Raw genomic sequence first — 57,671 nt, 5'->3', positions numbered from 1 at the left:
CGGCGATGCCGCGCGCCGCCGTCACCGATCCGGCTTGCGTGATGTTCACCGCGCCGGACGCCGACACGGCCAGAATGCCGGTCTGATTGGCCTGGACCACGCCGCCTGGCTGGTTCTCGATGGTGATAGTTCCGGCCGTTCCGATCTCCGCATAGAGGCCGTGATGACCCGTGCCCTGGTCCACCTGGCCGGTGTTGTCGCGCGAAATCGCGGTGCCGCTATTGATGATCGTGACATTGCCGGTCTCAGCCATCGACACGATGGCCGAATCGTCCTGCGCGGTCACGGTGCCGGAATTCGTGATCGACGACGAACCGTTCGCCGACCAGGCGACGAGGCCCTGACGCACGCGGCTTTCCACGATGCCGCTGTTCACGATCGAAGACAGACCATTGTAGTTGATGGACCTCGCGCCGGCGAGCTCGGACGTGACCTGCCCCGAATTGACGATGCTCACCGTCACCGGATCGGTGCCGTTGAAATTTCCGTCCGCATAGAGACCGCGGGCGAGCGCCGACGTCACGGTGCCGCTGTTGATCAGGGTGGAACTGCCGAGATTCGTTGTCAGCGTGATGCCGTCCTGCAAGGCGCCGGTGGCGGTGACTGTGGCTGCCGAATTGATCGCGAGGTTGCCGGAAACCTCGTTCCGCAACCAGATGCCGCCCATGTTTTGGTCCGACACGAGCGTCACGCCCGAACCGACGATGACCGACAGATTGGCGTTGCTGCGGTTGGTGTACCAGGCGACCGCCGGATAGGTGGGCCGATGCACGGTCATGGTGCCGAGGATGTTCACCGTCACGTCCAGCGGCGCGGAGAAACTGTTGGAGGGATAGATGTCGATGCCACCGGAACTCACCGAATCGATGGTGATCGACGAACTGCCCTCGGTCGGGACGACCGACACGAGCGAACTGTCACATTGGGTGACCGTCGCATTGCCCGACGCGGAGCACGCGGCCTGAGCGGTCGTGCCGCCGGACAATGCGCCGACGAAGAGCTGCGTCAGCGCGGTCGTCAGCAACAGTCGGCGGGCAGAGGTGCGGACGAATGATCTCGAAGAGCAATTGTCTCGTGCCGCCATTTTCAATTCCAATTCCAAGTTTTTAACTCTGCCTTAATTTTGTCTAGGTGGAAATTTTCGACGAAGCAATTGCCGAGTGGGATCTGCGTCACGTTCCCCTCGGAAATCGATCGACTGCAGTTCGCGTGCCGTTCGGGCGAACTACTCTGCAAGGTTGTCGAATTTCTTGTGCGCCCGTCAGGCGGAATGTTCCCGCGCGCGCGCGGACGCGCCTTGGCCGGCAACAGCACAACGACGCTGTTCGCGCTCAGTCGCCCGCGTGCTTCAAAATCGCCTTCAGCAATCCCGGAAACCGCGCATTGATGTCGCCTTCGCGCACGGTGTTGCGGTTTTCGACGCCCTTCTTGGTGGTCCGGATCAGGCCGGCTTCGCGCAGCACGCGGAAGTGGTTCGACAAGGTCGATTTCGCCATCTCGGGGCAAGGCGCCGCCGCCGTGCACGACAGGCAGTCGCCCTCCTGCAGCAGCGCCCGCACGATGCGCAGTCGCATCGGATCGCTCAACGCGCCGAGCACGCCTTCGAGCGTGATGTCGTCGCGCGCGGGGTGGACGAACTGAACCATGAAAAAGATATAGGCCGTCCCTTGACATGGTTCAATAGTCCCATATTTCCGAACTATTGAACTAGCCGATCTTCGAGCAGGCCGGTTCACAACCAGGGACGATCGACAATGACCAAGACTCTGCAAGGCAAGGTGGCGCTGGTGACCGGCGCGTCGAAAGGCATCGGCGCCGAGATCGCGCTGCAGCTCGCCGCCCAAGGCGCCGCCGTCGCCGTCAACTACGCCTCCAGCAAGGACGGCGCCGACGCGGTGGTGGCGAAGATCGCGGCCGCCGGCGGCAAGGCCTTGGCCGTGCACGGCAACCTCGCCGATCCGCAAGCCGCCAAGGCCGTGGTCGACGCCACCGTGCAGGCGCTCGGTCCGATCGACGTGCTGGTCAACAATGCCGGCGTCTACGAGATGCTGCCGCTCGATGCGATCACGCCGGAGCATTTCCACCGCCAGTTCGATCTCAACGTGCTCGGGCTGCTGCTGGTGTCGCAGCAGGCGGCGCGCCAGTTCAGCCCCAACGGCGGAAGCATCATCAACATCTCGTCCGGCATTTCCACGCTCGCCCCGCCGAATTCCGCGGTCTACACCGCAACCAAGGCGGCGGTGGATGCGATCACCGCGGTGCTGGCGCGGGAGCTGGCGCCGCGCAAGATCCGCGTCAATGCCGTCAATCCCGGCATGGTCGTCACCGAAGGCGTCAAGACCGCAGGCTACGACCAGGGCGAGATGCGGCAATGGATCGAAGCGACGACGCCGCTCGGCCGCGTCGGCAAGGCCGAGGAGATCGCCGCGGTCGTCGCGTTCCTCGCCAGCGAAGGCGCCTCCTACGTCACCGGCGAAACGCTGCATGTGACGGGCGGCCCGCGCTAGCGTCGAACTGTCACTTCGACCCTCGTTCGTCATTCCGGGATGCGTTGCGCAGCAGCGCAGGCCCGGAATCCATAGCCCCTGGACTCGCTGTGAAGCACGCCCCACTTGATCGCGCGCCAGGGGGGGACTGGATTCCGGGTTCGCCACTGTGCGGCGCCGCGGGATTACGAACGTGGGGCACTGCTCGTCCCGCCTCTTGACAACATTCCTATAGGATAGTATACCCACGTCCATCCCGCCCTATCGAGAGGGGCGTTTCGCGATCGTCACGATCCGCGGGGCGGGGTGCGGTGGACGCGGGCAGCGTCAGGCGCGGACTTGAAGGCAGGGCGGGTCACCTCCGATGCGAGGGTCCGTGAGCCGACACCGAAACGCTGGCGACCACGCTGTGCGCGGACGGCAAAGGCGTGTGGTCCTGATGTCCCGCGTGGCATCAAGCCCCGACGGAGAGCCGGCTTCGACCGAAGCCGGATAGTCTCAGTCGGACGCGACGGCGACCAAAAACCGGGTCGGGCGCCGGGGAGAGCACGACATAAGCCGTTAACACCATCGCGCGCGGAACGCCGGATGTTTCCGGTGTGACCGTGGTTTCTAACTCGTGTGCTTTTTACTTTTGCACACGAGGCCGCGGGTGCATCGGGCACCCGGCGTTCCGCGCGCCCTCTCGTCGGAGGGCGGAACGTACCTGGCAAAGCCCGGGCGCATTTCGCGCCGCGGGATCGCGGACACATGGCTGTTCGCCGACGTGGCTGTTTGAAAATCGAGCTGTTCGATAATCGAATCTGCGCGCAGCGCCGTTGCGCTCCGTCCGATCGAGCCGGCTGTCGATGCGCGACGCCACCCTCCCGCCACGTTTTCTTCACGCTCAGTTCATCGCGAAGCAACGATGTTGGCACGAGGTCGTTAGACCTCGCTTCAATAGAGTTGGCTTCAATAGAGTTGGCTTCAATAGAGTTGGCTTCAATAGAGTTGGCTTCAACCATCCGTCTGAGGAGAATCACGTGAAGAAAACAGCTTTCGGAATTGCCGCTGCGTTCGCCCTGGGTCTGGCCGCGTTCAGCGCGCCGGCATCGGCGGCGGCGCCCGCGCCGGCCACGTCCACCCTCGCCGCGGCAATGACCGACGTCTCGGCCCAGCGCTACATCGAGCGGCGGCGCGTCGTCCGCCACGGCCCGCGCTGCACGATTCGTAAGGAAGTGCGCCGCGGACCGATGGGACGTCGCGTGGTGCGCACGGTTCGTGTTTGCCGCTGAGCCTCTGACGGCGCGGCGGAGCTTGGTGGCTCCGCCGCGGCCCTTCTGGAACGACCGTCGGGCCTTCTTGCTTACTCGTCGTCGAAATCCCGGAACCGCCGCTGCGGCTCGGCTGGCTGGATCTGACGACGCACCGTGCGGACCGGCGCGCGCTGCTCCTGCGGCGGATTGAACACCACGTAGCAGGCCTGGCTCAGCCGCGGCCCGGAGGCGCGCAGGCATTGCTCGATCCGGGACGAGTCGGGGATGAACTGGCTGCACAGCCGAAACGCATCCGGCATGCAGGCCTGACGTTGCGCCTCGGTCCCCTGCTCCTGAGCCAGAGCCGCGCCACTGCCGAGCAGCGTGGCGAACGCAACTACGCCGGTGATGGTTCGAAAGGGCATCGTCGATCCTCCATGAGATCGACCAATCCCCGGCGTCCGGCAGAAGTTCCGGACGCGCTGATCACACATTGTGAAGACGAGACAATCGACGAAGCACCCGCGCGACCGTCCGGTCGCCGCGCTGCACCCGTCAGGTCATGCTGCCGACGACGACGAGGCGCTTGACCTCACCGCGTCTGAACGCCTGCAGGAAGGCGTTGTAGTCCTTGAACGAGACGCAGCCATTGGAGTCGCCGCGCGGGCCGAGCATGTAGCTGTGCGCCAGCAGGCCGGTGCGGCCGTGGATCATGTCCTCGCCGCCGACCGGCGTCAGCCGGATCGCCGCGACGCCGTGGAACAGCGCCTCGCGCATCTTCATGTCGTAGATGTGAGGCGGCGTGGCGCCGTGCATCCGGACGTTGACGTGGCGCGGATCGTCCATCTTCGGACCAAGGCCCGAATGCGCCTCGAGCTTGCTGCCGTCCGGCATGTACACGGTCTTGGCGGTGATGTCGTAGACCGCGGTGTAGCGGTCGTCGTCGGACGGGCTGAACGCGGGATCGCGCGGCTCGCCGGTGCTGGTGACGCCGGCTTCGGCCGAAGCATAAGCCAGCGCCGGAGCGTCCGGCTTGCCGAACAGCTTTTCGAAGAAGTTCGACTTGCTCTCCGCCTTCGCCGCCATCAGCGCGGCCTTGGCGCGGGCCACCAGTGCTTCCTGGCTGAACGGGTTGCGGGTCGGACCGGGCGAAACGCGGGATGAAGCGGATTTGCGCTCCGGCGGCATCGGCACCGCCATCGCGAGTTTCGTCGCCGCGGCCGCTGCCGCTTTGCCGGCCTCGTCGGCAACGGCGGGCTCGCCAGAATTATTTGCGACGGGCCTGAACCTGTCGGGCTCGAAACCGAACGAATAATTGGCGTCGAGCAGGGCGTAATAGCGGTGGCCGGATTTGGACTGCGGCGCCGCGGCGTTGGCGGCCTGGACGCTGGAGGTGACGGGGACATCGCCGGGATCGGCGGAGGCGACCTGCACCGGCGCAGCGCCCTGTTTGGCCATGGCGTTTTTCAGGGCGAGATGCGCCATCTGTTGGGGCGCATTCGCCGCCGCTGCGGCCAGCGGCGCGAAACGCGAGGCGAAATCGAGGCGCTCGGGACGAGCCTCCGGGGGGCTGGCGGGCTCGTTGCCCCAGGTGCGCTGGGATAGATGCTCGCGCCCACGGTGTTGGCATACACCGTCCAGACGCAGCCTATCACCGGCAGCGCGATTGCAATCGCGCCGAGCGACTTCCGAAAACCCATGTAGCGGGCCCCACGATGGTTGGGCAGTTTACGCGCCCCGGTACCGACACTCATTCGTTCAGCATCCAGACTTGCCCCATTGCCTGCGGTGCTTCAACCGAAAATCCGCATAACGATGTGGCAGAAGAGAGGAGCGCGATTAAGGCGGGTTTGAGTTAAATGCCGCTTAACCGGTTCAGAAATCGACCATGCGCCGGGATGGTTAATGGTTGGTTACCATTCCCCGCGGAGGGTATACTCAGCAATATCAGCATCTTATTTGAAGTTCGGGAAAGTCGGCGGTATTCGGATGGCGTCCCGAAGCCCGCCGCCGGCATGCCCCTCGTAGTCTGACCGGGCGCCCGGATGGCCGGCCGCCTCGGCAAAAAAATCTGCCCGATCCGGTCTGGACGGCCCCCCACCGGCACTCCCGGGCCGACTCAGCCGTAGCTGAGCTTCGGATACCAGTCGGTTCCCCGCCCCTCCGGCGTGGCGTCGAGAATGGTCCACAGCGGCATCAGATCCGGCGCGCCGCGCGGGTCCTGGCCGGGGTCGGCGCTGGTGGCGAACATTTCGCCGCCCCAGAAGTGCCGAATGGTGCCGTCGCGGCGGCTGAACACGTTGAACGCCGCATCGTCGCCGCCGTCCGGCATCAGGCCGTGATAGTCGCGGCTGTAGTCGCCCGAAAGGTCGGTGAACAGCGGCAGGTGCTGCCAGCCCCGCGCGCGCTTGAACGCGACCAGCCGTTCGATCGGCGACCGGGCGACGATCGCCAGCGCCACCCGCTGGGTGATGTCCGGCACCTCGCCGTCCCAGGCGCTGAGCAGCGACGTGCACATCGGGCACGGCTCGGCGCGCTGCGGGCCGAACATGTAGCTGTAGACGACCAATGTCGGCTTGTCGCCAAACAGCCCGGCGAAGTCGCTGCGGCCCCCCTCCCCCTCGAAGGCGTAGGATCTGGTCACCTCGCCGCCCGGCGGCAACTGCCGGCGCTGCTCGGCGACCCGCTCGATGTGCCGGCGCAGTTCGATCTCCTCGGCGAGCAACGCGATGCGGGCGCGGCGATATTCAGCGCTTTCGTTGGGATAGCGGGCTTCGCCGAGACGGGCGAGTTCAGCGGCGGGTTTCAGGCTCATGGCGTTTCCTCCGGATCGTGGACGTCGAATCCAAGACGAACCACCTCGCCCCGCGCCGACATCGACGAGCAAAATGCGCAGACGAGATCGACCTCGGTCCATGGCATGTCGCTTGCTTGCACAGCCCTCTATCGCTGCTCTGGAGTATGGAATGTCGGGTTCGTTCGATCGCTATGTCAGCTTCAAGAACTCCAACTGGGAGGTTCGATCGGAACGCGTGATGGCGCGATTGCAGAAACACATCGATGCCGCGGAGAATCCGTTCTGGGCCTACTTCGCCCAGAAGCGCATCGAGCTGCGCGAGAAGCAGGGCCTCGACGATCTGCGCGTGCTGCACAACTATCTGCCGACGCTGCGCGAGCTGCTCGAGGACAACGGCGACCTCGAAACGCTGGCGATGCTGGAAGAACTGGAAGTGACGCTGATGTGAGCGCGCGATGCGCTCAGCGTTCGCTGCGTCCCGCCGCGGTGAGAAAATCGAAATCGCAGCCTTCGTCTGCCTGCAAGATCGCATCGTGAAACAGTTGCGCATAGCCGCGCGGCGGCCGCGCCGTCGCAGATGATGGCAGTGCAGCGCGGCGGCGCGACAATTCCGCGTCGTCGACCAGCAGGTCGATCCGGCGCGCCGCGACGTCGAGCCGGATGCGGTCGCCGTTCTCCACCAGCGCCAGCGGCCCGCCATCCGCGCTCTCCGGCGTGATGTGCAGCACGATGGTGCCGAACGCGGTGCCGCTCATCCGCGCGTCCGAAATGCGCACCATGTCCTTGACGCCCGCCCGCGCCAGCTTCATCGGGATCGGCAGATAGCCCGCCTCCGGCATGCCCGGCGCGCCGCGCGGCCCGGCATTGCGCAGCACCAGCACGTCGTCGGCCGCAACGTCGAGATCGGGATCGTCGATCCGCAACGCCATGTCCTCGACCGAGGAGAACGCCACGGCGCGACCGGTATGCTGCATCAAGTGCTGCGACGCCGCCGAATGCTTGATCACCGCGCCACGCGGCGCCAGATTGCCGGTGAGCATTGCGAGCCCACCCTCGCGCCGGATCGGATTGTCGCGCGATCGGATCACGTCCTGCCCCGGCACGTGTTCGGCCTGCGCCACCACCTCGCGGAGCGTCGCACCGCTGACGGTCCCGGCATCGAGATCGATCAGTTCACCGAGCTGCGCCATCAGCGTCGGCACGCCGCCGGCGTGGTGGAAGTGTTCCATGTAGTGATCGCCCGACGGCTTCAGATCGACCAGCACCGGCACGTCGCGGCCGATCCGGTCGAAGTCGTCGAGGTCGATCCGGTACGGCACGCGGCCGGCGATCGCGGTGAGATGAATCAGCCCGTTAGTCGAGCCGCCGATCGCCTGCAGCACCACCTGCGCGTTGCGGAACGCGGCGGGCGTCAGCAGTTCGCTCGGCTTCGGCCCCTTGGCCTTCGCCATTGCGGCGGCGACGCGACCACTGGCCTCGGCGGAGCGGAAGCGCTCGGCATGCGGCGCGGGGATCGTCGCGCTCATCGGCAGCGACAGGCCCATCGCCTCGGTGAGACACGCCATCGTCGAGGCCGTGCCCATCACCATGCAAGTGCCGACCGACGGCGCCAGCCGGCCGTTGACCGCTTCGATCTCCACCTCGTCGATCTCGCCGGCGCGATATTTCGCCCACAGCCGCCGACAGTCGGTGCAGGCGCCGAGCACTTCACCCTTGTGATGGCCGACCACCATCGGCCCGACCGGGATCACCACCGTCGGCAGATCGGCCGACACCGCGGCCATGATCTGCGCCGGCAGCGTCTTGTCGCAGCCGCCGATCACCACCACCGCATCCATCGGCTGGGCGCGGATCATCTCCTCGGTGTCCATCGCCATCAGATTGCGCAAGTACATCGAGGTCGGATGCGCAAAACTCTCGGCGATCGAGATGGTCGGAAACACCATCGGCATCGCGCCCGCCAGCATCACGCCGCGCTTCACCGCCTCGAGGATCTGCGGCACGTTGCCGTGGCACGGATTGTAGTCGCTGTGGGTGTTGGTGATGCCGACGATCGGCCGCTCCAGCGCGTCGTCTGAATAGCCCATCGCCTTGATGAAGGCCTTGCGCAGGAACAGCGAGAAGCCGGCGTCGCCGTAACTGGTCAGTCCCTTGCGCAATCCGTCGGCCATGTCCATCCCGCTGCCTGGGTCGCAGCAGTTAGGAGACCACCTCCGACGATGTCAATCGCAGCGGGTCAGGTGATCATCTTGGCGACGAACAATGCGACGAAAATCGCAGCGCCGCTGAAGCCGATCGTCAGGAACTGCCTTCGGTAGTCGTTGGAAACCGGCGTGTTCATGCGAGGCCCTGGTCGGTCGAATCGATCGCGTCCCGGAATGGACGCAGCCCAAGACCCTTAACGGCGACCTCACGCAGCATCTACTCGGACGAATACCGACGGGCATGCGGGACGTATTCACGAAAACAGGCGCCCGACATGAAACCGCCGGGACAGAGAACCGTCCCGGCGTGAATGTAATTCAAGCGATTGAAGCAGCCTTCACGCCGCGTTGAAGCCCGCGATCGCCTTGACCTCGAGATATTCCTCGAGGCCGAACTTTCCCCACTCGCGGCCGTTGCCGGACTGCTTGTAGCCGCCGAACGGCGCGGTGCGTTCGTTCGGCACGCCCTGCAGATTGACGTTGCCGGCGCGGATCTGCCGGCCGACCTTGCGGGCACGCTCGACCGAACCGGCCGAGACGTAGCCGGCCAGACCATACGGCGTGTCGTTGGCGAGCTTGACCGCCTCGTCCTCGTCCTTGGCACCCATGATCACCAGCACCGGCCCGAAGATTTCTTCGCGCGCGATGGTCATGTTGTCGGTGACGTCGGCGAACACCGTCGGGCGGACATAGAAGCCCTTGTTGACGCCTTCCGGCAGGCCGGGGCCGCCGGCGACCAGCGTCGCGCCTTCCTCGATGCCCTTGTTGATCAGCGCCTGGATCTTGTCCCACTGGCCGCGATTGACCACCGGACCGATCGTGGTGCCGTCGCCACGCGGATCACCGGCCTTGGTCTTCTCGGCGACGCCCTTGGCGATCGCCGCGACCTCCTTCATCTTCGACAGCGGCACGATCATCCGGCTCGGCGCGTTGCAGGACTGGCCGGAGTTGTTGAACATGTGCATCACGCCGCCGGTCACCGCCTTGGTGAGGTCGGCGTCGTCGAGGATGACGTTCGGCGACTTGCCGCCGAGTTCCTGGCTGACGCGCTTCACGGTCGGCGCCGCGCGCTGGGCGACGTCGATGCCGGCGCGGGTCGAACCGGTGAACGAGATCATGTCGATGTCCGGATGTTCGCTCATCGCCGCGCCGACCTCCGGGCCTAGGCCGTTGACGAGATTGAACACGCCCTTCGGCACGCCGGCTTCATGCAGGATCTCGGCAAAAATCAAAGCCGAGGTCGGGGTGAATTCGGACGGCTTCAGGATCATGGTGCAGCCGGCAGCGAGCGCGGGCGCGACCTTGCAGGCGATCTGGTTCAGCGGCCAGTTCCACGGCGTGATCATGCCGATGACGCCGATCGGCTCGCGCACGATCACCGCCGAGCCCATCGGCTCCTCGAACGCGTAGTTCTTCAGCACGTCGAGCGTCGACATGATGTGGCCGAGGCCGGCGCCGGCCTGCATCTTCTCCGCCATCGGCAGCGGCGCGCCCATCTCGTCGGAGACGGCGGCGCCGATCTCCTTCATCCGGCCCTTGTAGATCGCGACGATCTTCTCCAGCAGCGCGATGCGCTCTTCACGGCTGGTTTGCGAGAAGGTTTCGAACGCGCGCCTGGCGGCGGCGACCGCCTTGTCGACGTCGGCCTTGGAGCCGAGTGCAACCTCATACATCGCGTCCTCGGTCGCCGGATTGACGACCGGCGTCGACTTCTTGACGACCGGATCGACCCAGGCGCCGTCGATGTAGAATTGCATGCGGTTGACCATCGTGAACCTCTTGTTCTGATTTTCGGATAGCTGTTGGCCGGGAGATGACGCGGAAACCCCGACACCTGCGAGTATCCTCGCAGCGGCGACGCGGAGTGGATTCGGGACCCGCCATATGCGGGAATGCATATAAAAACACTGCCGCGCGAGGAGCAAGGCCGGGACGCACAATTGCGCGTGTCCGATCCGGAGAAACGATGTCCGCCCGACGACATTCCATCAAGCGGGATACGCGAATGCGAGAATCTTGTGCGGCGCAATAGAACTCAGCCGGCTTGGGCGAGCACGATCTGTCGGCACGCCCCGCCGATCATGTCGCGATAATGCGCGATCGGTTGCGGCTTGCCGAGCAGATATCCCTGCACCTCGTCGCAACCGGCGCGAGCGAGGAAGGCGAGCTGGGTATCGGTTTCAACGCCCTCGGCGATCACAGGCAGCTTGAGCGTGCGGGCGAGGCTGAGGATCGCTTCGATGATCGCCGCAGAATCCGGATTGGTGTCCAGCTTGCGGGTGAAGCTTTGATCGATCTTGATTTTGTCGAACGGGAACGACTGCAGATATGACAGCGACGAATAGCCCGCGCCGAAATCGTCCATCGCGACCCGAACGCCGAGATTCTTGATCCGGCGCAGGATGGCGATCGCACCGGCGAAATCATCGATCAGCACACCCTCGGTGATCTCGACCTCGAGCCTCTTCGGCTCCAGACCTGTCTCGAGCAGCACCTGCAGGATCAAGGCCGGCACGTCCAGACGCCGGAAGTCGAGAGGCGAGAAATTGACCGCGATCGCGAGCGGCTTGGCCCACGAAACGGCCTCTGCGCAAACACTCCGCAGCACCCATTCGTCGATCGCGCCGATCAGTCCCGTTTCCTCCGCGAGCGGAATGAACACCGCCGGCGACACCAGCCCGCGAACCGGATGACGCCAGCGCAGCAGCGCCTCGAAGCCGACGACCTCCCCTTGCGTGGTCGCCTGTGGCTGGTAGTGAATCTCGAATTCGGCATTCTGCAACGCCATCGCGAGCTCACGCTGCAGGGCGCGCTTCTCGCGGATTTGCAGATCCATCGCCGGCTCGAACAGGCAGACCGTACCTCGCTTCTCGGTCTTGGCCCGATACAGCGCAACGTCGGCGTGCGCGATCAACGTCTCTGCGTTGTCCCCGTCGCGGGGATAGACGCTAACGCCGGCGGTCGAACCGACCCGGATGACATGACCATCGATGTCGAACTCGACGTCGCAAAGCCGCGAGACCTGGCTGCAGATCGCCTGCAGGGAATCGGCAGCTTGATCCGGCGGCGTGACGATCGAGAATTCGTCACCGCCCTGCCGCGCGAGAAAACCCCAGTGGCAGGTCTCGGTCAGCAGCGCCGCCATCCTGGCGAGCACGGCGTCGCCGACCGACTGGCCAAATACGTCATTGATCTCCTTGAACCGGTCGATCCCGAGCCGGATCACCGCGAAGCTCGCGTGCCGCTCGCTGGCGACCGCCATACTGTGCACGATCCGCTGATTGAACGCCGCGCGATTGGGCAGCCCGGTGGCGATATCGTGCAGCGTGACATAGGCGAACCGCTGCTCGGCCATCTTGTGGTCGGTGACATCCGCCTGCTTGGCGATCCAGCCGCCGTTCGGCAACGGGCGAAGTTCGAGCCTGATATGTCGGCCATCGCGTAGCTCGACGATCATTTCAGACGGTGAACCGCTGGCGCTCGCGGCTTTGATCTCCGACAGTTGCTCGATGTCCGCGATTTGATTGCCGCCGATGCGTAGGATTTCGATCAATTCCTCCAGCCGCGCGCCCGCGAGCGGCTGGCCGGGAGGGATGGCATAGATGTCGAGAAAGGCTTCGTTCCAGGCCTCCAGCCGCCCATCGGGGCTGAACAGGCAAAACCCGTGCGAGTCTTCCTGCACCACGGCGTCGAGTACCATGATGCGTTCGCCAAGGGCGCTGCGGACATTGTTAGTCCCCTTAGCGCCGGACCAGACGGACATGGCGACGGTCACCATCATACCGAGTATCGTCACGATGACGATTGCCAGCGCGGCATCACGAATGGCTGGCTCCGAAGGAACGGCCAACAGCAGCCCGACGGTCAGGGCGCTTGCAAGGCAGCACCCCACCGCAACGCACGCCGCGATCATCCAGCCCCTACGCACTCGCCCAGAACTAATCCGGGTGAACCGCAGGGCACCGGCCGCTGCCATGCCGCCCAGCAAGCACAGCGCGAGCCCGAGGCCAACGAGCCCTGTATGTTGGCCATCCCATGCGTGGAAGAGTTGAAGCATGCCTGATCCAGATCAGCGACGATGCCTCACCATCGCACCGTAGTTTTGCCTATTGCTTAAAGGTCGCTTCGAAAAGACAGCCCGGATGCGAGCCCCGCAAGCCAGGTCGACGCGCCGATTCACTGTGTGAATTCAAAATCTTATTCACCATCAACGGCGCTGAAACCTACACCGCCATCGTCCGGTGGCGCACGGGCGCGCCGGCGACCAGGCTCTCGGCGGCATCGATGATCGCGTTGGCATCGATGTCGTAGTGCCGATACAGGTCGGGAATGCTGCCGGTCTGGCCGAAATGTTCGACGCCCAGCGCTTCCATACGATGGCCGCAGACGGCACCGATCCAGCCCAGCGCCGCCGGATGGCCGTCCAGCACCGTGACGATGCCGCAGCTCCGCGGCAACGGCGCGAGCAACGTCTCGATATGGCTCGCATGGCGCGACCCGCGACGGGCCCGACGCAACCGTCGAGCGGCGGTCCAGCCAGCATGCAACCGGTCGGCGGAGGTGATCGCCAACAACCCGACATCGCGGCGGCTGTCGCCCAGCAGTCCGACCGCCGCGATCGCCTCCGGCGCGACCGCACCGGTGGTGGCAATCACCAGTTCGCAATTCGGCCCCGGCTTGCGCAGCCAGTAGGCGCCGTCGACGATCGCTTTCTGCAAGTCGGGGGTCATCATCCGCTGCGGCTGCTCGATCGTTCGCGTCGACAGACGCAGATACACCGAGCCACCGGCGCGCATACCGCTTCCGGCATCCCCGCCCTCGACGTCGTCGCGCTGCATGTGCTCGAAGCCCCAGCGCATGATCGCGGCGAGCTCGTCGACGAAAGCTGGCTCAAACGATGCAAGACCATCCTGCGCGATCCCGATCAGCGGCGTCGCGATCGATTGATGCGCGCCGCCCTCCGGCGCCAGCGTGATGCCGGACGGCGTCGCCGCCACCATGAAGCGGGCATCCTGATAGCACGCGTAGTTCAAGGCATCGAGGCCGCGCTGGATGAACGGGTCGTACAGCGTCGCGATCGGCAGCAGCCGCTCGCCGTTGATGCCGTGCGACAGCCCGAGCGCCGACATCAGGATGAACAGGTTCATCTCGGCGATACCGAGTTCGATGTGCTGCCCCTTCGGCGAGAAGTCCCAGTTGAACGTCGTCGGGATCTTCTCGCTGCGGAACAGATCGGCCTTCTCGGCGCGCGCGAACAGACCACGGCGATTGACCCAGGCGCCGAGATTGGTCGAGACGGTGACGTCCGGCGACGCCGTAACGATGCGCGCCGCCAGATCGCTGTCGCCGCGCGCCAGTTCGTTGAGGATCAGGCCAAACCCCTGCTGGGTCGACATCTCCGGCGCCGGCTTGAACACGAGTTGTTTCGGCACCTCGATCACCGGCGCGCTCAGCCGCCGCTCGCCGCCGGCATTGATCGGCGCCGCCTTCAGAAACGCGTCCAGCGCCGCTTCGTCCTGCGTCAACCCCTCGAACCGGTCCCATTCGTGGCCTGGGCGGATGTTCTGCGCCGTCCGATAGGTCTCGATCTGCGCCGGCGTCATCAGGCCGGCGTGGTTGTCCTTGTGGCCCTGGAACGGCAGTCCGACGCCCTTGATGGTGTAGGCGATGAAGCACACCGGGCGATCGTGGTCGATGGACTCGAACGCATCCAGCATGCTGGCCATGTCGTGGCCGCCGAGATTGGACATCAGCGCCAGCAACTCGTCGTCGCTACGCGCATCGATCAGCCGCGACACCTCGGCCTGATCGCCGATCTCGTCGTGCAGCCGCCTGCGGAACGCCGCGCCGCCCTGAAAGCACAAAGCCGCGTACATCTGGTTCGGGCAGTTGTCGATCCAGTTGCGCAGCGCCTCGCCGCCGGGCTCGGCGAAGGCCTGCCGCATCAGCCGGCCGTACTTCAAGATGACGACGTCCCAGCCGAAATTGCGGAACATCGACTCGAACTTCTCCCACAGCCCTTCGCGCACCACGGCGTCGAGGCTCTGCCGGTTGTAGTCGACCACCCACCAGGTGTTGCGCAGGCCGTGCTTCCAGCCTTCCAGCAGCGCCTCGAAGATGTTGCCCTCGTCCATTTCGGCGTCGCCGACCAGCGCGATCATCCGGCCCTCGCGGCGATCCTTCATCCAGCCATGCGCGGTGACGTAGTCCTGGACCAGCGACGAGAACAGCGTCTGCGCCACGCCGAGGCCGACCGAGCCGGTGGAGAAATCGACGTCGTCGGCGTCCTTGGTACGCGACGGATAGGACTGCGCGCCCTTGAAGCCGCGGAAATTCTCCAGCCGTTCGCGGCTCTGCCGGCCGAACAGATACTGGATCGCGTGAAAAATCGGGCTGGCATGCGGCTTCACCGCGACGCGATCCTCCGGCCTTAGCACCGAAAAATACAGCGCCGACATGATGGTCGCGAGCGAGGCGGACGACGCCTGGTGACCGCCGACCTTCAGCCCGTCGGCATTGGGGCGGATGTGGTTGGCGTGATGGATCGTCCAGGTCGACAGCCACAGCACCTTGCGCGACAGCGCAGTCAGCATATCGAGACGTAGTCGGCTCTGCGGCATGGCGATCACCCGATGTTCGATCCGCCGAATTTACGACGAATCGCCGAGCGGGACTTCTCAAATCCCGGCGACAACGCCGGCCGAATTAGGATATCCTGCCAATTCCGATCTCCAGACGGCGATTTCATTCCAATGTCCGACCTCGACACGATCGACCGCAAGATTCTCGCCAGCCTGCAGGCGGACGGCCGCATCACCATGCAGGAACTGGCCGACCAGGTCGGGCTGTCGGTGTCGCCGTGCCACCGCCGCGTGAAACTGTTGGAGCGCCGTGGCGTGATCACGCGCTACACCGCGCAGGTCGACCAGAAGGCGATCGGACTACATGTCAGCGTGTTCATTTCGATCAAGCTGACAAGGCAGAAGGAAGAAGACCTCGCCCGCTTCGCGCGGGCGATCTCGAAGTGGGACGAGGTGCTGGAATGCTATCTGATGACCGGCAACCGCGACTATCTGCTGCGCGTGGTCGCGGCCGATCTCGCCGCCTATGAGACGTTCCTGAAGACCAAGCTGACCAGGCTCGACGGCATCGCCTCGATCGAATCGAGTTTCGCGCTCAGTCAGGTGAAGTACTCGATCGCGCTGCCGGTGTAAGGCGCACTGTCTCTGCGTCATTGCGAGGAGCAAAGCGACGAAGCAATCCAGCGCCGAGCACTAAGCCTCTGGATTGCTTCGCTTCGCTCGCAATGACGGATCCATAGCGCTTCGTTCCCCCGGCCTCACGGATTCGGGCTGGGTTCGGCCGGCACCGGCGGCTGCTTGCGGCGGAGCCGCTCGCGATGCGCGGTGTAGAGGCCGCTGGCGATGATCACGGCGGCGCCGACGAAGGTCCACAGGTCGGGAATTTCGCCGAACATGCCGAAGCCGAGAAACGTCACCCAGACCAACTGGCTGTAGGTGAACGGCGCCAGCACCGAGGCGTCGGCGTAGCGATAGGCCAGCACCACGATCCACTGTCCCATCGTCGAGGCGAGGCCGACCAGCACCCCGATCAGAATGTCGTGCCAGCTCGGCGTCACCCAGACGAACGGCACCATCGCGCTGAGCGCGACGAAGCCGACCACCGCCGAAAACGTCATGGTGACGACGGCGCGGTCGGCGCCGCTGATCATCCGGGTCAGGATCAGGGTGAGCGCCCAGCTCAGCGCCGAGAGGATCGGAAACATCACGGCCGCGTTGAACGCCGCCGAGCCCGGTCGGATCACAATCAAGACGCCGATCAATCCGACCGCGGTCGCCGCCCAGCGCCTGACGCCGATCGCCTCCCCGAGCAACACGATCGACAGCGCCGTGACGAACAGCGGCGCGACGAACGACGTCGCCGACGCCTCGGCGATCGGCAGGAATTGCAATCCGGTAATGAACAGCACCGACGACGCGACCAGCGCCAGCGCGCGCAGCACCTGCAGTTTGGGCCGCGCCGAGCGCAGCGGCGACGCGGACGACGACAGCATCACCGGCAGCATGATCAGTAAAAACACCAGGAAGCGGATCCAGCCGATCTCGATCGGCGGCAGCGTGCGCCCGAGATATTTCGCCATCGTATCCGAGCAGGCGAGAAACACCGTCGAGGCGACGATCAGCGCGATGCCGCGCAAGGGATGGTCGGCATGGCGCGCGGTCAGGCGACGGGTTGCATCGTTCGCGGATGGCAAGGTGAGGGTCACGGATCCAGCAGGGCAATGAAAAGGGAAAACGGGCGGTCGGCTCGCCGCGGACCAATCAAGTAACAATCGGACAAAACGATGTTCGTAGCCGCCGCACAAGCGCGGAAATCAGGACGCGGCTATGCACGCGACGACGCGCCGGCTCCGGCCGCAACGGCTCCCCTACAGCATCGGGAGGCTGGCAGGCTCCGGCCCGCGGGGAAAGGCCCGGTCGATCGCGGCGATCTCGTCTTCGGAGAGCCGCAGCGACCCGGCTGCGGCGTTGTCGGCCGCATGCGCCGGATCGGCGGCCTTCGGGATCGCGAACAGCGATGGCCACCGGATCAGGAAGGCCAGCGCCACCTGGCGCGGCGTCGCGCCATGCAGGTCGGCAATCGATTGCAGCAGCCGCCCTTCCGGGCTGCGCGGCCCGGGAAACTCGTCATGACCGAACGGTGAATAAGCGGTGACGGCGACGCCGTGGGCCTCGCACCACGGGATCACCGCGTGCTCGATCGCGCGTTCGCGAAGATGGTACAGCACCTGATTGCAGGCGATCTTGCCCGGCCCCGCGACCTTCAGCAGTTCCCACAGATCGCCGACATCGAAATTGCTCACGCCCCAGGACCGGATCTTGCCGGCGGCGGCCAGTTCCTCGAACGCGGCCACGGTTTCCGCCAGCCGAAATTGCCCGCGCCAATGCAGCAGATAGCAGTCGAGCCGGCCGGTCTTCAGCCGCTTCAGCGAGCGCTCGCAGGCGGCGACGGTGCCGCGCCGCGAGGCATTGCTGGGCAGCACCTTGGAGACGAGGAACACCTCGTCGCGCCGGCCCTCGATCGCCTCCGCTACCAGCGGCTCGGCGTCGCCATACATCTCGGCGGTGTCGATATGCGTCATGCCGAGATCGAGGCCGCGCCGCAGCGCGGCGATCGCCGCCGTCCGGTCACCCCGGTCGATATACCAGGTGCCCTGTCCGATCGGCGCGATCTCCGGCCCGCCCCGGCCGAATCTGCGCACGTCCCCGCTCATTGCGAACTCCCGCTCTCATTCCGCCGCCGCCATCATCGGCTTCGGCGCCGCGCCCCTGCCCGGCTTCAACCGGAATTGATAGGTCATCAAATGCCACGGCCCCGACGCCGCGCCCCCGTCGGGCATCACCGCATCGTTGCGCAATTCAATGGTCGAAATCAGGTCGTCCTTGACGCCGAAAACGGCGTCGCTTTCGAGATATTTGTCGCCCTCGACGAACACGTGCGTGACCAGCGGCTCGTAGCCGGGCGCATTCACCAGAAAATGCACGTGCGCCGGCCGCATCGGATGCCGCTGCGACGCGAGGATCAATTCGCCGACCGGACCATCGATCGGGATCGGATAGCTGCACGGCAGAATGGTGCGGAACGCGATCCGCCCGTCGTCGTCGGTGACGAACCGGGCGCGCAATGACGGGCCGTGCTGCGCGTAGGACGGCTTCTGCGAATCATAGAATCCGTCGTCATCCGCGTGCCAGACATCGACCGGCACATCAGCGAGCGGATTGCCGGCAAGATCGACGACACGGGTCTGGACGAACATACGTTCTCCCTCGACACCTTCCGAAATGTCGGCGCCGTGCGGCATCGGTCTGTGATCGCCGACGTAAAACGGGCCGAGCACGGTCGTCTCCGTGGCGCCGTCGCGCTCGCGATGATTGACCGCATCGACCAGCATCGAGACGCCGAGCACGTCCGACAGCAGAATGAACTCCTGCCGGCTCGGGGTGCATTTCTGCCCGGTGCGGGTGAGAAAATCGATCGTCTTCTGCCACTCCTCGAAGGTCAGACCTGTGCGGCGGACATAATCGTGCAGCGAACGGACCAATTCGCGCATCAGATGCTTGAGCCGCGGATCAGGCGTCTCATCGAAGCTTGCGACGACCGCTTCGGTCAGTTCAGTTTCGTCGAATGTTGGCATATTCCAATCCCGGTTGGCGACGGCGAAAGCTACATCAGGCCTTCCCAAGTGATAAGCGCGCCCCTTGCAGGCCGGTCTGCGCGGACCGTCCTTGCCGGGGGGCTGGATCGTGTGCTCAAAATCGCACAGACTCACCGCCGAACCCGCAGGCCACGATAGAACGCTGGCGACTTTTCGGTTACCAGATTCGTGGAACCGCGCGGCAAGTCGCGACGCGACGGTCCGCAAACTGGATATCGCCCCGCAGTGATGGAGTGTCGAATGCCGCACCAAGCCCAGAAGTCACGCGCTCCCGCGATCGGGGCAACCGCCGACGCCGGCATGTCGGAGGCGGCGCTGACGCGGATCGACGATCATCTGAAGCGGGTCTATGTCGATCCCGGCAAATTCGCCGGCGCCCAGACGCTGGTCTATCGCCGCGGCCGGATCGTCCACCAGTCGTCGCTCGGCCACGCCGACCGTGAACGCCAGGTACCGATCAAGGACGACACCATCTTCCGCATCTATTCGATGACCAAACCGATCACCTCGGTGGCGCTGATGATGCTGTTCGAGGAAGGTCGGATCGCGCTCGACGACGCGGTGGCCAAGTATATTCCGGAATGGGCCAATCTCGGCGTGTTTCAAGCCGGCATCGCGCCTCTGTTTCTGACGAAGCCGCCGGCGCGACCGATGCAGATCGTCGATCTGCTGCGGCACACGTCCGGCCTGACTTACGGCTTCCAGAACCGCACCAATATCGACGCCGCCTATCGCGACAAGGGCATCGGCGCGTTCGAGAAGGCCGGCACGCTTGAATCCTGGATCGCCGATCTCGCGCGAATTCCGCTGGAGTTCTCTCCCGGCGAAGCCTGGAACTACTCGGTTTCGACCGACGTGGTCGGCTATATCGTGCAGAAGATCAGCGGCATGCCGTTCGAGCAGTTCGTCAAGCAGCGCATTCTCGATCCGCTGGGCATGACCGACACCGATTTCCATGTGCCGGCCGCGAAGGCGCACCGCCTCGCCGCCTGCTACTCCGCCGACGGCAAGGGCGGCATGACGCTGCAGGACGACCCCGAGACCAGCAGTTTCCTCGCACCGCCCGACCTGATCTCCGGCGGCGGCGGGCTGGTCTCGACCACCGCGGACTATCTCAAATTCTGCCGTGCGCTGCTGAACGGCGGCGAACTCGACGGCGTGCGCCTGATCGGGCCGAAAACGCTGGCGCTGATGACCACCAATCACCTGCCCGGCAACCGCGACCTCACGGAGATGTCGCGCTCGATGTTCAGCGAGGCGACCAACGCCGGCATCGGCTTCGGTCTCGGCTTCGCGGTGAACATGAACCCGGCCCTGACGCTGCTGCCGGGCAGCATCGGCGAATATTATTGGGGCGGCGCCGCCTCGACGGCGTTCTGGATCGACCCGGCCGAGGACCTGATCACGATCTTCATGACGCAATTGCTGCCGTCGAGCAGCTATCCGATCCGCCGCGAGCTGCGCGCGCTGGTCTATGGCGCCATCACCGAGAGCAATCTCTGAGCGCGGTCACTGCCGATCGCGCAGATGCACGACGGCGACGTCGTCGGCATAGGCGCGATGCCAGCCGGCGCGTCGGTCCATCAAGCCGACGATCGGTGCCTGCGCCGGCAACAGCGTCGCATCGATATCGTAAGTCGCGATGAAGCGATCGAGCGCGGCCGTGTCGCGGCCCGCGACCGCGCGGAACATGTCCATCACCATCGCCTCGCCGTACAATTCGGCGCGGCCGTCGATGAACACCGGGACGTGACGCGAGATCAGATAACCGCCGAACTCGTAGCCGTTGAGAATACGTTCGGCGCCGTTCCGTTGCGCCGCGGCCAGCGCCTGTTCCGGCATCTGGGTTGCGACGAACTGATAGGTCAGCCGCGGTGCGACGACGATGGTCGTGCCGATGATCGCAACCACAGCGGCGACCGCAGCCCAGCCCGGCAGCACGAACTCGCGTTTCGCAACCGGCAGCGGAGCCGGGCGCGGCGCGAACTGCTCGGCCCATGGCCGCGCCAGCGCCAGCGGCACCAGCAAAGCGAAGCTCTCGATGCTGCGGACATGAGCGAGGGCCATGTGCAACAGCCCGAGCACCAGCAGCAGCCGCGGCCACGGCAGCGTCAACCCGCGCCACAGCGCGACGCCGAGCAGCGCCAGGATACTCGCTTCGAACGGACCGAAACGGCTGAAGTCCGGCGGCGCCCATTCGCCCAGGGTCGTCAGCACCTCGCCGAGGCTGAGGATCTTGGTGGCCGCTATCAGCGTGTTCCAGCCATAGGGGGTGGCACAGCAACTCGCCAGCGCCGCCACACCGAATGCGCCCCAGCGCAATGCCAGCGGCAGACGCTGCGCAGGCGCCGCCTGCCGCAACGCTTCCAGCGCCGCCGGCCCGATCAGCAGGAGGCCCAGCCCGAAGCCTCCGTGGAGGTTCGCCCAAAGCGCGATCACAATCAGCAGCGCCCATCGTGGCGCCGCCTTGCGATCGGCCGCATCGATCAGCCCGATGAACCATCCGACCATCAACGGCAGCGCCAGCACATGCGGCCGCGCCAACAGATGCGGGACCGTCAGCGTCACCGCAAGCATCGTCAGCCCCGTGGTCATCAAAGCCGACGCGTAGCGCTCGAGATAGGCGGCGAACAGTGCAAAGGCCGATGCCGCGGCGAAGGCCGTCACGATCACCGGGCCCACCCAGCCGGCCTGCATCGCGAGCGCGAAGATGACTTGCGCCAGCCAGGACGACGACATCCACGGCGCGCCGGACTTGGTGAACGAAAACAGGTCGGTGGTCGGAACCGCGCCGTGCGCGAGGATCCAGCGTCCGGTTTCGATCTGCCAGAACGTGTCGGAATCCTGCAGGAACGAGTCGCCGATCGCGAGCAGGTACACCAGCGCGCCGCCGCCGACCAGCAGCGGCAGCACGCCGCCCTTGAACTCGGCCGTCTCGGCCGAACGCATCGCCTGAATCGTCACCCGCAACTCGCCATCACCGAGGATCGGCGATTAGGCCCTGCGCGCCGATAAATTTCGGTTAACGGGCCGTTTACGATCCGGGGGCGCGATCAGATCTTCCGATCCCGCCCCTGCCAGAACGGATCGCGCACCGCGCGGCGCAGTAGCTTGCCCACCGGGCTCTTCGGCACCTCGTCGATGAAGCGCACCTGCTTCGGCACCTTGTAGCTTGCCACCCGCTCGCGCGCGAACGCGATCAGCTCGACCTCCTCGGCGCTGGCGCCCTGACGCAGCGCCACGAAGGCGGCGACGCTCTCGCCCCATTTGTCGTCGGGCAGCCCGACCACCACCACCTCGCGCACCGCCGGATGCGCGGCGAGTGCGTCCTCCACCTCGCGCGGATAGACGTTGTAGCCGCCGGAGACGATCATGTCGGAGGTGCGGTCGACCAGATACAGATAGCCGTCGGCGTCGAACCGCCCGACGTCGCGGGTGCGCAGCCATCCGCCGGGCAGGAACATCTGCGCGTTCAGCTCGGGCGCGTTGTAGTAGCCCTTCATCGCGAACGGCGTACGCAGCGCGATCTCGCCGGCTTCGCCCGGCGCGACCTCCTCGCCCGCTTCGTCCACCAGCTTGATCTCGCAATCGATCGACGGCCGGCCGCAGGAGCCGAGCCGCTGCTCGGCGTTCGGACCGACGTGATCCTGCTTGGTCAGGTGGGTGATGAAGATCGGCGCTTCGGACTGGCCGTAGTATTGCGCGAACCGCGGCCCCCACAGCTTCAGCGCCCGCTGCATCACCGGCCGCGGCATCGGCGAGGCGCCATAGATGATGCTCTTGACCGACGAGAAATCCGCCTGCTCGATGCCGGGATGGTCGAGCAGCATGCCGATCATGGTCGGCACCAGATTGAGCGCGGTCGGCTTCCAGCGCTCGACCGCGTCGAGATAGCTCGCAGGCGTGAACCCCGGCAGCACCGCGGCGACGCCGCCGCGCAGCCAATACGGCACGATGAAGCAGCCCGAGGCGTGGATCATCGAGGCGGCGTGCAGCATCACGTCGCCCTCGCCGACCTCCATGTTGATCAGCACGTTGGTGGCCATCGCCGCCCAGCTCGCCTGGGTGTGCTCCACCGCTTTCAATTTGCCGGTGGTGCCGGAGGTGAAGATGGTGATGACGATGTCGTCCGGCTCGCAGCGCCGCGCCGGCGGCGTATCGGGCTGCGCCTGCGCGAGCTGCAGCAGATCGTCCGCATCCGGGCCGCCGATGCTGATCAGCTTCAGGCCCTGCATCGCCTGCGCCAGCTCGCGGGCGCGGTCGGTCAGGTCGGTGCCGTGGATCAGGATCGAGACCCCGGCGCCTTCCAGCATCTGCTGCTGCTCGACCAGCGACAGCCGCGAATTCAGCGGCACCCGCGACAGCCGCGATTTGACGAAACCGAAATCGATCGGCAGCGTGTAGATCGAGTTGTTCAGCAGCATGCCGACCCGGCTGCCGACGTCGAGCTTGAACGTATCGATGAACACGTTGGCGATCCGGTTCGACAGCAGATCGACCTCAGTGAAGGTCATGCGCTGGTCGCCGAACATCACCGCCGTCTTCGGGCCGTGATACACCGCACCGCGCCGTATCATCTCGGATGCCAGCATCGTCGTTCCTCCCTCGCCTCGCGCCCGCCGCTTGGTGCGGCGTGGCTGTTCGGTCACCAACCTATCCATGCGTCATTCCAGGGCGCTCACGAAGTGAGCGAACCCGGAATCTCGGCGCTACAACCTCGGGATTCCGGGTTCGCTTGCTGAGCAAGCGCCCCGGAATGACTCTGAAGAGGTTGCGCAGCGCCCCGGAATGACAAAAGAGAGACAGTGCTATGCCTCTTCACTTCCCCGGCCACACCGGCTTGCGCTTCTCGGCGAACGCCTTCAGGCCCTCTTTGGCGTCCTCGGTCATCGCCAGCAGCGCGATCTGGCTTTCGGTGTAGGCGATGCTCTCGTCGAACGACATCGCGGCGATTGCGCGCATCGCGTATTTGCCGCGGCGAATCGCTGTGGGCGATTTGTCGGTCAGACGTTTGACCAGCCAATCGACCTTGGCGTCGAGCTCGGCGCCGGGCACGACGTAGTTCAGCAGGCCCGCGTCGCGCGCAGCCTGCGCATCGAACGGCTCCCCGGTCAGCGCCCATTCGGCGATCAGCCGGCGCGGCGCGATGTCCTGCAGCAGGCTCATCACCTGCATCGGAAACACGCCGACCTTGACCTCCGGCAGGCCGAACACGACGTTGTCGGCAGCGACCGCCATGTCGGTCATGCACAACAGGCCCATGCCGCCGGCCATGCAGGTGCCGTTGATGCGGGCGATCGATGGCTTGGTCGCATTCTGCGCCAGCCGCAGCAGATCGGCGTAGTCGACATTCGGCTTGGAGAAGTCGAACGAGAATGCCGCGCCGGTCGACTGCAGATCGGCGCCGGCGCAGAACGCCTTGTCGCCGGCGCCGGTCAGCACGATCACGCGCACCGACGGATCCTCGTGCGCCTGCTTCCAGCCGCTCGTGATGCCCTCGACCACGCCGGCATTGATGGCATTGCGCTTATCGGGACGGTTGATGGTGATCCACAGCGCCTGGTCGCGCTTGTCGATGATCACGGCGTCGTTGCTCATGGTCGGTCTATCCTCAAGTTTCGTCATTGCGAGGAGGCGAAGCCGACGAAGCACTCCAGCTCAGCGCACCGTGCTGCTGGATTGCTTCGCTTCGCGCGCAATGACGGGGCATGCTCTGTGCTCGAAGCTCAAGACGTTGCTTCAATCTCGGCGACGATGCGGCCTGTGGTCACCTGCTCGCCCTCGGCGACGTCGATCGCGATGATGCCCGACGCCGGCGCCAGATGCACGTGTTCCATCTTCATCGCCTCCAGCGTCAGGACCGGCTGACCGGCCTCGACGGAATCGCCGGATTTGACCAGCACCGCGACGACACGGCCGTTGAGCGCAGCTCTCAGTTTGCCGTCGCCGCCTCCAGCCGCCGCGCGCTGCGGCGCCGCGCGCGTGAGATCGACGATGGTGTTGCCGACGCCGAGCCGCTGCACGAACAGCCGGTCGCCGTCGCGGTGATACACTGCGGATTCACTGAAGTCCCCAGCCTGGAAGCGGATGCCGTCGGCGGCGAGGTGCTCGATCGTGAACGACGTCGCGCGACCGTCATGGCGCACACGATAGCTCCCGTCGCGCTCACGCACCACTTCGCAGGTCTGCGGCGCGCCGTCGAGATCGAACCGCAGCAGCGTGGGGAACACGGCCGCGAGCGAGCGCCCCGGCCGATGCGGCGGCGCGTGCCGGTCGGTGACGTAGAGCAGCAGCGCCGCCACCGCGGCGGCCGGGACGGCGTCGTCGGGCAATGCCCGCGTCAGCGCGTCGCGATGCTGCGCGATGAACGCCGTCGTCGCCTCGCCGCGCGCGAACGCGTCGTGCCGCAGGCAGGCGGCGAGGAAGCCTCGATTGGTGGTGACGCCGAACGCGAAGGTGGTGTCGAGGCCGTGGATCAGCCTGCGCCGCGCCTCGTCGCGGCTGGCTCCGGTCGCGATGATCTTGGCGATCATCGAGTCGTAGTATGGCGGAATCTCCGCGCCCGATTGCAGCGCGTGCTCGACGCGCAGCTCGCCCGGCATCCGCCACAGCGCCATCCTGCCGGATTGCGGCATGAAGTCCCGATCAGCATCTTCAGAGCACAACCGCACCTCGATGGCGTGGCCACTGAATTTGACGTCGTCCTGGCGCAGCGGCAGCGGCTCGCCTGCCGCGATCCGCAATTGCAGTTCGACCAGATCGAGCCCGGTGATTGCCTCGGTCACTGGATGTTCGACCTGCAGTCGCGTGTTCATTTCCATGAAGTAGAAATTGCCCTGCGCGTCGAGCAGGAATTCCAGCGTGCCCGCGCCCTCGTAGCCGATCGCCTTCACCGCATTGACCGCGACGGTTCCCATCTGCTCGCGCAGCGCTTCCGAGACGGCCGGCGACGGCGCCTCCTCGATCAATTTCTGATGACGACGCTGCACCGAGCAGTCGCGCTCGCCGAGATGGATTGCGTGGCCGTAGCGATCGCCGAACACCTGAATTTCGATGTGGCACGGATCGACGATCGCGCGCTCGAGAATCACGGTCGGATCGCCGAACGCACTCTGCGCCTCGGAGCGCGCGCTGCGCAGCGCATCGGGCAAAGCCGCCGCATCCTGGACCAGCCGCATGCCGCGGCCGCCGCCGCCGGCGACCGCCTTGATCATCACCGGGAAGCCGATCTTGTCAGCTTCCGCGATCATCGCCGCGTCGCTCTGGTCGGCGCCCTGATAGCCCGGCACGCACGGCACGCCGGCCTTCAGCATGATCTCCTTGGCGCCCGCCTTGTTGCCCATCGACGCGATCGATTCCGCCGACGGGCCGATGAAGACGAGGCCGGCGTCGCGGCAGGCCGCGGCGAAATCCTCGTTCTCCGCGAGGAAGCCATAGCCCGGATGCACCGCATCGGCGCCGGCGATCTTGGCGGCTTCGATCAGCACCGGGATGTTGAGATAGGATTGCGACGGCTGGGCGCCGCCGATCGCCACTGCTTCGTCGGCCTCGCGCACATGCGCGGCATCGGCGTCGGCGGTGGAATACACAGCGACGACGCCGTAGCCCATGCGGCGCGCGGTCCGCATCACCCGCAGGGCGATTTCGCCACGGTTGGCGATCAGGATTTTCGAATAAGGAGTGAGTTTCAACATGCGCGTCGCGTTCATGCCCGGGACACCGCGAATTGCATGCGCTGAGGCTCCCGCGCCTCGCTCTCGCGGCAGATCGCCAGCACCTCGGCCAGCACCGCGCGTGTGTCGCGCGGATCGATCACGCCGTCGTCGAGCATCCGCGCCGATGTCGCGAACACGTCCATCTGGCCGTTGAACACGGCAGTGATGCCGGCCTTCATCTGGTCGAGCTTCTCGCGATCGACCGGCACGCCCTTCCGCGCAGCACCGGCCTCGGCGACGATCGCCATGGTCTCGGCCGCCTGCTCGCCGCCCATCACCGCGGTCTTGGCGTTCGGCCACGAGAAGCAGAACCGCGGATGGAAGCCGCGGCCGCACATGCCGTAATTGCCGGCGCCGAACGAGGCGCCGCAATAGATCGTGATCTGCGGCACGGACGCCGAAGTCACCGCCTGGATCATCTTCGAGCCGTGCTTGATCATGCCGGCTTCCTCATAGGCCTTGCCGACGATGTAGCCGGTGGTGTTGTTGAGATACAGGATCGGCGTGCGCGACTGGCAACACGCCTGGATGAAGTGCGTCGCCTTGTTGGCGCCGGCCGGATCGAGCGGGCCGTTGTTGGTGATGATGCCGATCGGCTGGCCGACGATCTTGGCGTGGCCGACGACCGTCGCAGGCCCGTAGTTGGGCGACATCTCGGTGAAATCGGAATCGTCGACGATCCGCGCGATCACCTGGCGCATATCGACAGGCCGCTTGTGATCCATCGGCATGATGCCGAGCAGTTCTTCCGGATCATGCAGCGGAGGATGATACGACGCGGGGTCGGGCCCCGGCCCCGAACGATCCCACGGCAGGCCGGCCATGATGTCGCGCGCGATCCGCAGCGCGTCGCGGTCGTCCTCGGCGAGATAATCGCCGAGCCCCGACACCGACGTATGCATCTCGGCGCCGCCGAGCTCCTCCTCGGTCGCGATTTCGCCGGTGGCCGCCTTGAGCAACGGCGGCCCGGCGAGGAATGCCCGTGTCCGGCCGCGCACCATCACGATGTAGTCGGACAGGCCGGTCTGATATGCGCCGCCGGCGGTCGACGAGCCGTGCGTCACAGTCACCACCGGCAGGCCGGCGGCGGACAGCCGCGCGAGGTTGCGGAAGATGTTGCCGCCGCGAACGAAATCCTCGACCCGGTAGCGCAGCAGGTTGGCGCCGGCGCTTTCGACCAGTTGCACGAACGGCAGCTTGTTCTCCAGCGCCAGTTCCTGGATGCGCAGCGTCTTGTCGAGTCCGTAGGGCTGCAGCGCGCCGGCATCGATGCCGGAATCATTGGCGCTGATCATGCATCGGATGCCGGCGACGTAGCCGATGCCGCCGATCACACCGCCGCCCGGCACGCTCTTGTCGGCATTCGCCGTATCGAACATGTAGCCCGCGAGCGTCGAGAGTTCGATGAACGGCGCGCCGGGATCGAGCACCAGCGCGACGCGTTCTCGCGGCAGCAATTGCCCGCGCTTGTGGAAACGTTCGGCGGAGGCCGCGGACGCGATCCGTGCGCGATCCTCCAGCATCCGCATCCGCTCGATCATTGCCAACATGCCGTCGCGGTTGCCCTTGAAGCCTTCGCTCCCCGGCGCAACGGTGGATTCGATGATTGCCATTCGCGCTTCCCTAAGTATTTTTCCGTCATTCCGGGGCGCGAACGCAGTTCGCGAACCCGGAATCCCGAAGTGCCCTGAACGTCGGGATTCCGGGTTCACGCCGCGCGGCGGCGTGCCCCGGAATGACGGTGCTCACCCCGTCTGCCCGAGCATGAAGTGATCGGTGAACGCGTTGCGCAGCTCGACCTTGCGCAGCTTGCCGGTGGCGGTCATCGGCATCTCGTCGACGATCCGCACCAGCTTCGGCACCTGGAAGCCGCCGAGCGTCTTGCGGCAGTGCTCGATGATCTCGGTCTCGGTCGCCTGCGCCCCCGGCTTGAGCTTGACGAAGCCGGACACCGCCTCGCCCCATTGCGGATGCGGCAGGCCGACCACCGCGGCGTTCATCACCGCCGGATGCGCCAGCAGCGTCTCCTCGATCTTGACCGAGGCGACGTTTTCGCCGCCGGACTTGATCATGTCCTTCTTGCGATCGACGAACAGCACCTCGCCGTGCGCGTCGATCAGCGCCAGATCGCCGGTGTGGTGCCAGCCGAATTTCCGTGCCGCTTCGGTGGCCTCGGGGTCCTTGTAGTAGCCGAGCATGACGTTGGGGCCGCGGTGCACCAGTTCGCCGACTTCACCCGGCGGCAGCAGATTGCCGGCGTCGTCCATGATCGCGGTCTCGTTGACGATGGTCGACTCGCCCCAGTAGTTGCCGAAGCGCGCGAGCTGGCGGTCCGGCTGCGACATCGTCGTCGCCGGATACATCTCGGTCTGGCCCGAGGGCTGAACGAAATTCGGACACAGCTCGGCGATCGCACGCTCCAGCAGCGGCCGCGGCATCGGCGCCATGGTGTAGATGCAGCAGCGCAGCGTCGACAGGTCGAATTCCTTCCGCCGCGGATGATCGAGGATCACCTGATACATCAGCGGCAGGCCGATGAAGACGGTGAGCTTGTCGCGCTGGATCGCCTCCATGCAGGCGACCGGATCGAAGCCGCGCATCAGCGCCATCTTGCCGCCGACCGCGAGATAACTCAGCAACACGACATGCGCCGCGCAGTGGAACAGCGGGAATTGCCCGGTGATGCCGTCATCGCGCGACAGATGCATTTCGATGGCGTTGCTCATCACCGCCATCGTCACCGCGAGGTGGCAGTGCATCGCGCCCTTCGGCCGCGAGGTGGTGCCCGACGTGTAGATGATCATCGCCAGATCGCGATCGTCGAACGCGACCTCCGGCTCGATCTCGGATTGCCCCTCGATCAGCTCGTTGAAGCTCGCCAGCCCGGCGTCCTTCGCCTTGCCGGTGAGGTCCACCGCCACCAGCGCGATGCCGCGCTGTTCGAGCGCGGCGCGCCGCTCGGGCTGACCGTGCAGATTGTCGTCGATCAACGCGAACGTCACCCCGGCATGATCGAGGATGTAGCTCATGTCGTCCGGGCCGAGCATGGTGTTGATCGGCACCCAGACCAGGCCGGCGCGGTGAATGCCGAACAGCGCTTTGACGAATTCGACCGAGTTGTTGCAGATCGTCGAGATCTTGTCGCCGGGCTTCAGTCCGCGCGACACCAGGTAGTTCGCGAAGCGGTTGGCGTCGCGTTCGAGCTCGGTGTAGCTCACCTGGCGCGCGCCCTCGGTCAGCGCGATCCGCTTGGGAAAGCGCAGCGCCGATTTGCGCAGGATATCGCCGATCGCAACCCGGCCGATCCGGCCCGGTCCCGGCACGCCGCCGGTGGCTTCGAGATTGGTCATGATTCACTCCCTCGGTGTGAGGCAGCTCTTATGGCTGCTTGATGTGTGGTGCTTATCGGTTTGTCATTCCGGGGCGCCGCGCAGCGGCGAACCCGGAATCTCGATACAGGCAGAACATCTCGGGATTCCGGGTTCGCGCGCGTTGCGCGCGCCCCGGAATGACTCGTGATTAGTGCAGCACGCCAAAAATCTTCCGCGCCTCGTCCGGCGACGCGATCTCGCGGCCTGCGCGGCGCGCGCAGCCCGCGATCTCCTCGATCAATTGGCCATTCGACGTCACCTTCTCGCCATTGGCGAGATAGAACGTATCCTCGAGCCCGGTGCGCAGATGTCCACCGTGATCGGCGCAGGCCTGGTGCAGCGGCCAGATTTCAGAGCGGCCGATCGCGGTCACCTGCCAATGCGCTTCGGGGCGCTTCAGCTTCAACAGGATCGGCAGCAGTTCGGGATCGGACGGCATGCCGGAGGCGACGCCCATCACGAAGTTGTATTCGAGCGGGCCGCTGTACATCCCGGTCTGAACGTACATGTCGACGCAGCGGACGATGCCGACGTCGAAGCATTCGAATTCGGGGATCGTGCCGGCGTCCTTCATCGCCGCGAGAAAGTCCTGAATCTTCTCGACCGAATTGTCGAACATCATCGGCGGCCAGGCCCAGCTGTTGTCGGACTTGACCTTCAGATAGTTCAGCGAGCCGGCATTGCAGGCGGCGATTTCCGGCCGGGTCTCGCGGATGCAGGCCAGCGGCCCTTCGTAGTGCGGCCCGGAGGTGCCGGAGGTGTGGTTGATGATGACGCCGGGACAGGCTTCGCGAATCGCCTGCTGGATCTCGCGCGACACCGCGACGTCCCAGCTCGGCAGGTGGCCCTTGTCGGGCCGCTGGTCGCGCAGATGGATGTGAACGATCGCTGCGCCGGCGTCGTAGGCGGCCTTGGCTTCGCGGGCCATCTGTTCCGGTGTCACCGGCACGTGGTGCTGTTTCGGATCGGTCAGCACGCCGTTCAGCGAGCAGGTGATGACGGCCTTGTCGCTCATTCCAGATAGCCCTTCCGGCGATGCTGCGCCTGCGAGGATCGCGTTGCGCATAATCATGTCGGGCGGGATGATGCGTGCGCCGCGCGGACGCTTCTTGCGTGCACGCGCTGTCGTCGGACCGACGTCTTCGGCTAAGGCCGCCCCTGCCGGAATTCTGCGATGCTGGCGGAATGCGGATCGCTGCGCCAGATCGCCAGATCGCGAGAACCGGAAAAGATGGCGCGCGGCTGCAGCCCGTAGAAGCGCCGGATCGAGTGGCTGAAGTGGGTCGAATCCGGATAGCCGATGTCCTGCGCCAGATGCGCGAGATTGATATCGGCATTGACGAAGTGCAGCAGGTGCCGCGCCCGCTTCCAGGCCCGCAGCGCTCGGAACGACACGCCGGTCTCGTCCTTGAACAGATGCAGAAAGCGCGACTGCGACAGGTTGGCTGCGGCGGCGCAATCCTCTGCGGTCACCGCTGCGCCCGAGACGTCGTTGAGCCGCGCGATCGCGCAGGCGATGCGCCGGTCGATCCTCCGCGCCGGCAGCGTCTCGCCGAAGAACAGATTGTCGAATTCGGACGTGGTGAAGCCCTCACGGCGTCCCGTCGCGACCAGCGTTTGATAGGCCAGCCGGACCCGGTCGGCGAGCGCAGCCGAACCGACGCCGCCGATCCGCGCGCCGAGCGCCACCATCGGCCCGGTCAGCACGCTCTCGGGCTCGATCACCAGCGCGATCACCGAACGGCAGTCGCTTTCGACATTGTGCGTCAGGTAAGGCGGCACAAAAGCCATAGCGCCGGCCTGCAGCGCCTGACCCTCGATCGTCAGCCGCAACTGCCCTTGCAGCGCAACATAGACGGAAAAGCCGCCGATGCTCCGCCGCCGCGGGCGGCCCAGCAGGCCGGCGTAGAAAACGCGTTCAGGGCTGATCAGCATCAGGCGTCCGGCATCCGGACATTCGTGGTCGCTCATCGTTCCTCCCGGGGCGGATCGACGCCCTTCTGCCGCATCGCTGCAGGGCTCTCTTGCGGAGCGACCCGAACAATACAACAAACCCCGGTGTTGTCACCGGGCGAGATGACGCGGAACAATACGACGGTAAGCGGCGGCGCAGGCCGCAGATCGCGCCGCCGGACGCATTCAGGCCCGCCGCGCGACCTTCTGCTCGTCGGCGGCGCGAACTTCCGCCTCGAGCGCGCGCCGATAGCCCTCACGTTGCTGCAGCCGCTGCCAGTACGCAGCCACATTGGGGCCGAAATCCTTGGAGAGGCCCAGCGTGTCCGCCAGCCGCAGCGCGTAGCCGATCGCTACGTCGGCGGCGGTGAAGTGCCCCGCGCAGAGCCACTCGGTCTGCCCCGTCGCCGCCTCGACCGCGCGCAGCCGGCCGAGAAACCACTTGGCGTAGTCCTCGACCACCTGCGGCTGCCGCCGTTCGTTCGGCTCCAGCGTGCCGTAGCGCAGCACGAGCGTCTGCGGAAACGTCAGCGTCGCATCGCTGAAGAACATCCAGTTGAGGTAGCTCCCATAGTCGTGCTCGCCGACGTCGAGCACCAGCGGCGTCGGCCCATATTTGCTGCCGAGATAGTGACAGATGCCGGAGGATTCCGTCATCTTCGTGTCACCGTCGATCATGAACGGGATGGTGCCGAGCGGATTGATCGCCAGATACTCCTTGGCGAACATCCGCGGTGGGAACGGCAGCATCTTAAGCTCGTAATCGAGCCCCATCTCCTCCAGCATCCACAGCGGCCGGAACGACCGCGCTCCCTGGCAGTGATACAGCGTGATCATGTGGTTGGCGTTTCCCTCGGCATTGTTGATCTTGGCGCGGCGGACTTCCCATTGGTCGGACCGGCGGTCGGCAGGCTACCCCAAAACGCAGCCGCTCGCGAGCATCTTGCGAGCTTGCGGCTGCGCCATGGAGGCCGCGCCTACAACATCGTCCCCTCGATGACCGCGCCGAAGCGCTTGTACCCCTGCCCTTCAAAGCGCTGCAGTTGCATCTGCCGCAGCGGGTGATGATTGGTCGGGCTGGTGTTGACCCGAACGCCCGGCAACAACGTGGGCACCTCGACGTTCTTGAGGTTGTTGGCCTGAGCCATGATGTTCTCGCGGCTGAAATTGCCGTTGCACTGCCCGAGCAGGATGCGCAGCACCGACGCGACCGTGTAGCCGTACGCATTGAGGCTTTCCTTGGCGTTTCCGGTCGGGAAATATTTCGCCATGAAGGCCGTGTAGTCCTTGATGCCGGGATCGTCGGCCCACGCCGGATCGGCCGGATCCTTGGTATAGGTCGACGTGATCAGGCCTTCGGCGCGCTCGGCGCCCACCGGGATGATCGTCGACGCGACGGAGGCCGCGCCGCTGGTGACGAAGTGCATCGGCTTCCAGCCCAATTCGTAAACCTTGCGGATCGCCTGCGCGGCGAATTTCGACGTCACCCCCGAAATCAGCACATCGGCATTGGTCGCCCGCAGCGTGACGATCTGCGAGTCGATCGTCGGCTCGGTGACCTCGTAGGACATTGCCTTCACGAGCGTGTCGTAGCGATCGCCGAGCACGTCGCGCAGACCGGCGACGAAATCCTTGCCGAGGTCGTCGTTCTGATACAACAGCGCGAATTTGGCGTCCGGCTTCTGGCTGAGTGCGTATTTGGCGAACACCTGGGCTTCGGTCCGGGAACTCGGCGCAAATCCCATGGTCCAGGGATAGGTCTTGTAGTCGCCCCATTTGTCGCCGTTCACCGACAGGAACAGATGCGGCACCTTCTGCGCGTTGATGTATTTCACCACCGCCGAGTTCGGCGCGGTGCCGAGCATCGAAAACAGGAAGGCGACGTTGTCGCTCTCGATCAGCCGCCGGGTCTGCTCGACCGTCTTGGACGGGTTGAAAGCGTCATCGTACATGATGAAATTGATCTTGCGGCCGGCGATGCCGCCCTGATCGTTGAGCATCCGGAAATAGGCTTCCTGGCTGCGCGCAATCGTTCCGAGGGCGGACACCGGTCCGCTGAGCGAAGTGGTGCACCCGATCTTGAGTTCGGTGGCGGTCACGCCCGGCAACTCGTCGGCGCGGGCGTTTCGTGCGCTTGAAAGCGCGGCGAGACCGGCAGCGGCCGATCCAACCATCAGTGAACGGCGACTGAACGACGTCATGGCTCCCCTCCCTCTGTTGTGCGGAACTCTGTCTGCGTCTTGCGCGCAGTTATCAGGTAGCAACGTAGGGGACAGCCGCCGCCGCTATCTTGCGTCCATAGGCTGGCGGCGGGTCTACTTCTTTCCGCCCGGCAACGTCCCCATCATCTTGCACAGGATGCCGAGCATCACCTCGTCGGCGCCGCCGCCGATCGAGGTCAGGCGCGAGTCGCGGTAGGAGCGGCTGACCAGCGTCTCGTTCATGAAGCCCATGCCGCCCCAATATTGCAGGCAGGCATCCGGCAGTTCGCGGCCGAGCCGGCCGGCGCGCAGCTTGGCCATGGTCGCGAGCTGGGTGACATCCTCTCCCGCGACCAGCGCTTCGGCGGCGCGATACACCAGCGAGCGCAGCAGCTCGACCTCGGTCTGCAACTCGGCCATCCGGAAATGGATCACCTGATTGTCGAGCAGCGGCCTGCCGAACGCCTGGCGGTTGCGGGTGTAATCGATCGTGTTCTGGATGGTTCTTTCATGCGCCTTGAGGCAGGCGGCAGCGCCCCACAGCCGCTCCTCCTGGAACTGCACCATCTGGTAGGTGAATCCCAGGCCCTCCTCGCCGATCCGGTTGCGCTTCGGCACCCGAACGTCGTCGAAGTGAATCTGCGCGGTGTCGGACGAATGCATCCCCATCTTGTCGAGCTTGCGGGCGATGCTGACGCCTTTGGTCTTCATCGGCACGCAGATCAGCGACTTGTTGCGATGCGCCGGGCCATCGCCGGTGTTGCACAACAGGCAGATCCAGTCCGCCTGGGTGCCGTTGGTGATCCACATCTTGCCGCCGTTGATGACGTAGTCGTCGCCGTCGGACTTCGCATTGGTCTTGATCGAGGCGACGTCGGAGCCGGCGCCGGGTTCCGACACGCCGATGCAGGCGACCATGTCGCCGGCGATCGCGGGCGCCAGAAATTCGCGGCGCAGTTCGTCGGAGCCGAACTTCGCCAGCGCCGGCGTCGCCATGTCGGTCTGCACGCCGATCGCCATCGGCACGCCGCCGCAATTGATGTTGCCGAGTTCCTCCGCCATCATCAGCGCATAGGAGTAATCGAGCCCCTGCCCGCCATATTCTTCCGGCTTGTTGAGCCCGAGAAAGCCGAGATCGCCGAGCTTCTTGAACAGTTCGTGCGCCGGAAAGATGCCGGCCTTCTCCCATTCGTCGACATGCGGATTGATGTCGCTGGCGATGAACTTCTGAAGGACGCGGCGCGGTTCGTCGTGGTCTTGACTGAATAGCATTGTCTCTTCCCTGGTCATTCCGGGGCGCTCGCGAAGCGAGCGAACCCGGAATCTCACTTGTTGTTGTCGTTCGTCATTGTCACCGCGGGATTCCGGGTTCGCGCTGCGCGCGCCCCGGAATGACGGTGTGTATCATCACAGCCCCATCTGCCGGCTGGCGAGGTCCTTCATGATCTCTTCGGTGCCGCCGCCGATGGCGTTGACCTTGACCTCGCGATAGATGCGCTCGACCTTGACGCCGCGCATGAAGCCCGCGCCGCCGAAGATCTGCACCGCCTCGGAGGCGCAGAACGCCATCGTCTGGGTCGCCTGGTTCTTCAGCATGCAGATTTCCGCGATCGGGCTCTCGCCCTGCTCCACCCGCCACGCCAGCAGTTCCAGCATCGCCTGCGACGCGGCGATGCGCTGCGCCATGTCCACCAGCTTGTGACGGATCACCTGGTGCTTCGACAGCGGCTTGCCGAAGGTCACGCGCTCCTTGGCATAGGCCGTCGCCTCGTCGAGGCAGACCCGGGACGCGGCGATGCAGCCGGCCGCCATCGTCAGCCGCTCGCTGTTGAAGTTCAGCATGATGATCATGAAGCCGGCGCCTTCCTGCCCGAGCAGATTGCCGGCCGGCACGCGGCAATTGTCGAAATGCAGCGTCGCGGTGTCGGACGCCCACCACCCCATCTTCTTCAGCGGCGTCCGCGTCAGCCCCGGCGTGTCGCCCGGGATCAGCAGCAGGCTGACGCCGCCAGGCCCATCGCCGCCGGTGCGCACCGCCGTGGTGATGTAGTCGGCGCGCATGCCGGAGGTGATGAAGGTCTTCTCGCCGTTGACGACGTAGTGGTCGCCGTCGCGCTTGGCGGTGGTGCGCAGATTGGCGACGTCGGAGCCGCCGGATGGTTCGGTAATCGCCAGGGCGGAGATCTTCTTACCGGCGAGAATATCGGGGAGCACCCGGGCTTTCAGCTCGGGAGTTCCCGCACGCGCGATCGGCGGCGCGCCGATCGAATGGCTGTTGAGGCTGGCGCTGACGCCGCCGGCGCCGGCCCGCGCCAGTTCCTGGGTGGCCACGATCCACATGAACTGATCGGTCGGCGTGCCGCCATATTCCTCGGGGAAGCCCAGTCCGAGCAGCCCGATCGCCGCGGCCTTTTCATAGAGCTCCCGCGGAAAGCCCCCGGCCTCGTCCCATTCGGTGGCGAACGGCTCGATCTCTTTTTGCACGAAGCGGCGCACCACGTCGCGGAAGGCGATGTGATCGGCGGTATAGAACAGGGATTCGGTCACTATCGCACCCGGGAGGTTCGCGTGCGGCGAGGATGCCGGGAAAGCCCCGGCTCCACTTGCGTCGAGACGCTGACCAGAGCGCGACGCTCAGCCGCCGCGCCAACGCATCACGGGCGCTTCTGCTCGGCGATATAGGCCGCGATATTCTGCGCCTCGATCCGGCTCAGCGCCATGCTGGACATCTTCGGATGCGGCTCGAGCAGGAAGGTCGCAAGCTTGTCCTGATCAAATCCCGGTCGCGATGCGATCGACGCGAACGACGCGACGAGGTCGGTACCCCTGCTCTGGTCCTCGGAAACAACATGACAACTGGTGCACCAGCGCTTCGCCAGGGTTTCGCCGTTGGTGGCATCTGCGGCAAATGACGGGGCGGACGCGCCGGCGAGCAGCAGCAACGACAGACCGAAGGTCAAAGGGCGCATGGCAATCCTCTTCTGCAAGCCCGGCTCACATCCGGTGGAACTCGAAATTCACCTGCGCTGTTTACTGCAATGGTTCCACAAACGATAGGTGGACGCTGTCAGGGATTTACCGCCATCCTGATCAGTCGGGTCCAACCGGTTTCCTGCGATCGGAAAAGTGCTTAATTGAAAATCAATGGCAGCTAATTTCGCCCACCCGAGCCAATGCTGACGGCCCAACGCGATTCGCTTCGACTGCTGCGTGCGATTCTGGTCGCCTCGGTGGTGCTACCGGTGGCGCTGTTCACTTACGCGGCCTGGCTGGCCTATCGCTCCAACGACGACGGTGCCGACCGGCAGATCGACAAGACCCGTGACATCATCACCGAGCACGCGCTGAAGATCTTCGAATCGGTCGAGCGCTCGATCGCGGAAACCGGCGAAATCATCCGCGATATGACCGACGACCAGATCCGCGCCAACGAAGGCGCGCTGCACGCGCGGCTGAAGCGGCTGGCCGCCGGCTCTGAACAGATCAAGTCGATGTGGATCTTCGACAGGAACGGCCAGACTCTGGTCAACACCCTGCTCTTTCCCTCGCCACGAACCGACTTCTCCGATCGGGACTACTTCAAGGCCCATGTCGGCAAGGACGTCGGCCTGTTCGTCGGCCGCACCCTGCAGCCGCGACCGCCTTATGGCGGTGCTCCGTTCTTCGGCGTCAGCGTGCGGCGCAACACGCCGGACGGGAGCTTCGCCGGGACGATTCAGACGTCGGTGCTACCGAACTATTTCGAGGGCTTTTACGCCAAGGTCGGCCGTGAGAAAGGCAGCTACGCCGCGCTCGTCCGCGACGACGGCGCCATTCTCGCCCGCTTCCCCGCGATCGACCATGCCGACGCAACGGTCAAATCCGACGGTCTGATCGGCCGGGCCATGCGTGCGGGGAACAACGAAGGCACACTGACGCAAGTGTCCGCGCTCGACGGCATCGAGCGGCGCATCGCCTATCGCAAGCTGCCGAACCTGCCGGTCTACGTGTATGCCGGGCTGGAGACCGAGGCGATCCGCAAGACGTGGCTGTCGCAACTCGGCGCCTATCTGCTGGTCGGCCTGCCTGCCACCGCGGCCCTGATCGCGATCGTGCTGCTGGCACTCAGGCGGACGCAACGCTTTTACGAGGAAGCCAGCCGGCGCGCCGCCGCGGAAAATGCACTGAAGCAATCGCAACGACTCGAATCGCTGGGCCGCCTGACCGGCGGCGTCGCCCACGACTTCAACAATCTGCTGATGGTGGTTGGTGGTTCGGTGCAGAAGCTCAGGCGGCGTCACAACGACCTGCAGGACCGGCGGACGTTCGACATGATCGACTCCGCCGTCGCCAAGGGCGCCGGCCTCACCCGTCAGTTGCTGTCGTTCTCACGCCGCCACAATGTCGCGGCCCGGCTGGTCGATCTCGGCGACAGCGTGATGAAGTTCGCCGACGTGTTGAGGCAATCGGTCCGCAGCGACATCGCCATCGAGATCGAGCCGCCGACGGAGCCGATCGTGGTCCAGATCGATCCCAACGAGTTCGAAATCGCCCTGCTCAACCTCGCCCTCAATGCGCGCGACGCGATGCCGGACGGCGGGCGCATCACGATTTCGATCCGGACCGAGACGCTGAAGAATTTCGGACCACGCCGGCTGACCGGCGAATATGCCATTCTCAGCTTCGCCGACACCGGTGAAGGCATTCCCGAGGAGATCCGCGACCGGATCTTCGAGCCGTTCTTCACCACCAAGCCGGTCGATCGCGGTACGGGATTGGGCCTCAGCCAGATCTACGGATTCATGCAACAATCGAACGGCGCGATCACGGTCGAGAGCGAGATCGGCGGCGGCACCCGGTTCGATCTGTTCCTCCCCCGCTCGACCGAGCGGCCGACGCGGGATGCTGACGTCGCGGAAGTCGCCTTGCTACAGCCGAGTGAGCGAGCGACGCTGCTCCTCGTGGAAGATCACCCCGACGTCGCCGCCGTCGCCGCCGACTATGCCGAGCAATGCGGCTTCACCGTCGTGAAAGTGTGCTCGGCCGAAGATGCGATCGATCTGCTCAACAAGCGCAAGGATATCGACCTGGTGTTCAGCGACATCGTGATGCCGGGCATGAGCGGTCTCGAACTCGGCCGGCTGATCCGCGAGCATCATCCGGAAACGCCTGTGGTGCTGGCTTCGGGCTACAGCGACCGCAGCGCGTCGGCGCTGAGCGAAGGCTTCCCTCTGCTGCAGAAGCCCTACACGCTCGATGCGCTGCGCAAGGCATTGACCCAGGCGCTGCAGGGCTCCACGGGCAAATGAACTCGATCGCTGGCCGCCGGCATCGACAGGGTCGATCGCGAACCGATGCGAGCTGCCGCCCAGCTCACGCCAAATCACCACCGCCGGTCTTCGCTGCCCGACCATTTGCCGGATCGCCCAACGACGCTCGGCGATTTGTCGTCTCGGCGCGACGGCGTGAGGCAGCGTAGGATCGTCAGCAACGGCATCGAGAGCGTCGCCCAGCTCAGTCCCAACCAGACGGCGCCTTCGCCGACCAGCGCGGCGACCAACCCGAAGACCGTCGAGGCGGCCAGGATCAATGGCCACAGCCATTGCCGCCTGAAGCCGCTCATCGGCCGTGCTCCGACACTTCACTCGCCGCAACGCCGGAGCGCCGGCGGCGCTTGCCCCACCAGAGATACAACCCGCTGATCAGCACGACGATCGTCACGACGTCCAGCAACGCCCAGATGATCTTCAGCGGCAGCCCGCCATAGTCGCCGAAATGCAGCGGCTGCGACGTGAACAGCGCCGTCGCATACCATGGCATGTCACGTACCGCGACCACGGCCCCGCTCGATGCGTCCACCAATGCGGGCTTCAGGATCCGACTCGTGAGCGGCGTGCTGCCGGTGAGGAACACGGCCACGTGCGACGGGGTGGCGAACGGCGTCCCAGGAAACGCGACCGTCATGACGTTCATGCCGGGAACAGCCGCGCGCACCTCGCGGAGCACATCGTCGATCGAAGCCCGCCTGTCCTCATTCTCGACGGGCTTGGCTTGCGACGACATCTCCACGAGCTGATTGGCCTGCCAGGCCAGTTCGATCGGCGCGGCCAGCGTGTTGATCACGCCGGTGAAGCTCACCACGCCGAACCAGGCTAGCGTGACGATGCCGAGCAGGTTGTGCAGGTCCAGCCAGGTTCGGTGCCGCCCGCTCCCCCTGCGGACCACCCCGAAATCGAAACGCCGGGTGAAGGGTCCGTAGAGGGCCACGCCCGAACCGATCGCGACGACGAGCAGCACGCCCATTAATCCGAGAAACAGCGTGCCCTTCACGCCGGCAAACAGGTCGAGATGCAACCGCAGCATCACGTACATGAAGCCTTCATTGGGCTGCGGAACGTCGATCTGCCTGCCGGTCCGGATGTCGAACACCTGATAGTGGAACGAGGCCGGGTCGGAAGTCATCGACGGTGACGTCGGCACTTTCACGATCGGCTGATCACGATCGAAGAACAGATAAGGCACCACCTGCCCCGGACGCGCGGCCTGCGCCCGGGAGATCATCGACTCCAATGACGCAGTCGCGGCTCCGCCGGCGGCATTCTCGAGCCCGAGATCGGGCCCGAGTTCGTCCTTGAAGATCAGCGGCAGCCCGGTCAGGCAGAGGAGCAGCGCAAAGACCGTACAGACCAGGCTGCTCCACCGATGAATCCACGACCAGACCCGGACGGTGCGCGGCGTCATCGGACCGACAGCTCTCGACCTCGGCGGCTCACCATCGATACCGGAGCCCGGCCAGGATCGTTCGGCGGTTGCCGAACTGGCAGTAATAGGTCGACGAACAGCTCGAATAGTACTCCTTGTCGAACAGATTGTTGACGTTGAGCGTCAAGGCCGTGCCTTTCAGGCGAGGCGAGAGATTCTCCAGCTCGTATTTCAGCGCCGCATCCACGACCGTATAGGCCGGCGCCTGCAGCGTGTTGGCGTCATCGCCGTAGCTGGAGCCGACATGCCGGATGCCGCCACCGACCGACAGTCCCCCCACGGGGCCGGACCGGAAGGTGTAATTCGCCCAGACCGATCCGAAGAAATCGGGAACCGCTTGCGGCCGATTGCCGATGATCGAGGTGGTGGTGGACTGCGTGACCCGCGTGTCGAGGAACGTCACGGCGCCGATCAATTCGAGGCCGTCGGTGACGTTGCCGCGCGCCTCGAATTCGACCCCGGTGGACCGGACTTCACCCTGCTGGACGTTGAAGCCGGCAACGGCGGACGGCGTCAGCACGTTCTGCTGCCGGATATCGAACACCGATGCGGTCAGCAGGATCGGCAGGGCATTCGGCTGATATTTGATGCCGCCTTCATATTGCTCCGCGGTCGTCGGGATGAACGGCGAGCCGTCGACTCCGACGCCGGCCACCGGTTCGAACGAGGTCGAGTAGCTGACATAGGGCGCGACGCCATCGTCGAAGAGATACAGCAAACCGGCGCGGTAGGTCGTCTTGTCGGCGGACTGGCTGCTGCTGGAGCCGGCGAGACGATTGTCCGTGCTCTGTTCGGTCCAGTCGTGGCGGGCGCCGAGGGTGGCGCGCCATTGACCGAGGCTGATCTGATCCTGGGCGTACAGACCGGTCTGGGACAGGTCCTGCCCGCTGTTGATCAGCGACGTGAGCGTTCCGACCGTCTGGCCGTAAACCGGATTGGTGACGTTCAGGGACGTCGCTGCGCCGAGTTGATAGACCCAGTCGCTTCGGGATTGCTGATAGTCCGCGCCGGTGATGATCTTGTGCTGAAGCGCGCCCGTGGCGACGTCGAACTGCACGCGGTTGTCGGTCGACAATCCGCCGACATTTTCGATGGACCGAACCGCCCAGCGCGGCAACTGACCGGTCGCCGTGAGCGGCGCGTTCATCTGCAGCGATTGCATGTCGAGATCGACGTGGGAATATCGCAGGCTCGACCGGACGCTGACCACGCTGTTGAGGCGTTTGTCGAACTGGTAGCCGATGCCGTATTGCTCGCGCTGGAACGCGTCGAAACCCGGGTCGCCGACATTCAGCTTCGAGTTCAGGAATGGCTGGTACTGCGCCGGCGCCAGCGACCTGGCATACAGCGAGTTGAAGTAGCCCCCCTTCGGGTCACGCTGATAATAACTCTGGACCGTCAATTTCGTGTCGGCGTCCGGCGCCCAGGTCACGGCGGGCGCGACGGCATAGCGCTGCTCGTCGACGCCGTCGTAGCGCGTGCCGGACGAGCGGCCGATGGCACTCAAGCTATAGAGCCAGTGCCCTTCCTTATCGAGAGCGCCCTGGCTGGTGACGCCGGACTGGATGCGGCCGTAGGTGCCGCCCTCGACCCTGACCTCGTTGTAAGGGACGGCGCTCGGCAGCCGGCTGACCTGGTTGACGAGGCCGCCGGGGCTGGTCTGGCCGTACAGAACCGCCGAGGGCCCCTTCAGCACCTCGACGCGGTCGAGCAGGAACGGGTCGATCGCAGTGTTGGCGAAGGCCTGGCCGCGCGGCAACTTCAAACCATCCAGGAAGCTGACGTAGTTGGTCGCCGTTCCGAACGCGCCGAAGCCGCGAATGAAGATGCTGTCGTAGCGCGCATTGGAGTCGGCATCGGAGAGAACCCCCGCCGTATAGCGCAGAGCGTTGCCGACCGTCTGCGCGTTCTGATCGTCCATCTGCCGGCGCGTGATCGTCGAGATCGACTGCGGCGTCTCCAGGACGGGCGTATCGGTCTTCGTCGCGGTCGTCGACCGCTGGTCGAGATATCGATCCGATGTGTTGCTGGCGTTGCGCACGGCGCGGGGCGCGACCGGCGCAGACCTCGGCGCCGAAGCCGGCTGTGCCTCGCGGCGGCGCGGGGCTGCCCGGCGCGCGGGGCGCTGGGCGGGGCTCACGGTCACGGCGGGAAGCGCGACCGATTCCGCCTGCGACGACTGCTGCGCCATCGCCTCGGGCGGGCCCATCGCGGCGGCGGTGAGTGCCGCCAGAACGATAGAATTTCGATAGATCCCCATGCAACCGCCCCCGAGTTTCATAAACCGTGGCCGGCAATAAAACGGGACGGGACCGTCCTGTCCAGCGCGATTGCAAACCCGACGCGAACATGAGACTGGAATAGTTCGAAGGCTCGCGAGCGTTGCGCGGGTTCGAAATTGGAAGCGCGAGCGCTGGTGCGGGACGTATCCCATGACACAGAGAGGCGGTCGTCCGCGCAAGGCCGACGGCGAAGCCAAATCGGTTCACATCATCGAGACAGCGGCGCAGCTTTTTGCGCAGCAAGGCTATGCGGCGACCTCGGTCGAGCAGGTCGTGGCGGCGTGCGGCGTCGGCAAGGACACGGTCTATCGCCGGTTTCCCTCGAAGCTCGCGCTGTTCGAAGGCGTCGTCGAGCATGCGCGGATCCAGACGCAAGCGCATTTCCATTCGACGATGGCGGCGGCGGAGAAAGGCGACGTGCTGACACAGTTGCGCGCGGCCGCGCGCTGGCTGCTTACGGTCAATCTCGATCCGACCCTGATCGCTTTCAAACGGATTGCCTTCAGTGAGGCGCTGGTGGTCGGACAATCTGTCGCCGGCAACAAGGACGATCCGATCATGGATCGACTGTTCGCCCTGATCAAAGATGCGCAGCGCAGCGGCGATCTCGCGCCCGGCGACGTGTCCTTCCTCGCGATGCATCTGCTGAACTGCGTGGCCGTGGGCCCGATGATCGACGCCATGCTCGGCCGCGCGACCTACGCGTCGACACGGGCGCAGAACGCCTATTTCGAGACCGCTTGGAAGCTGTTCCTGAACGGAGCTCGTCGCGGCGCGTCGTGATGCGTAGGAGGCGCCCCTCCCCGCGCGGCGCGTCCGGCGAGAGCTGGCGAAACACTCTCACGTGGGGGCCGAAAACACTGAAGGCGGCAGCGTTGCCGCTACCGCCCTCGATCATCATGCATCCGCGATCGATCCGATCGCCGAAGAAGGTGTTTACCAGCGGCGATGGATGTGTCGGTGACCGTGACGCGGGCCACCGAAGCGCGGGCCACCGATGTAGCCGGCCCGAATCACGGGCGAACCAGCGTAACCGTATGACTGGCGATAGCCTCCATACGGACGATAACCGCCGCCGTAGTAGACCGCACGGGGACGTGCGTAGTAGCGCGGACCGCCGTATCCCCAACCGCCGCCACCGTAGTAGCGCGGACCGCCGTAATAGCTGACGACGCGGGGAGCATAATACGGCGAGCCATAGTACGGTCCACCGCCATAACCATAGCCATAGCCATAGCCATACCCAGGACCGTAGCCATAGCCACTGGAAGCTGCACCTGCGATCAGCGCGCCAGCCGCGAGCCCGCCGATCAGGGCCGGGCCGATCCCATGGCCGTAACCGTAACCGCGCTGCGCCTGCGCGGGAGCCGATGCGGTGGCGACCGCAAGCGCAGCTACCGCACCAAGAACCAAGCCTGTCTTCTTCATTTCATTTTCCTTCGCGACGTTGCACTGGGCCGATAACGACGAGGATTTTCAAAAGTTGCTGGAACCAATGCAGGACACCCACAAAAAGTGGTGTTTCGATGCAGGTTGACAACTGAAAACCGCGACACGTCGCCGCGATACGATATCGCGGGTCGGGCCTCAGGGTGTGGCCGCCGGCGCCGCAGCCGGCGGGGTGACGATCTTCAGGGCCTGCAATTCGTCCCGTTTGAACACAAACAGCCGGTCTTTCGGCGTTTCCATGGCGTGAATCCAGACCTGCAGGTCGATTCCCATGTCACCGAGATAGCGCTGGCAGCGCGCGGAGATCCGCTGCGCGTCGCTCATGGCGTCACGCGATGCGGGCGCGGCGGCCGCGCTCTTGGCGGCAAACACCTGGTGCACCCCGATCGCCGCCTTGTCGCCCGCGCGGCGCTCGAGGCCGCCGAAGAATACCAGCGGACAGGACGACGCGCAGTACTTCCCGGCCTCGACCAGCGTGGCGAGCTTGCGATCGCGGATCAGCCGCCCCATCGCCAGTGCGTCGCTGACCGAACCGCCGGGCGAATTCAGCACCACCGTCTTGATGTATTCGCCGTGCCGTTCGATCGCTTTCGCGAAAGCCTCGGAGGTACCAGGCGTGATCGTGCCGGTGGCGGTCAGACGGCCGCCGCTCACGAGGTCGAACGTCATCGCCTTGCCCAGTGCGCCATCGGTCTGCGGCAGTGGCGCAAGCCGGTCGCCACCCGGCAGCCACGGCGACAGAATCGCGGGCAGCGTCGGCAATCCGCTCGGCATGGTCTCGCGCTGGTCGGCCGGAGCCGGCGTGCCGTCGACCGGCGCCACCCAGCCATTCGCGCCCGCGAGATCGAACGCCAACGCGCCGATCGAAGCGGCGACCAGCCCGCGGAACACCAGACGCAGCACGGCATCGTCCGGATTGCCGGCGATCCATCGGTTGAAACGTTGCGTCAGGCCAGCCATCGACGGACCGCGCTTACTTGACGTGCCGCGCCGACGATAGCGCGGTGACGTTTTCGTCGGCCGTGGCGGCGGCAGGCTCATCGGCGATCGCCGGCGCCTCGCCCGGCTCGTTCACTTTAGGCTCGGCTGACGGCTGCACCGCGCGGCTCGCCTGCTCGACCTCGCGCGCCATTCTGAGCGCCGCCATCATCTCGGCCGCGGTCATTGCCGAAGCGCTCGCCACGGGCAGCCCCTCGCGCCGGATCGCGGCGTGCACAACGCACAGGATCAGCACCAGCACCGCCGGCATCAGGTCGATCGAGATCGCGCCGGCCCAGCTCGGAATGAAGTCACCGGCGTAGCGCAGCACGGCTTCCGCCGGCGACAGCGCCTGGAACCGCCCCGGTTCGATCCGCGGCATCTCCAGAATCTTGTCGGCCGCGCCCGCCAGCGACGCGGCCTGCGCCGCGATCGCGCCCTCGACCTTGCCGACCACCGCCGTCTGGCGCTCGGCGAGATCGGCGCTGCGCCCACCGGCCGCGGGCGCGATGAACGACGACGACAGCGTCGCCGCCGCGCGCTTCACCGCCGGTGCGACCGAGGTCTGCTGCAGATTGGCGATCACGCCCATCAGCGCCAGGGACTCGGTGGCAAATCCATCGCTGCGCTCGCCGATCGGACCGCGCTCGGACACCATTTCGCGCATTCGCGCGAGATGCTTGCCGCCCTCCGCAAACAGCGCCGACACGCGCTTGCCCGAGGCTTCGACTTCCTTGCCGAGGCTGTCGAGTTGTCCCGACATCTGCGTCAGCAATTGCACCACCGTGCCGGAGCCCGACGTGCCGGTGAGCGAGCCGGCGCGCTCCGCGTCGGCCAATTTGGCGAACCGCGACGACGCGATCTGGATGTCGGGCAACAGCCCCTGCGCCGCGATGGCGTTGGTGTTCGCCGCGTCGAGATCGCGCGTGTAATCCTGCACCGTGATCGCGAGATGCTGCCGGATCGCGGCGCCGCCGGCCAGCGCCGAGGCGTTCAGCCAGGACGACATCGCCACGATCATCAGCGAGCCGAAAATCATGCAGCCGAACATCAGGACGCGGCCGGTACGGTCCACGACGTGCGGCATGAACTGCATCAGGAACACCCAGAAGGCGTAGATGCCGACGGAGACCGCGACCGAATAGATCAGCGCGGCGAAGAACACCGTGGTCGGGCTGCCGTCGAGCAGTTCGCGGACGCCGAGATAGGTGTAGACGCCCGCGGCCAGCGCCAGGATCGCCGTGGTGAGTTTGAGCATCACCTCCAGCCTGGCGACGCCGCGCGACAGCAGCAGCGACGCCGGAACCGCCGCGCTGTTCGAATTCGGGGCTGTGGTCGAGATCGAAGCGGCCGGGTCGGCGGCAAGGGGCATGGGCATATCCGGATGACGTGACGCTGCGCACGACCAACGCCCCCGTATGCTCGTACTCACAACGATTAGTTGCAGATTCGGACCAGATTGTGGTCGCGACGAAGCTGCGCGCAGCGAAACGGCGCGCGCCGCGACCGGCCGTTCAGAAGTGCGCGTTGATCCGCAGCATCGCCTGATGCCGCTCGAAATTCTCGAGATCGAGGTGCCGCCCGTCGCCGACCGCGCGGCCGGCGAGCTGGACCTGCCAGGTGCCGGACAGCCCGAGCGTATCGGTGAGATTGTACGAGAACGTCGGACCGACATACACCGCCTCGCCGGCGAGACGATCGAGGCCGCCGCCGTCATAGCTGCGCAGATAGCGCGTGCCGACGCCGACCACCAGACCCGGCTGCACTTGATAGGACAGCGCGCCGTGCAGCGCGAAGTCGGAATCATGACCGCTGAGCCCGGTCGCATGTTCGCGGGTGACGCCGGTCCCGTACCAGATATTGAAGGCGGCGTACCAGCGATCCTTGACCAGTTCCCGGTCGAACAAAGCGGCGAACTCCGCGCCGTATTGCGAGACGCGCAGCCCGCTGCCGTCGTCGACCCGGTTCCATCCGGGCTGCGCGTGGAGCGTCAACCCGAACGGCGCGACGGCGCGGTCGATCAGCTTGTAGCGGAACTCCAGCGTCGCGCCGTTGAAGCTCATATGATGCCGATCGTCGAAGCCGGCGACGCCGTCGATCCGCTGCGCGCCGAGCGCAAAGCCGGGAGCGATCCGGAAACGATCCGTCAGCGTGTATTTGACCTGGTTCAGCGTCGCGAGCGTCGCATAGCCGCCGTTGCGTTTGCCGAGAGCGCCGACGTTCTCCATCTCGAGTTCGATTTCGCCCGGCTGCCCGATGTCGGAGCCCATGCTGAAACCGAAGATGTGCTCGGTATCCGTGCCGTCAGCGTGTGCGCCAACGGCCGCGACCCCTCCGGGCACCGTGATCACCGGCTTGGCGTTCGCTCGCCACAGCGGCTCCTCGTTGGCGGAGGCTGGGGCGGCGACGCAGAGCGCACCGAGAAACAGCAACGCTGCACCCGCTCCTCGCCGCGGTGAAGACGCGCGAACCGAGCCATCTCTCAAATTATGAAATGATTTCATATACATGATAATGGGCCCGAAAGACTAAGTTATTGCACATGCGAATTATTAGCATTTAATTGTGGCGTCTGGAAGGGGCATTGTTCCCCCTTGCAGCTCGCCTGTCATTGTTGGTCCGGCGGGGATCACCCCGCGGTTCGCGGAACCCACAAAACGTTGGAATACAAACCCTGCCGGCGCCGAACAGGTGGATCGCGGATGGCGAGCGGCTCAGCAAAGGTGTACGAGTCGCCGTACATCGACAGGTTATGCGAGGAGCCTGCGGCTCACCTCGCCGGCTGCCCGACCACGCTCCTCTCCGCGCAACCGTAACCATGGAACAGCGCGGTTCGGCCCCGCCCATTCCGAAGTCCGATCCAACCCAAACTCCGATTCAGAATGAGCCAGGACCGCAGCTTCATCCCTCGACTCGAGTCGATGCGCGGCATTGCCGCGCTGCTGGTCGCGGCGTCGCACGTGGCTCAGGCGCCGACAGGCGCCGAGACGTCGTTGCTGACCAACCCGGGAGTTGAACTCGACGCATGGAGTCGTTTCGCTTACCGAGCGATCGTGCACGGCGTCGATGGCCTGCAGGCGGTGATCTTCTTCTTCGTCCTCAGCGGATTCGTGTTGACGCGGTCATTGCTGAAGGACGCCCGCCCCTCGGCTGCACAGGCCACTGATTTCGTCGTCGCGCGACTGTTCCGGCTATATCCGGCGATCGTCTTCGCGATCGGCCTGTTCGCCATTGCGATGGCACTGACCGGCACGGCCGTCCCGCTGTCCATCGTCCTGAAGAACATGGCGCTGATCGACACATCGCTCAACGGCGTGATGTGGTCGCTGCAACTCGAGATGCTTGCCATCCCGCTGATCTACGCCATGTACCTGCTGCTGTTCCGCGGCGCGCCGCTGCCCACCACGATGGCGGCCGTCATCGCGATCACCCTGGTCGTGCTGTCGTTCGACCCCTCCGTCCACAAGATGCTGGGCGACCCGCCGCTGCAGTTCTACTACGCCTTCACATTCGGCTGCTTCTGCGCGGTGGCATCGGGCCGGCTGGCGTCGCGGCTGTCGCCGCGCCAGGCCAATCTCGCCCTCACGCTGTTCATCATCCTGTTCTTCACCGCGCGCCCGCTCATCGGCCATGCCTCGACCTGGCGTTTTCTGGTCAACTCGCTCTGCGCGTGGATGTTGATCTATCTGGTCGCCTACGGTCCGCGTGCGTCGCTGCTCGACGTGCTCGACCATCCGGCCGCGCATTGGCTGGGGAAGCTGTCGTTCAGCTACTACCTGTTCCATTTCCTGACGATCACGCCGATCTGGAATCATCCGGCATTTCTCGCCTGGACGATCGACGGTCTCGGCCTGCCGCGACTGCTGGTCGCCCTGCTCGTCTTCGTCGTGAGCACCATGGCGGCCCTGGCGCTCGCCTATGTCTGCTACAGATTTGTCGAACTGCCCGGCATCCGTCTCGGGCGAGCCGTCCGCGCCTTGCTCGCCCCGCGCGTCCGGAGCGCAGCCGCCGGCTGAACGGCCCGCAAACGGCTGTGGGCCACCGCGACCGCGCCGTCCCCCTTGCTGCCGGGATGTCGTACGGTGCCTTCGATTCGCCGCGCAGCCGGCGCTCAATCGACCTCCTTGCCATCGTTCCGAGAGACCTCCAGTGCCGAAAATCGCGTCCATCATCGCCACCGAACTCGCCGTCCGTGAAGAACAGGTCCAGGCCGCCATCGACCTGCTCGACGGCGGATCGACCGTTCCGTTCATCGCGCGCTATCGCAAGGAAGCGACGGGGATGCTGGACGACGTGCAGTTGCGCGCGCTGGAAGAGCGTCTAAGCTATCTGCGCGAGATGGACGCGCGCCGGATCGCGATCATCGACAGCATCAGGCAGCAGGACAAGCTGACGCCCGAGATCGAGAAGGCCCTGCTCGCGGCCGACACCAAGGCCCGGCTCGAAGACATCTATCTGCCGTTCAAGGAAAAGCGCCGGACCAAGGCGCAGATCGCGCGCGAGGCCGGGCTGGAGCCGCTGGCCGAGATGCTGCTGACGAATCCCGACAAGCATCCGGAGACCGAGGCCGCGGCCTTCGTGAAGACCGACGGCGAGCATCCGGTCGCCGACGTCAAGGCCGCGCTGGAAGGCGCGCGCGCCATTCTGGTCGAGCGTTTTTCGGAACACGCCGACCTCACCGGCAGCCTGCGCGAAGCGATCTGGAGCCGCGGCCAGATCAAGTCGAGCGTTCGCACCGGCAAGAAAACCGAAGGCGCCAAATTCGCCGACTATTTCGACTTTTCCGAACCCTACCAGAAATTGCCGTCGCACCGCATCCTGGCGCTGCTGCGCGGCGAGAAGGAGGAGGTGCTGCAGCTCGATTTCGGCGACGGCGAAGATCCCGATTCGAAGGAACCGACGCAATACGAAAACCGCATCGCGGCGACCTTCGGCATTGCGCGCAAGGGACGGCCGGGCGACGCTTTCCTATCGGATTGCGTCCGCTGGGCCTGGCGCACCCGGATCAAAACCGGGCTGGCGCTCGACACGCGGATGCGGCTCTGGCAGCAGGCCGAGAAGGAAGCGGTGCGCGTGTTCGCCGCCAATCTGCGCGACCTGCTGCTGGCCGCGCCCGCGGGCGGCCGTGCGACGCTCGGTCTCGATCCGGGCTTCCGCACCGGCGTCAAGGTCGCGGTGATCGACCAGACCGGCAAGTTCGTCGACCACACCACGATCTATCCGCACGAGCCGGCGCGGAAGTGGAACGAGAGCATGCTCGAACTGGCGCAGCTCTGCGTCAAGCATCGCATCGAACTGGTCGCGATCGGCAACGGCACCGCGTCGCGCGAGACTGAAAAGCTCGTCACCGATCTGATGAAGGCCAAGCCCGATCTCAAGCTCACCAAGGCGATCGTTTCCGAAGCCGGCGCGTCGGTGTATTCGGCGTCGGAATTCGCCTCCAAGGAATTCCCCGATCTCGACGTCTCGATCCGCGGCGCCGTCTCGATCGCGCGGCGGCTGCAGGACCCGCTCGGCGAACTGGTGAAGGTGCCGCCGCAATCGATCGGCGTCGGCCAGTATCAGCACGACCTCAACCAGCACGTCCTGTCGCGCGCGCTCGACGCCACCGTGGAAGACTGCGTCAACGCCGTCGGCGTCGATCTCAACACCGCCTCGGCGCCGCTGCTGGCGCGCGTCTCCGGCATCGGCGAAACGCTGGCGACGAACATCGTCGCGCACCGCGACGCCAACGGCCCCTTCCCGAGCCGCAGCAAGCTCAAGGAAGTGCCGCGGCTCGGCCCGAAGGCGTTCGAGCAATGCGCCGGCTTCCTGCGGATTCGCGACGGCGAGAATCCGCTCGACGCCTCCGGCGTGCATCCGGAAGCCTATCCGCTGGTGAAGAAGATTCTGGCGGCGACCAAGAGCGACATCAAGGCGATCATCGGTCAGACCAAGACGCTGCAGTCGCTGCAACCCGCGTCCTTCGCGGACGACAAGTTCGGCATTCCGACCGTCACCGACATCCTGAAAGAACTCGAAAAGCCCGGCCGCGATCCGCGCCCGGAATTCAAGACCGCGACCTTCCAGGAGGGCGTCGAGAAGATCACCGACCTCAAGCCCGGCATGATCCTCGAGGCGACCGTCACCAACGTCGCCGCGTTCGGCGCCTTCGCCGACATCGGCGTGCATCAGGACGGCCTGATCCACATCTCCGCGATGTCGGAGCGGCGTATCAACGATCCGCGCGAGGTGGTGAAGCCGGGCCAGGTGGTGAAGGTGAAGGTGCTCGAGGTCGACGTGCCGCGCAACCGGATCGGGCTGACGCTGCGGCTGTCGGATCCCATTCCGGCGCCCGGCGAGCGACGGAAGGACGGCGGCGGCAACGCCAAGCTGGTCGACCGCTATCGCCCCAAGCCGGAGCCGAAGAGCAGCGGCGGCGGCGGCGCCTTTGCGGCCGCGCTGGCGAAGGCGGCCGAGAACAGCAAGGGCCGATCGAAGTAAGCGGCAGCCGACGCCGCTTCGGCGGGCCGGCTCGCGCCGATGCGCTGCCGTGCCTTCGGCAGGATCGCCGAAGGCACGAACCCGCGAGCTGTTACTTAATGTTGCGCTGCACGAAGGCGTGGACCTCGGCGGCGATCAGATCCTTGTCGTGATCGATCGTCGCGACGTGATAGGAGCGATTGAGCCACAACAGCTCGATGCGGTCGGAGCCGACATTATTCGCGATCACAGTGGCGTTGTTGGGCGACAGCACGTGGTCGACCCGCGAATTGATCACGAAGGTGGGGCATTTGATCCGCGGCAGCAGCGCCCGTGCGGTGGCGGCCAGGCCCAGCGCATGCTTCATGCAGACCACCGGCACCTCGGCATAGGCGAGTTCTTTGGTCTCGGCGTCCATCATGTCGGAGCCGATGCCGGGGATCGTCTCCGGCAGGCCACGCGCATAGGCGATCGACGCCATGTCGGGCGATTCGATCTGCGCCGCCGCGTTGATCGGGATCACGCCGCTGACCTTGTCAGGATGCATCGCCGCCAGATACAGCGACAGCGTGCCGCCCATCGAAAGGCCCGCGACGAACACCTTGTCGCATTTCGCCGAGATTTCGGCGAGCGCGTCTTCGGCGGCAGCGGCCCAGTCGGCGGCGGTCGTCTTCGCCATCGCCGCCGGCGAAACGCCGTGCCCGGGAAGACGCGGGCCGAGCACGGTGTAGCCCTGCTCGCCCAGACGTTCGCCGAGATAGCGCATGCTCTGCGGACTGCCGGTGAAACCGTGGACCAGCAGAATGCCGATCTTGCCGCCGTCGAACGAAAACGCTTCCGCACCCGATAGAACCACGTCACTCATCTCGAAACTCCATCTCGTTTTGCAGATATTGGTTGTCAGGTTTGCCGCTTGGAATAGGCGATCGCCGCGACGATGACGATCAATCCCTGCAGCATCAGCTTGCCGGGCTCGCCGAGCCCGAAGCTGGTGAGGAAATTGAACAGGAAGGTGAGCATGAAGGCAGCCGCCGCCGGCCCCCACATCCCGCCTTTGCCCATGCCGAAATTGATGCCGCCGAGAATCGACGCCGACAGCGAGTTCAGCGCCAGGTCCTGGCCGATATTGACGGTGCCGACGCCGACGAAGCCGAGCAGAAAGAAACAGCTCAGCACCGAGAACAGACCCGACACGGTGTGGGCGACGAGCACGATCCGCGCATGCGGAATGCCGGACATCTCCGCGGCGAGCGGATTCGAACCGACGGCACGCACGTAGCGTCCGAACACGGTGACGCGGTCGATGTAGTGCAGCGGAAACAGCACGAAAAGCCACAGCAGCGCAGCGACGGGGACGCCGCCGATGCGGCTGGTCACGACGTTGCGGAGAATTTCCGGCACGTCGCCGGGCGCGCGAAACTGGCTGAACGCGATCACCGCCCCGGTGAGAATGATCGACATCGCCAGCGTGACGATCACCGCCGACGCCTTGCGGACGGTGATGATCACGCCGTTGATGAAGCCGATCGCCAGCCCGACGACGATACACAGCGCGATCGCCGCCAGCGGCGACACCGGGATGGTGCCACTGGTGAGGATGTAGCTCGTCACCGCCATGACGCCGGCCGACGACAGGTCGATCGAGCGGCAGCGGATCACCAGGCTCTGTCCGATCGTCGCGAGCCCGAGCGGCGCGGCCTGGCGCAGCATCAGCATCAGGAACAGCGGCGACAGCAGATGCGGGTGGGTGAAATAGGCGATCCCGAACAGCAGCACCAGCAGCGGATAGGCCGGCGGAAGTCCGACGATCCAACGCCCGGCCGAAACGATCGGATTCGTCTCGCGCGATTTCGCAAGGGCGGTCACAGGCCGATGACCTTTCGCTTCTGTAGTGAGATCGCGACCAGCAGCAGGACGCCGGTGAACGCGCTCCTGACGAAGGGCGAGATGCCCATCAGGTTCATGCCGTTGGCCAGCAGCCCGAGCGTCAGCGCGCCGGTGACGGCGCCGAGCACGCCGCCGATGCCGCCGGTGAGCTGGACGTTGCCGAGCGCGATCGCGGTGATCGAATCCAGCGCGAGCGAGCCACCCATCGTCGGGTCCGCGGAGGCGACCCGCGCCGACAGGAACAGCCCGGCGCACACCGCCGACAGGCTGCAGAAGACATAGGCCGCGATGGTCGACGGCACGACGCGCAGGCCGTTGAGGTGTGCGTTGGCAGCGCTCGCGCCGATCGCGTAGATGTGCAGGCCGAGCTGGCTTCGCCGCAGCAAAACGTAGGTCGTGCCGACCGCGGCCACGCACCAGACGATCGCGATCGGCGCACCGCCGACGGTGATGTTGGCGAGCGACTGCAGGCCGGCGGGAATGGCGTTGCTCGGCGCCGGCAGGATGAAGTAAGCGACGCCCTGCAGGAAAGTCGCCATGCTGAACGTCATGATCAGCGGATGCACGCCGAACACCGCGGTGCCGACGCCGTTAGCGGTGCCGACCAGAATGGCGAGACCGATACAAAGTGGGATCGCGGTGGCGAGACTTTGCTGGGTCGAGATCACGCAACTGGTCAGACTGACGAGACTGCCGATCGACAGATCGATCCCGCCGACCAAGGCGACGACGAGTTGGCCGAGCGAACCGATCAGCAGCACGACGATCTGACTGATGAGGTTCGACAGATTCTCGCCGCTGGTGAAATGCGGCGCAGCGAACACCAGGAAGATGAAAACGACGATCGGAATGCCGAGGCTGATCGGCGAGGTGCCGAAGCGCGGATTGAAGAGACGGCCCATCACGACGCCTCAAGCCGCTTGATGCGCGGGGTTTCCCCCGGGCAGAGCGAGATTGAGGATCGCCTCTTCGCTGGCGAGCCTGCCGTCGAGCTCGCCGACGAACGCGCCGTTGCGGATCACCAATATGCGGTCGCACAGTCCGATCAGTTCCATCAATTCGCTCGACGTCAGCAGCACGCCCCCTCCCTTCGCCGCGAAGTCGCGCAGCAGTCGATAGATTTCCGTCTTGGCGCCGACGTCCACGCCCCGCGTCGGCTCCTCGATCAGCAGCACGTTGGAGCCCGCGGTCAGCCACCGCCCCAGCAGAACCTTCTGCTGATTGCCGCCGGAAAGGCTTCCGACGGCTTGTGACAAACCTGTGGCAGCCAGATGCAGCGACTTGGCGAGCGCCTTCAGCAGATCGCGTTTGATCCGCACGCGGGACAGCGCACGCTGGATCGCAAGAATCCCGAGCGATAGATTCTCGCTGATCGGAAGATCGAGAAACAGACCTTCGGTCTTGCGGTCTTCCGGCACGAAGCCGATGCCGCGTCGGACATTCTCGGTCCGGCCGAGAGCGAGATCGACCGCCTCGAGCTCATCACGATCAGCAGCGGCCTTGCGGACCTCGCCCGCGACCAGCGGCGTCACGCCGGCCAGGCAGCGCATCACCTCGCGCTGGCCCTGGCCTTCCAGCCCGGCGATACCGAGGATCTCGCCGCGGCGCAGCGTGAGGTCGACCGGGCTGCGATCGGCGCGGGTTTGCAATCCGCGCGCTTGCAGCAGCGTCGCGCCGAAGCCGGTCGCGCGTGGCGGAAACAGGTCCTGGATCGAACGGCCGACCATCGCGGTCACCAGCGCATTCGGCGTCATCTCCCGGGTCGGCCGGGTGAGAACGTGCTCGCCGTCCTTGAGCACGGTGACGGTGTCGCACCAGCGCGCGATCTCCTCCAGCCGATGGCTGATGTAGAAGATCGCCTTGCCTTCCTTTTGAAGCTGCAGCATCAACTGGCCGAGCTTGTCGACCTCGACCTTGTTGAGCGCCGCGGTCGGCTCGTCGAAGATGAACACCGAGGCATTCGCCGAGACCCCCTTGCCGATTTCGACGAGCTGCTGCTCGCCGATCGAGAGCTCGGAAACCGGGCGCTCCGGATCGAGATCGATGCCGATCCGTTGCAACAACGCCTCAGCGTCCCTCATCATCTGCGTGTAGCGCACCATCATCAGCCGGCGCGGTTCACGACCGAGAAACAGGTTCTCGGCCACGGACAGGTTCGGCAGCAGCGTGAACTCCTGAAACACCGTGGAGATGCCGTGCTTCAAGGCGTCGCGCGGTCCGGACAGACGCACGCGATGCCCGTCGATCTCGACCTCGCCGTGATCGGGCTGATAGACGCCGGCGAGCACCTTCATCAGCGTCGACTTGCCGGCACCGTTCTCACCGGTGACGGCGTGGATCGACCCGGCGTGACCAATGATCGACACGTCGCGCAGGGCCTTGGTCGCGCCGAAGGAGACGGACACGCCGCGCGCGACGACGACCTCACGTGCCTGAACGGGCATCGTCATGACAGCAGACACTTGATCACCGGGTTTCGCTCGTGCTGCTTACTTGCCGAACAGCTCTTTCAGCTTGTTTTCGGGCAGCGTCGACGGCACCCAATAGGCGTCGTTCAGGTCGGGCCGATAATACTTGTCGATATCGGCATTGGTGATCGGGGGCGGATCGGAGAAGTAGCCTTTGTAGATCTGCTTGCCCTGCAGCAGCGCGACCGAGGCGCGCACCACCGCCGGTCCGAGACCCGGCGTGAACACCGGCGCGACGCTCTTCACGCCCGAGCTCTTCCAGATCTTGAAGAAGCCGTTGTTGCCCTCGCCGGTCATCGGCACCAGCGGCTTGCCGGCCTCCTTGAAGACTTCGATGCAGGCGCGGGTCATTTCGGCGCCCGAGAACCAGATGCCGTCGACCGGCTTGCCTGACAGAACGAGGTTTTCGCAGAGCTGTTTCGACTTCGCGTAGTTCCAGTCGCCGAACACTTCGGCGACGATCTTGATGTCGGTGCCTGCGATCGCCTTCTTGAAGCCCTCGTAGCGCAACACTTCCTCGCCGACGCCGGCGACGCCGCGGACTGCCCAGATCGAGCCCTTGCCCTTCAGTTCTTTGGCGAGAAACTCGCCGCCGACGCGGCCGAACGCGCCGCCGCCGCCGAACACTTCCACGGTGCCGTTGAGTTCGCCGTTGCTGGCGCCGAACACCACAACGGGAATGCCCTTGGCGACCGCCTTGTCGACCTGCGCCGCCACCACCGGAAAGGCGATCGGCGAGACGATCAGCAGGTCCACATTGCGCGCCATCAGGTCTTCGATATCGGCGACCTGCTTGGCGGGCTTCCAGTCCGCTTCCAGCACGGTGAATTCGGCGATGTCCTTGTGCAGCGAGGCCTCGTACTTCATTTCCTGAAGCATCTGGACGATCCAGGTGTTGCCGACACCCGGGAAGGCGAGCCCGATCCGCCACGGCGGCGCCTTCTTGAACTTGCCTTCCGGGATGATCTCTTTCGAAGAAGGCTCGATCAGGCCCGGCGGCAACAACTGCACGTCCTCGGCCCAGGCCCCGACCGACGTCACGTTGCCGATCAGCAAAGCTGCCGCCAGCGAAACCAACGCCCGCGAAATTCTCTTCATCGTTTCCCCCTGGTTTTTAGTCGTCCAGGTCGGGCGGGTGACCACGCATCGTTTCGTCAGGGTTCGAAACCGCGCCGGCACATCGGCTCGCGCCTCTGCGTCCGAAG

General features: G+C 65.4%; 46 protein-coding genes (1 of these 46 only partly in view). 9 read left to right on the top strand and 37 right to left on the bottom strand.

The window, feature by feature from the left end:
* Positions 1–907, bottom strand: the start of a protein-coding gene (locus tag SR870_RS03515) for an autotransporter outer membrane beta-barrel domain-containing protein (protein ID WP_322516665.1). Its footprint begins 1,979 nt before the window's first position; 907 of the gene's 2,886 nt are visible here — the first part of the coding sequence; it begins with the start codon at positions 905–907; its stop codon lies beyond the left edge, outside the window.
* A 424-nt stretch (positions 908–1,331) separates the two neighbouring features.
* Positions 1,332–1,646, bottom strand: a complete 315-nt coding sequence (locus SR870_RS03510) for an ArsR/SmtB family transcription factor (RefSeq protein WP_322516664.1) — start codon at positions 1,644–1,646, stop codon at positions 1,332–1,334.
* Positions 1,647–1,754: 108 nt separating this feature from the next.
* On the opposite strand from SR870_RS03510, the gene SR870_RS03505 reads away from it, so the two are divergent.
* Both SR870_RS03505 and SR870_RS03500 read left to right on the top strand, forming a co-directional pair.
* Positions 1,755–2,507, top strand: coding sequence for a glucose 1-dehydrogenase (locus SR870_RS03505; protein WP_322516663.1), 753 nt, complete (start codon positions 1,755–1,757; stop codon positions 2,505–2,507).
* A gap of 1,001 nt (positions 2,508–3,508) precedes the next feature.
* On the top strand, positions 3,509–3,760 hold the full coding sequence (locus SR870_RS03500; protein ID WP_322516662.1) for a hypothetical protein: 252 nt from the start codon (positions 3,509–3,511) through the stop codon (positions 3,758–3,760).
* A gap of 71 nt (positions 3,761–3,831) precedes the next feature.
* Here SR870_RS03500 and SR870_RS03495 read toward each other — a convergent pair whose 3' ends face one another.
* The 3 genes from SR870_RS03495 to SR870_RS03485 all read right to left on the bottom strand — a co-directional run bounded on the left by SR870_RS03495 (position 3,832) and on the right by SR870_RS03485 (position 6,536).
* On the bottom strand, positions 3,832–4,146 hold the full coding sequence (locus SR870_RS03495) for a hypothetical protein (protein WP_322516661.1): 315 nt from the start codon (positions 4,144–4,146) through the stop codon (positions 3,832–3,834).
* A gap of 130 nt (positions 4,147–4,276) precedes the next feature.
* The gene (locus SR870_RS03490; RefSeq protein ID WP_322516660.1) at positions 4,277–5,179 is read right to left on the bottom strand and encodes a DUF2778 domain-containing protein; all 903 of its coding nucleotides are present in this window, start codon (positions 5,177–5,179) and stop codon (positions 4,277–4,279) included.
* A gap of 661 nt (positions 5,180–5,840) precedes the next feature.
* The gene (locus tag SR870_RS03485) at positions 5,841–6,536 is read right to left on the bottom strand and encodes a DUF899 family protein (protein WP_322516659.1); all 696 of its coding nucleotides are present in this window, start codon (positions 6,534–6,536) and stop codon (positions 5,841–5,843) included.
* Between the two features lie 151 nt (positions 6,537–6,687).
* Here SR870_RS03485 and cowN point away from each other — a divergent pair, with 151 nt between their 5' ends.
* Complete coding sequence (gene cowN, locus SR870_RS03480; RefSeq protein ID WP_011442126.1) at positions 6,688–6,966, top strand: N(2)-fixation sustaining protein CowN; 279 nt, start codon at positions 6,688–6,690, stop codon at positions 6,964–6,966.
* A gap of 13 nt (positions 6,967–6,979) precedes the next feature.
* Here the strand turns inward: cowN and SR870_RS03475 are convergent, their stop codons facing one another.
* The 4 genes from SR870_RS03475 to SR870_RS03460 all read right to left on the bottom strand — a co-directional run bounded on the left by SR870_RS03475 (position 6,980) and on the right by SR870_RS03460 (position 15,342).
* Positions 6,980–8,689 carry an IlvD/Edd family dehydratase gene (locus tag SR870_RS03475; protein ID WP_322516658.1) on the bottom strand — a complete coding sequence of 570 codons (1,710 nt, stop codon included), beginning with the start codon at positions 8,687–8,689 and terminating at the stop codon, positions 6,980–6,982.
* A 371-nt stretch (positions 8,690–9,060) separates the two neighbouring features.
* A complete protein-coding gene (locus SR870_RS03470; protein ID WP_322516657.1) occupies positions 9,061–10,491 on the bottom strand; it encodes an aldehyde dehydrogenase family protein in 1,431 nt (476 codons plus the stop codon).
* Between the two features lie 266 nt (positions 10,492–10,757).
* A complete protein-coding gene (locus tag SR870_RS03465) occupies positions 10,758–12,779 on the bottom strand; it encodes a putative bifunctional diguanylate cyclase/phosphodiesterase (protein ID WP_322516656.1) in 2,022 nt (673 codons plus the stop codon).
* A 166-nt stretch (positions 12,780–12,945) separates the two neighbouring features.
* A complete protein-coding gene (locus SR870_RS03460) occupies positions 12,946–15,342 on the bottom strand; it encodes a transketolase (protein WP_322516655.1) in 2,397 nt (798 codons plus the stop codon).
* A 132-nt stretch (positions 15,343–15,474) separates the two neighbouring features.
* Between SR870_RS03460 and SR870_RS03455 the strand changes: the two genes are divergently transcribed.
* The gene (locus SR870_RS03455; protein WP_322516654.1) at positions 15,475–15,936 is read left to right on the top strand and encodes an Lrp/AsnC family transcriptional regulator; all 462 of its coding nucleotides are present in this window, start codon (positions 15,475–15,477) and stop codon (positions 15,934–15,936) included.
* Positions 15,937–16,061: 125 nt separating this feature from the next.
* On the opposite strand, the gene SR870_RS03450 is transcribed toward SR870_RS03455, so the two are convergent.
* From SR870_RS03450 to SR870_RS03440, 3 genes are all read right to left on the bottom strand, one after another.
* Positions 16,062–17,009 (bottom strand): DMT family transporter, encoded by a 948-nt coding sequence (locus SR870_RS03450; RefSeq protein WP_416221122.1) that lies wholly within the window; start codon positions 17,007–17,009, stop codon positions 16,062–16,064.
* A gap of 162 nt (positions 17,010–17,171) precedes the next feature.
* Positions 17,172–18,017 carry an aldo/keto reductase gene (locus SR870_RS03445; RefSeq protein WP_322516652.1) on the bottom strand — a complete coding sequence of 282 codons (846 nt, stop codon included), beginning with the start codon at positions 18,015–18,017 and terminating at the stop codon, positions 17,172–17,174.
* 15 nt (positions 18,018–18,032) lie between these two features.
* Positions 18,033–18,938, bottom strand: a complete 906-nt coding sequence (locus SR870_RS03440; protein ID WP_322516651.1) for an intradiol ring-cleavage dioxygenase — start codon at positions 18,936–18,938, stop codon at positions 18,033–18,035.
* A 261-nt stretch (positions 18,939–19,199) separates the two neighbouring features.
* Between SR870_RS03440 and SR870_RS03435 the strand changes: the two genes are divergently transcribed.
* Complete coding sequence (locus SR870_RS03435; protein WP_322516650.1) at positions 19,200–20,462, top strand: serine hydrolase domain-containing protein; 1,263 nt, start codon at positions 19,200–19,202, stop codon at positions 20,460–20,462.
* 6 nt (positions 20,463–20,468) lie between these two features.
* Here SR870_RS03435 and SR870_RS03430 read toward each other — a convergent pair whose 3' ends face one another.
* The 13 genes from SR870_RS03430 to SR870_RS03370 form a co-directional block, all read right to left on the bottom strand.
* Positions 20,469–21,908 (bottom strand): hypothetical protein, encoded by a 1,440-nt coding sequence (locus SR870_RS03430; RefSeq protein WP_322516649.1) that lies wholly within the window; start codon positions 21,906–21,908, stop codon positions 20,469–20,471.
* 104 nt (positions 21,909–22,012) lie between these two features.
* Entirely contained in the window at positions 22,013–23,620 is a 1,608-nt protein-coding gene (locus tag SR870_RS03425) for an AMP-binding protein (protein WP_322516648.1), read from the bottom strand.
* Between the two features lie 157 nt (positions 23,621–23,777).
* Positions 23,778–24,557 (bottom strand): enoyl-CoA hydratase/isomerase family protein, encoded by a 780-nt coding sequence (locus SR870_RS03420; RefSeq protein ID WP_322516647.1) that lies wholly within the window; start codon positions 24,555–24,557, stop codon positions 23,778–23,780.
* 128 nt (positions 24,558–24,685) lie between these two features.
* Positions 24,686–26,653: an acetyl-CoA carboxylase biotin carboxylase subunit gene (locus tag SR870_RS03415; RefSeq protein ID WP_322516646.1), complete on the bottom strand. Its 1,968-nt coding sequence runs from the start codon at positions 26,651–26,653 to the stop codon at positions 24,686–24,688.
* An 11-nt stretch (positions 26,654–26,664) separates the two neighbouring features.
* Positions 26,665–28,287 carry an acyl-CoA carboxylase subunit beta gene (locus SR870_RS03410; RefSeq protein WP_322516645.1) on the bottom strand — a complete coding sequence of 541 codons (1,623 nt, stop codon included), beginning with the start codon at positions 28,285–28,287 and terminating at the stop codon, positions 26,665–26,667.
* A gap of 132 nt (positions 28,288–28,419) precedes the next feature.
* Complete coding sequence (locus SR870_RS03405; RefSeq protein WP_322516644.1) at positions 28,420–30,024, bottom strand: AMP-binding protein; 1,605 nt, start codon at positions 30,022–30,024, stop codon at positions 28,420–28,422.
* Between the two features lie 169 nt (positions 30,025–30,193).
* Positions 30,194–31,060, bottom strand: coding sequence for a 3-keto-5-aminohexanoate cleavage protein (locus SR870_RS03400; RefSeq protein WP_322516643.1), 867 nt, complete (start codon positions 31,058–31,060; stop codon positions 30,194–30,196).
* Positions 31,061–31,191: 131 nt separating this feature from the next.
* The gene (locus SR870_RS03395) at positions 31,192–32,016 is read right to left on the bottom strand and encodes an AraC family transcriptional regulator (protein ID WP_322516642.1); all 825 of its coding nucleotides are present in this window, start codon (positions 32,014–32,016) and stop codon (positions 31,192–31,194) included.
* Positions 32,017–32,184: 168 nt separating this feature from the next.
* On the bottom strand, positions 32,185–32,835 hold the full coding sequence (locus tag SR870_RS03390) for a glutathione S-transferase family protein (protein ID WP_322516641.1): 651 nt from the start codon (positions 32,833–32,835) through the stop codon (positions 32,185–32,187).
* Positions 32,836–32,975: 140 nt separating this feature from the next.
* Complete coding sequence (locus SR870_RS03385; protein WP_322516640.1) at positions 32,976–34,199, bottom strand: ABC transporter substrate-binding protein; 1,224 nt, start codon at positions 34,197–34,199, stop codon at positions 32,976–32,978.
* Positions 34,200–34,313: 114 nt separating this feature from the next.
* Positions 34,314–35,471 (bottom strand): acyl-CoA dehydrogenase family protein, encoded by a 1,158-nt coding sequence (locus SR870_RS03380; RefSeq protein WP_322516639.1) that lies wholly within the window; start codon positions 35,469–35,471, stop codon positions 34,314–34,316.
* A 135-nt stretch (positions 35,472–35,606) separates the two neighbouring features.
* Entirely contained in the window at positions 35,607–36,746 is a 1,140-nt protein-coding gene (locus SR870_RS03375; RefSeq protein ID WP_322516638.1) for an acyl-CoA dehydrogenase family protein, read from the bottom strand.
* 107 nt (positions 36,747–36,853) lie between these two features.
* Positions 36,854–37,168, bottom strand: coding sequence for a cytochrome c (locus SR870_RS03370; RefSeq protein ID WP_322516637.1), 315 nt, complete (start codon positions 37,166–37,168; stop codon positions 36,854–36,856).
* A 204-nt stretch (positions 37,169–37,372) separates the two neighbouring features.
* Here SR870_RS03370 and SR870_RS03365 point away from each other — a divergent pair, with 204 nt between their 5' ends.
* On the top strand, positions 37,373–39,487 hold the full coding sequence (locus SR870_RS03365) for an ATP-binding protein (protein ID WP_322516636.1): 2,115 nt from the start codon (positions 37,373–37,375) through the stop codon (positions 39,485–39,487).
* 74 nt (positions 39,488–39,561) lie between these two features.
* Here the strand turns inward: SR870_RS03365 and SR870_RS03360 are convergent, their stop codons facing one another.
* Genes SR870_RS03360 through SR870_RS03350 form a run of 3 tightly spaced genes read right to left on the bottom strand, consistent with a single transcriptional unit; the run spans position 39,562 to position 43,200 of the window.
* The gene (locus SR870_RS03360) at positions 39,562–39,801 is read right to left on the bottom strand and encodes a hypothetical protein (RefSeq protein ID WP_322516635.1); all 240 of its coding nucleotides are present in this window, start codon (positions 39,799–39,801) and stop codon (positions 39,562–39,564) included.
* Positions 39,798–40,919: a PepSY domain-containing protein gene (locus SR870_RS03355; RefSeq protein ID WP_322516634.1), complete on the bottom strand. Its 1,122-nt coding sequence runs from the start codon at positions 40,917–40,919 to the stop codon at positions 39,798–39,800. Before SR870_RS03355 ends, SR870_RS03360 begins: the two co-directional genes overlap by 4 nt.
* Positions 40,920–40,947: 28 nt before the next feature.
* Positions 40,948–43,200 carry a TonB-dependent siderophore receptor gene (locus tag SR870_RS03350; protein ID WP_322516633.1) on the bottom strand — a complete coding sequence of 751 codons (2,253 nt, stop codon included), beginning with the start codon at positions 43,198–43,200 and terminating at the stop codon, positions 40,948–40,950.
* A gap of 172 nt (positions 43,201–43,372) precedes the next feature.
* Here SR870_RS03350 and SR870_RS03345 point away from each other — a divergent pair, with 172 nt between their 5' ends.
* Entirely contained in the window at positions 43,373–44,005 is a 633-nt protein-coding gene (locus tag SR870_RS03345; RefSeq protein WP_322516632.1) for a helix-turn-helix domain-containing protein, read from the top strand.
* Positions 44,006–44,158: 153 nt separating this feature from the next.
* Here SR870_RS03345 and SR870_RS03340 read toward each other — a convergent pair whose 3' ends face one another.
* The 4 genes from SR870_RS03340 to SR870_RS03325 all read right to left on the bottom strand — a co-directional run bounded on the left by SR870_RS03340 (position 44,159) and on the right by SR870_RS03325 (position 48,081).
* Positions 44,159–44,650, bottom strand: coding sequence for a hypothetical protein (locus SR870_RS03340; RefSeq protein WP_322516631.1), 492 nt, complete (start codon positions 44,648–44,650; stop codon positions 44,159–44,161).
* A 159-nt stretch (positions 44,651–44,809) separates the two neighbouring features.
* A complete protein-coding gene (locus SR870_RS03335) occupies positions 44,810–45,631 on the bottom strand; it encodes a hypothetical protein (RefSeq protein WP_322516630.1) in 822 nt (273 codons plus the stop codon).
* Positions 45,632–45,644: 13 nt separating this feature from the next.
* Positions 45,645–47,021 (bottom strand): hypothetical protein, encoded by a 1,377-nt coding sequence (locus SR870_RS03330; protein WP_416221121.1) that lies wholly within the window; start codon positions 47,019–47,021, stop codon positions 45,645–45,647.
* A gap of 142 nt (positions 47,022–47,163) precedes the next feature.
* On the bottom strand, positions 47,164–48,081 hold the full coding sequence (locus SR870_RS03325; RefSeq protein WP_322516628.1) for a transporter: 918 nt from the start codon (positions 48,079–48,081) through the stop codon (positions 47,164–47,166).
* A gap of 450 nt (positions 48,082–48,531) precedes the next feature.
* On the opposite strand from SR870_RS03325, the gene SR870_RS03320 reads away from it, so the two are divergent.
* Together SR870_RS03320 and SR870_RS03315 are read left to right on the top strand one after the other, a co-directional pair.
* Positions 48,532–49,665, top strand: coding sequence for an acyltransferase (locus tag SR870_RS03320; RefSeq protein ID WP_322516627.1), 1,134 nt, complete (start codon positions 48,532–48,534; stop codon positions 49,663–49,665).
* Positions 49,666–49,798: 133 nt separating this feature from the next.
* Positions 49,799–52,132: a Tex family protein gene (locus tag SR870_RS03315; RefSeq protein ID WP_322516626.1), complete on the top strand. Its 2,334-nt coding sequence runs from the start codon at positions 49,799–49,801 to the stop codon at positions 52,130–52,132.
* A gap of 91 nt (positions 52,133–52,223) precedes the next feature.
* On the opposite strand, the gene SR870_RS03310 is transcribed toward SR870_RS03315, so the two are convergent.
* Genes SR870_RS03310 through SR870_RS03290 form a run of 5 tightly spaced genes read right to left on the bottom strand, consistent with a single transcriptional unit; the run spans position 52,224 to position 57,564 of the window.
* Positions 52,224–52,976, bottom strand: coding sequence for an alpha/beta hydrolase (locus tag SR870_RS03310; RefSeq protein ID WP_322516625.1), 753 nt, complete (start codon positions 52,974–52,976; stop codon positions 52,224–52,226).
* A gap of 35 nt (positions 52,977–53,011) precedes the next feature.
* Positions 53,012–53,977 carry an ABC transporter permease gene (locus tag SR870_RS03305; RefSeq protein ID WP_322516624.1) on the bottom strand — a complete coding sequence of 322 codons (966 nt, stop codon included), beginning with the start codon at positions 53,975–53,977 and terminating at the stop codon, positions 53,012–53,014.
* Positions 53,974–54,900 carry an ABC transporter permease gene (locus SR870_RS03300; RefSeq protein WP_322516623.1) on the bottom strand — a complete coding sequence of 309 codons (927 nt, stop codon included), beginning with the start codon at positions 54,898–54,900 and terminating at the stop codon, positions 53,974–53,976. Before SR870_RS03300 ends, SR870_RS03305 begins: the two co-directional genes overlap by 4 nt.
* 9 nt (positions 54,901–54,909) lie before the next feature.
* Complete coding sequence (locus tag SR870_RS03295) at positions 54,910–56,448, bottom strand: sugar ABC transporter ATP-binding protein (RefSeq protein WP_322516622.1); 1,539 nt, start codon at positions 56,446–56,448, stop codon at positions 54,910–54,912.
* Between the two features lie 39 nt (positions 56,449–56,487).
* Positions 56,488–57,564: an ABC transporter substrate-binding protein gene (locus SR870_RS03290; protein ID WP_322516621.1), complete on the bottom strand. Its 1,077-nt coding sequence runs from the start codon at positions 57,562–57,564 to the stop codon at positions 56,488–56,490.
* Positions 57,565–57,671: the final 107 nt, after the last annotated feature.

Origin of the sequence: Rhodopseudomonas palustris, assembly GCF_034479375.1 — a bacterium.
Classification (GTDB): Bacteria; Pseudomonadota; Alphaproteobacteria; order Rhizobiales; family Xanthobacteraceae; genus Rhodopseudomonas; species Rhodopseudomonas palustris_M.
This window is presented reverse-complemented; position numbering and strand designations above follow the sequence as displayed.

Excerpts from the sequence above, each read along its gene's own strand:
- SR870_RS03350 (WP_322516633.1), bottom strand. The coding sequence starts at position 43,200 with ATGGGGATCTATCGAAATTCTATCGTTCTGGCGGCACTCACCGCCGCC.
- SR870_RS03455 (WP_322516654.1), top strand. The coding sequence starts at position 15,475 with ATGTCCGACCTCGACACGATCGACCGCAAGATTCTCGCCAGCCTGCAG.
- SR870_RS03410 (WP_322516645.1), bottom strand. The coding sequence starts at position 28,287 with ATGGCAATCATCGAATCCACCGTTGCGCCGGGGAGCGAAGGCTTCAAG.
- SR870_RS03345 (WP_322516632.1), top strand. The coding sequence starts at position 43,373 with ATGACACAGAGAGGCGGTCGTCCGCGCAAGGCCGACGGCGAAGCCAAA.
- SR870_RS03400 (WP_322516643.1), bottom strand. The coding sequence starts at position 31,060 with ATGAGCGACAAGGCCGTCATCACCTGCTCGCTGAACGGCGTGCTGACC.
- SR870_RS03340 (WP_322516631.1), bottom strand. The coding sequence starts at position 44,650 with ATGAAGAAGACAGGCTTGGTTCTTGGTGCGGTAGCTGCGCTTGCGGTC.
- SR870_RS03495 (WP_322516661.1), bottom strand. The coding sequence starts at position 4,146 with ATGCCCTTTCGAACCATCACCGGCGTAGTTGCGTTCGCCACGCTGCTC.
- SR870_RS03415 (WP_322516646.1), bottom strand. The coding sequence starts at position 26,653 with ATGTTGAAACTCACTCCTTATTCGAAAATCCTGATCGCCAACCGTGGC.
- SR870_RS03395 (WP_322516642.1), bottom strand. The coding sequence starts at position 32,016 with ATGAGCGACCACGAATGTCCGGATGCCGGACGCCTGATGCTGATCAGC.
- SR870_RS03355 (WP_322516634.1), bottom strand. The coding sequence starts at position 40,919 with ATGACGCCGCGCACCGTCCGGGTCTGGTCGTGGATTCATCGGTGGAGC.
- SR870_RS03505 (WP_322516663.1), top strand. The coding sequence starts at position 1,755 with ATGACCAAGACTCTGCAAGGCAAGGTGGCGCTGGTGACCGGCGCGTCG.
- SR870_RS03390 (WP_322516641.1), bottom strand. The coding sequence starts at position 32,835 with ATGATCACGCTGTATCACTGCCAGGGAGCGCGGTCGTTCCGGCCGCTG.
- SR870_RS03510 (WP_322516664.1), bottom strand. The coding sequence starts at position 1,646 with ATGGTTCAGTTCGTCCACCCCGCGCGCGACGACATCACGCTCGAAGGC.
- SR870_RS03335 (WP_322516630.1), bottom strand. The coding sequence starts at position 45,631 with ATGGCTGGCCTGACGCAACGTTTCAACCGATGGATCGCCGGCAATCCG.
- SR870_RS03465 (WP_322516656.1), bottom strand. The coding sequence starts at position 12,779 with ATGCTTCAACTCTTCCACGCATGGGATGGCCAACATACAGGGCTCGTT.
- SR870_RS03445 (WP_322516652.1), bottom strand. The coding sequence starts at position 18,017 with ATGAGCGGGGACGTGCGCAGATTCGGCCGGGGCGGGCCGGAGATCGCG.
- SR870_RS03440 (WP_322516651.1), bottom strand. The coding sequence starts at position 18,938 with ATGCCAACATTCGACGAAACTGAACTGACCGAAGCGGTCGTCGCAAGC.
- cowN (WP_011442126.1), top strand. The coding sequence starts at position 6,688 with ATGTCGGGTTCGTTCGATCGCTATGTCAGCTTCAAGAACTCCAACTGG.
- SR870_RS03475 (WP_322516658.1), bottom strand. The coding sequence starts at position 8,689 with ATGGCCGACGGATTGCGCAAGGGACTGACCAGTTACGGCGACGCCGGC.
- SR870_RS03300 (WP_322516623.1), bottom strand. The coding sequence starts at position 54,900 with ATGGGCCGTCTCTTCAATCCGCGCTTCGGCACCTCGCCGATCAGCCTC.
- SR870_RS03420 (WP_322516647.1), bottom strand. The coding sequence starts at position 24,557 with ATGAGCAACGACGCCGTGATCATCGACAAGCGCGACCAGGCGCTGTGG.
- SR870_RS03290 (WP_322516621.1), bottom strand. The coding sequence starts at position 57,564 with ATGAAGAGAATTTCGCGGGCGTTGGTTTCGCTGGCGGCAGCTTTGCTG.
- SR870_RS03360 (WP_322516635.1), bottom strand. The coding sequence starts at position 39,801 with ATGAGCGGCTTCAGGCGGCAATGGCTGTGGCCATTGATCCTGGCCGCC.
- SR870_RS03385 (WP_322516640.1), bottom strand. The coding sequence starts at position 34,199 with ATGACGTCGTTCAGTCGCCGTTCACTGATGGTTGGATCGGCCGCTGCC.
- SR870_RS03370 (WP_322516637.1), bottom strand. The coding sequence starts at position 37,168 with ATGCGCCCTTTGACCTTCGGTCTGTCGTTGCTGCTGCTCGCCGGCGCG.
- SR870_RS03425 (WP_322516648.1), bottom strand. The coding sequence starts at position 23,620 with ATGGATAGGTTGGTGACCGAACAGCCACGCCGCACCAAGCGGCGGGCG.
- SR870_RS03430 (WP_322516649.1), bottom strand. The coding sequence starts at position 21,908 with ATGCGTTCGGCCGAGACGGCCGAGTTCAAGGGCGGCGTGCTGCCGCTG.
- SR870_RS03330 (WP_416221121.1), bottom strand. The coding sequence starts at position 47,021 with ATGCCCCTTGCCGCCGACCCGGCCGCTTCGATCTCGACCACAGCCCCG.
- SR870_RS03295 (WP_322516622.1), bottom strand. The coding sequence starts at position 56,448 with ATGACGATGCCCGTTCAGGCACGTGAGGTCGTCGTCGCGCGCGGCGTG.
- SR870_RS03320 (WP_322516627.1), top strand. The coding sequence starts at position 48,532 with ATGAGCCAGGACCGCAGCTTCATCCCTCGACTCGAGTCGATGCGCGGC.
- SR870_RS03405 (WP_322516644.1), bottom strand. The coding sequence starts at position 30,024 with ATGACCAATCTCGAAGCCACCGGCGGCGTGCCGGGACCGGGCCGGATC.
- SR870_RS03485 (WP_322516659.1), bottom strand. The coding sequence starts at position 6,536 with ATGAGCCTGAAACCCGCCGCTGAACTCGCCCGTCTCGGCGAAGCCCGC.
- SR870_RS03365 (WP_322516636.1), top strand. The coding sequence starts at position 37,373 with ATGCTGACGGCCCAACGCGATTCGCTTCGACTGCTGCGTGCGATTCTG.
- SR870_RS03310 (WP_322516625.1), bottom strand. The coding sequence starts at position 52,976 with ATGAGTGACGTGGTTCTATCGGGTGCGGAAGCGTTTTCGTTCGACGGC.
- SR870_RS03490 (WP_322516660.1), bottom strand. The coding sequence starts at position 5,179 with ATGGCCAAACAGGGCGCTGCGCCGGTGCAGGTCGCCTCCGCCGATCCC.
- SR870_RS03460 (WP_322516655.1), bottom strand. The coding sequence starts at position 15,342 with ATGCCGCAGAGCCGACTACGTCTCGATATGCTGACTGCGCTGTCGCGC.
- SR870_RS03470 (WP_322516657.1), bottom strand. The coding sequence starts at position 10,491 with ATGGTCAACCGCATGCAATTCTACATCGACGGCGCCTGGGTCGATCCG.
- SR870_RS03380 (WP_322516639.1), bottom strand. The coding sequence starts at position 35,471 with ATGCTATTCAGTCAAGACCACGACGAACCGCGCCGCGTCCTTCAGAAG.
- SR870_RS03435 (WP_322516650.1), top strand. The coding sequence starts at position 19,200 with ATGCCGCACCAAGCCCAGAAGTCACGCGCTCCCGCGATCGGGGCAACC.